A 55,826-nucleotide genomic window follows, 5' to 3' on the forward strand; every position below is an offset into this window, starting at 1 on the left:
GCCGAGCGAATGTCCGGCCACGAACGAGACTTTGCTCTTCAGATCGAGGCCTTTGGCTTCGAGCACACGGATCACCGCCATCGATACCGCCATCAGCGCCGGCTGGGCGTTCGCCGTCAGCGTCAGCGTTTCCTCGGGGCCGTTCCACATGATCTCGGAGAGTTTTTCGCCGAGCGCGTCGTCGACCTCGGCAAACACTGCCGCTGCTTCCGGAAACGCGTCCGCCAGATCCTTGCCCATGCCGACAGCCTGGCTGCCCTGGCCCGGAAACGTGAATGCAATACTCATGGGATTGTCCCTTCCCTGGTTTTCCTCTCCATTCACATTCCTGACCGGCGAGTCAAGCGCGCGGGCCCGGCTTTGCGGGCTTCAGCCGGCCTTTTGCCCTTGATCTTCGCCAATCAAGGCGTAAGTTTGCCGCGCATCGCCGCCCTGCCCGATCGACCGTCCCCTGGGCTTGCGGCCTTCACCCAATTCTGCCGCGGGCACCCCTTTCCTCCCGGGTCGAGGCTCGCCTTTCACAAGGACCATCACTGCATGCGTTACAACACGCTTGGCCGGACCGGCATCAAGGTTTCCGAAATCTGCCTGGGCACAATGACCTGGGGCTCTCAGAATTCCGAGGCTGAGGCGCACGAACAACTCGACTATGCGTTCGACAAAGGCGTGAACTTCATCGACACCGCCGAACTCTACCCGACGACCCCGCTTTCCGCCAAAACCTACGGCAATACCGAGCGCATCATCGGCGAGTGGCTGGGCAAGCGCGGCCGCCGTGACGACGTCGTTGTCGCCACCAAGGTCGCTGGCTCCGGCCGCCCCTACATCCGCAACGGCGGCCCGATCACCCCTGAGGGCATCGGCGAGGCGGTCGACGCCAGCCTCAAGCGGCTGAAGACCGAATACATCGATCTCTACCAGATCCACTGGCCGAACCGCGGCCACTACCATTTCCGCAACGCCTGGTCTTATGAGCCCGCCAAGCAGAACAAGGCCCATGTGGCCGCCGACCTGAAGGCTATCCTCGAAAAGCTCGGCGACGTGGTGAAGGCAGGCAAGGTACGCGCGATCGGCCTGTCCAACGACACCGCCTGGGGCACGATGAAGCTGATCGACATGGCGGAGCGGCACGGGCTGCCGCGCGTTGCCTCGATCCAGAACGAATACAATCTTCTCTATAGGGCCTACGACCTCGACCTTGCCGAACTCTCACACCACGAGGACGTCGGGCTGCTCGCCTATTCGCCGCTCGCCGCCGGCCTGTTGACCGGCAAGTATCTTGACGGCGCCAGGCCGACTGGGTCGCGCCTTGCGATCAACGGCGATCTCGGCGGTCGCTTCACGCCACACCAGGAACCGGCCGTCGCCGGCTACGTGGCGCTTGCCCGCGAACACGGGATCGACCCGTCGCAACTGGCGATCGCCTTCTGCCTCGCCCGCCCGTTCATGGCGTCCGTCATCATCGGCGCAACCTCGATGGATCAGTTGAAGACGGATCTCGGCGCTGCCGGAATGACGCTGTCGCAGGATGTCATGAACGGCATTCGTCGCCTGCACCGGCTCTATCCGATGCCGATCTGAGCGCGAAACAGCAGATGGCCGTGCCCCAGACGAAAGCGGAATTGCTGAACGCCATCGAGACCGAATTCGCCAAGCTCGAGCGCGAACTCGATGGCATTCCGCCGGCGGGATTCGCCGAACCATCGCTCGATGGACACGCCAAGGGCACGATGATGAGCGTCGGCGACCTCGTCGCCTACCTCACCGGTTGGGGCGAACTGGTGGTCAAATGGATCGAATGGGACGAGCAAGGTCTGCCGGTCGACTTTCCGGAAACGGGGTACAAGTGGAACGAGCTCGGTCGTCTCGCGCAGAAATTCTACGGCGACTACCGAGCGCTCCCGCCTTCGGAACTCCTGTCTCGCCTCGCGGCCAGCAAGGACGCATTGGTCGCACTGATCGAGGCGCGTGACGATCAGACCCTCTACGGACAGGCGTGGTACGGCAAATGGCCGCTCGGCCGGATGATCCAGTTCAACACGTCCTCGCCCTATGCCAATGCGCGAGGTCGTTTGCGCCAGTGGAAGAAGCTCAAGGGAGCCGCTTAAAGGGCAAAGCGTGGCGAAAAGACCGCGCAAGCCTTGCCTTTCGATGAAATATGCGTATAAGCGCGCTGTTCGAAATGCCCGGTCTTCTGGCTGGTGGCTGAACGGAGGGCCGGCTTCCTCGAGGGGAGCCGTTAGGATTGCAAGTCTTTCCGGCCTCCCGTGTCTCCGCTCTCGACCGTCTCGATACAACACTTTCTTGCCGGCTGCCTGTCAGCCAATAAGAACAGTCGTTGAGGCTTAGCCGCCGATGTCCGGGCTGATTAACGCAAGAAAGGTAAGCCACAATGGCTCTTTATGAACACGTATTCCTGGCCCGCCAGGACATCACGCCGCAGCAGGTCGACGGTCTCGTCGAGCAGTACAAGGGCGTGCTCGAAGCAAACGGCGGCAAGGTCGGTCGCGTCGAGAACTGGGGCCTCAAGTCCCTCACCTACCGCATCAAGAAGAACCGCAAGGCTCACTACGTTCTCATGGACATCGATGCTCCGGCAGCGGCCGTTCATGAAATCGAGCGCCAGATGCGCATCAACGAAGACGTCCTGCGCTACATGACGATTGCCGTCGAGAAGCACGAAGAAGGCCCGTCTGCCATGATGCAGAAGCGCGACCGCGACGACCGTCCGCGCCGCGATGGCGACCGTCCGGAGCGTGGCTTCGGTGACCGTGGTCCGCGTCCGGACCGTGGCGACCGCGAAGACCGCCCGCGTCGTCCGCGCGAAGACCGCGCTTAATCAAGAAGCTTTAGGAGATTAAAGACAATGGCTGAAGTTTCTTCCGCTCCGGTTCGCCGCCCGTTCCACCGTCGCCGCAAGACCTGCCCCTTCTCGGGCGCAAACGCTCCGCGGATCGACTACAAGGACATCCGTCTTCTGCAGCGCTACATTTCCGAGCGCGGCAAGATCGTTCCTTCCCGCATCACGGCCGTTTCCCAGAAGAAGCAGCGCGAACTCGCCCAGGCGATCAAGCGCGCCCGCTTCCTCGGCCTGCTGCCCTACGTCGTTTCGTAAGAACGGCTGACGTTCCGTTGGTCGCCTGACTCAACGGAAACCGACTCTAGGGCAAGGCGCTCCCCTTGGGTGATCGCCTTGCCCTCTCCTTCCGCGTTGGGCGCGGATCGGAACCCGTGTGGAAACACTCGGAAATCCCATGTTGGGGTTGAGCCTTTGGCCATCCCCTAACTGCACGAAGCAGGACAGCGAACGTGAACAAGTTGAACAAGACATCGCTGCTGACCGGCGTTCTCGCCGGCTTTACCGCTGCCCTTCTGTCGATGGGCGCGAATACGCAGTCGTCGCTTGCGATCGTTCTTTATGCCGCTTCGGCGCTTCCCATTCTCATTGCCGGTCTTGGCTGGGGCAATGCGGCCGCCATCACGGCCATCGTCAGCGCCGGCGCTACTGCCGCCGCTCTGGTCTCGCCCTATTTCGCGCTGCTGATTCTCGTCGTGACGCTCATTCCGGCCGGCTGGCTCAGCCATCTCGCCAATCTGGCGCGCCCGGCCACTGAGCTCGGCGGACCTGATGGCGCGCTTGCCTGGTACCCGCTTTCCGACATTCTCAGCCACCTCGCCGGCCTGGTGACCGCGGGCATGATCATCGTCGGCTTCATCGTCGGATATGATTCTGATGTGTCCGACCGTATGGTCGACATCGTCATTCAGGCGGTGAAGGCGCAGGAACCGCTCTACAACCCCGATGCTGCGGCGATCTCCCAGATCAAGTCGATCTTCACGCTGGCGCTGCCGCTCATCCAGGGCGCCGTCTGGGTGGTGATGCTGTTTTCCGCCTATTATGTCGCCACCCGCATCGTGCAGATGTCGGGCCGGTCGCTGCGCCCCCGCGAAGACATTCCGTCGACGCTGCGCATGCACCGCAATGCGATCTTCATCTTTCTCGGCGGCCTTGTCCTGACCTTCTTGGGTGGCGCGCCTGCCACGATCGGCGCGCTGGTCTGCGGAACCTTCGGTGCAGGCTTCCTGCTCGCCGGCTTCGCATCCTTCCATTTCCGCACGCGCGGCAAGTCCTGGCGGCTTCCCGTGCTGTGGATCGCATACCTGTCGGTGCTCGTGTTCACGATCCCGGCAATCTTCTTCCTCCTCACGGGCCTGACCGATACGCGACGCACCATCGCAGTCACCCCGGTGGAAAAAAACTGACCAACGAAAACTGAACTCTGAAAGGAAACGAACATGCAAGTCATTCTTCTCGAACGTATCGCAAAGCTCGGCCAGATGGGCGAAACCGTAAAGGTTCGCGACGGCTTCGCACGCAACTACCTGCTGCCACTCGGCAAGGCACTGCGCGCCAACGCTGCTAACAAGGCCCGTTTCGAATCCGAGCGTTCGACGCTCGAAGCCCGTAACCTCGAGCGCAAGTCGGAAGCCCAGAAGGTTGCCGAGAACCTCGACGGCAAGTCCTTCATCATCGTCCGTTCCGCTGGCGAAACCGGCCAGCTCTACGGTTCGGTTGCCGCTCGCGACGTCATCGAAGTGCTGGCTGCAGAAGGCTTCAACATCGGCCGCAACCAGGTCGACCTGAACCACCCGATCAAGTCGATCGGCCTGCACAACGTCACGCTGCACCTGCATTCGGAAGTCGAAATCGCGGTTGAAGTCAACGTTGCCCGTTCGGCTGAAGAAGCTGAGCGCCAGTCAAAGGGCGAAAGCCTGACCTCGGCCGACGCCATCTACGGCGTTGACGAAGATGCCCTGAAGCCGGAAGACTTCTTCAACCCGGAAGCCGAATTCGAAGGCGAAGAAGAATAAGCCTTACAGGCCATTCTGAATGCGAAAGCCCGGATCCTTGGACCCGGGCTTTTTCTTTGCTGTCGGCTTGACTTCAGCTGTGGGCAAGCTCGGCCACAGGTGCTGCATCCTTGTCCACACGTACGACGACCGACAGGCCGGGCGACAAGAGATCGGCAAGCGGCTGGCCGGGATCGACGGCGATCCGGACGCCCACGCGCTGGGCGACCTTGGTAAAATTGCCGGTGGCGTTGTCCGGGCGGATGATGCTGAACTCGGAGCCGGCGGCAGGCGCAAAGCGCTCGATGTGCCCGGTCAGCGTGTTCCTTTGCAGCGCATCGACCGAAATGGTCACCGGCTGGCCGGCCTTCATGCCGTCGAGCTGCGTTTCCTTGAAATTCGCAAGCACCCAAACATCATGCGGCACGACGGCGAGCAATTGCGAGCCGGCGGTGACATATTGGCCGAGGCGCGCACCGATCTCGCCGAGCTTTCCGTCACGGGGAGCGACGATCCGGGTGTTTTCCAGATCGATCCGGGCCAGTTCGACGGCGGCCTCGGCGCCGGCAACGGCAGCCTGCAGACCGGCACGGGCGCCAAGCGTGGTGGCCAGTGCTTGGCGCGAAACCTCCAGCCCCGCTTCGGCCTGGTTGACGGCGGCCTGTGCCTGTTCGAACGCTGCGCGCGATTGATCGGCTTCGCTGCGTGTCGAGATGCCCTTCTCCGCCAACGGCCGGATTCGGTCCCAAGATGCGCTCGCTCTGTTGAACGCAGCCTTCGCGCTGTCCAGCTGTGCTGCGCTGGCAGCAATACCGGCCTTGGCCGACAGTTCCTGCTGACGCGAATTGGCATGCGATGCCTTCTGGGCGGCAAGTGTCGCCTCTGACTGGGCCAGTTTCTGGGCGTAGATCCGGTCGTCGATCCTGACGAGCAATTGCCCGGCCTTGACCTCCTCGTAGTCGTGCACCGGCACCTCGGCGACATAACCTGACAGTTGCGGGCTCATGACCGTCAGGTAACCCCTGACATAGGCGTTCTCCGTCATCTCGACGGAACTGGGGAACGGCGGCAGTCGCCAGGCATAGAGAACCAGGGCGAGGCCCGAGAGGCCGGCGAGCAAGACGATGATCGTGGTGGGTGAGCGCAAGGATTTCAGCATGGTCGTCAACTCTGTTCGTCAAGAAGAGAAGGCGGGTGCGGGAGGCGCAAGGCGCGCCGCGATCCGCTTGTAAAGGATATGCACCAGCAGACCGGCCAACGCGCAAAGGGCAATGCCGCACGCCAGCAGAAAGGCATCGTTGTAGGCGAGAATGTTGGCCTCGCGGGTAACCTGCTGCCCCAACAACGCCACGCCCTCGCCGTTCAGCAAGGTCCTGTCGCCGATCACCCGGCCATAGCTTGCGGCCAGCTGGCTGAGGCGCTGGGCGATGAGCGGGTTCGACATCACGATCTGCTCGGCCAGCACATTGGAATGGAACTTCTCCCGCAGGGTGACGAAGCTTCCGAAGGTCGCGGTGCCGATCAGGCCACCGATGCTTTGGGTGAACAGGAAGATGACGATGAAGCTGAGAATGTAGCTCGGCCCCTTCATCAGCGCCGCCTTGAAGCCGCTGGCCATGGCCGGCGGCAGGAACAGAGCGGTTCCGGCGGCGATCATGGCCTGGCTGATATACATCTGCTCGGGTCGTGTCAGATTGGTCGCCTGGCTGTCGATATAGGCACCGCCAGCCAGCAGGCTCAGCGCCAGAACATGCACGAACTCGGCGTGGTCAGGATTCATTAGTGCGGCGCACAAAAGGCCGCCGGCGATCGATGCGCCGAGAATGACCCAATAAAGCGTCGCGACCTGCTCGAACTGCAATCCGAGCAGCTGATAGAAGTTTGCCGCGATCGCCGACTGCTCCGAGGCGACAAGGCGAAAGACCAGCAGCACCGCGGTAAAATGCAGGATCTCCCTGGAGGCGAGCCAGCGAACGTCGATCAACGGCAGTTCACGATTGAGTTCGATCAGCACCACGCTGGTCAGCGCCACGATCGCCACAGCCAGGAGCACACCCAGCCACGGCGCTTCGAACCACCAGTAGAGCCGCCCCATGGTCAGCACGATGGCGATACAGCCGAAGCCGACAGCCACCAGCAGGTAGCTCAGAATATCGGTGCGCTGGATCACTTTGGCGTGCGGCACCGGCGTCAGCGGCAGCAGGTAGATGATCGGCAGCGCCATCAGCGCCAGGGCCATCTCGAGCGTATAGAGCCCATGCCATTGGCCGTATTCGATCAGCTTCGGCGAGATCAGCCGGGTGATCGGTGCCGAAATGGTCGTGCAGGTCAGCGCCAGGGCAAGACCGACCGTCAGCTTGCGCGCCGGCAGGAAGGCCTCCAGCATATAGAGGAAACCGAGCGTCGACATGGGGGCCGCCGCGATGCCACTGATGAAGCGAACGACGATCGCCGACTGCAGATCGGAAACAAAGACGTTCATCAGCGAAACGATAACAAAGCCGACAATGCCGATTTCTGCGAACCGGCGCAGTCCGTATTGCGCCCGGATTTTGACGAGCGCGATCGAGAGAGAGACATTCGGCGCCATGTAGGCTGCCGAAAGCCAGGCGGCCTCGATCGAGGTGGCGGAAAGTGATCCCTGCAGCTGGGTAAGATTGGCGAGCGCCAGATTCATGCCGAGGCCCTGGGTGAGGAACAGTAGCGCCGAGCAGACGACGTAGGTCGCGGACCTGGCAACGCTCATCGGCCGTGGCACGGGCATCGTTGCGGTGGCCGTGACTTGCTGTTGTGCTGGCTCGCCAGAGGGCGCCTCCGCCTCGTCGTCGCCAAGGGCTGTCCTGTTGTCGTTTGCTGCGGGCCTTGCGGCGGCACTCATCGATGTCATTCCTTCGCCAGCGATTGAACGTTATCGGCGATGGTGCGCACGACCTTCAGCACCGCCGCGACCTCGTCTTCACCGACGCCCTGCAGCACTTCTGCCCGGATCTCGTCGGCAAGCTTCAGGATCTCGTCGGCGATGGTGCGCCCAAGTTCGGTCATGTGGATCTGCTTGGCCCTGCGATCCGACACCTCGACCCTGCGCTCGATGAAACCCTGCTTTTCCATTCCGTCCAGCAGGCGCACGATCGTCGGCGTCTCGATATCCAGTTCGTCGGCCAGTTCGCGCTGGTTCAAGCCATCCTTCTTGGTTAGCGCAAACAGCGCCCTCGCCCGAGCCAGGGTCAGGCCACGCTCCTTCACCCTGGCATCGAAGACAGCCCGCAGCTTACGATTGACCATCGACAAGGCGTCGAACAGTTCGCGATTGACGATGGGCTGATACATAGTACCTTTTCCATATTAGTAGCATGCTAATTATTCTGCTCCTATTTAATCCATCCCAAGGCAATTTTCAAGACGGCGTTTTGAGAGGGGGCAAACGGCGCTAGAATTGGCGCAGTCGCCGATTGCAGCGATTCGCGGCGTCAACGTCGTTCTTCATGCGGACTTTATTTTTTGCACTTTCGTGATGTCGGCCTGTGGATCAGTCGAACAACGGGCAAATGCGATGGGCCGCGCCACATGGTCTGCGACTGTGGCACTGCTGCACTTGACCCGCAGAGACGCAGACAGCAAACCGGGTGCACACCAGAAGAGGCAGAGACGAACGACCATGAACGACGCAGCGCGAAAGCTCGCCCCTATCGGCAAGGACCAATCGGACCAGCATTACCGCGAGGCGCCGAACAACCTTGAAGCCGAACAGGCGCTGCTCGGCGCGATCCTCGTCAACAATGATGCGTTCTATCGCGTCTCGGACTTCCTGAAGCCGGTCCACCTGTTCGAACCCCTGCATCGCCGCATCTACGAGGTTGCCGGCGACATCATCCGCATGGGCAAGACCGCCAACCCGGTGACGATCAAGACCTTCCTCAAGGCCGACGAAAAGGTCGGCGACCTGACGGTCGCGCAGTATCTTGCCCGCCTTGCCGCCGGCGCCGTCTCGATCATCAACGCCGAAGACTACGGCCGCGCAATCTACGATTTGGCGCTGCGCCGTTCGCTGATCACCATCGGCGAGGACATGGTCAATATCGCCTTTGACGCACCGCTCGACATGCCGCCGCAGGGCCAGATCGAGGACGCGGAACGGCGCCTGTTCGAGCTCGCCGAAACCGGCCGCTACGACGGCGGTTTCCAGTCCTTCAACGATGCGGTCGCGCTTGCCATCGACATGGCCGGCGCGGCGTTCGAGCGCGACGGCAGCCTGTCGGGTATTTCGACGGGCATCCTGTCGCTCGACGCCCGCATGGGCGGCCTGCAGCGCTCGGACTTGATCGTACTTGCGGGACGTCCCGGCATGGGCAAGACCTCGCTTGCCACCAACATCGCCTACAACATTGCCGCCGCCTACGACCCGGAGGTTCAGGCGGACGGTTCGTTCAAGGCCAAGAACGGCGGCGTCGTCGGCTTCTACTCGCTCGAAATGTCGTCCGAACAGCTGGCAACGCGTATCATCTCCGAGCAGACCGAAGTCTCCTCCTCGAAGATCCGCCGCGGCGACATCTCCGAAGCCGACTTCGAAAAGCTCGTCGCCTGCTCGCAGATGATGCAGAAAGTTCCGCTGTTCATCGACCAGACCGGTGGTATCTCGATCGCCCAGCTCTCCGCCCGTGCGCGCCGCCTCAAGCGCCAGCGCGGCCTCGATTGCCTGGTCGTCGACTATATTCAGCTGATGACCGGCTCGGGCAAATCGAGCGACAACCGCGTGCAGGAAATCACCCAGATCACCACCGGCCTGAAGGCACTCGGCAAGGAGCTGAACGTGCCGATCATCGCGCTGTCGCAGCTCTCCCGTCAGGTGGAAAGCCGCGAAGACAAGCGCCCCCAGCTCTCCGACCTTCGCGAATCGGGCTCGATCGAGCAGGACGCCGACGTCGTGCTCTTCGTGTTCCGTGAGGAATACTACGTGAAGAACCTCGAGCCTCGCGACGAATTCGATCCGAAGTACGACGAGTGGAAGATGAAGATGGAACAGGTGAAGGGCACGGCCGACGTGATCATCGCCAAGCAGCGTCACGGACCGACCGGCACCGTCAAGCTCGCCTTCCAGTCGGAATTCACCCGCTTTACCGATCTGGCCGATCCGTCCTTCACCCAATACGAAGAACACTGAGAAAGTCGGGGGGCGTCTTTACGCCCCCAGCAACATTCTGAAGATCGCCACGGTCACGACGCCGGCCGCGACAGCGGCGAGCAACGGCAACCGCATGGCGACGAGTGCCGTTACCACCGTAGCGATCGTTTCCGCCGGCCCGGTGACCAGCACCGTCGGCGCGATCACCGCCATCAACACGGCCGGCGGGATCGCCTCCAGGGCCCGCTTCTGCGTTTCTCCGATCGTCACAAACCGAATGAGCACCAGGCCGCCGATGCGGGTGGCAATGGTTGCGATTGCCATGGCGACGATGGCCAGAAGCGTGTTCGGATCGACGGTCATGCGTGCACCTCCTGGCTACGGCCGGCAAGAAGCGCGACCGCAACCCCGGCAGCAGCACCAGCGGCGATGTACCAGACACCCGGCAGAAACTGATGCGTCAGCACCGCGGCAGCGGCGCTTGCGGCAAGCACAACCCCGGTCTCACGGCCTTTCCAGAAACCCATCACCAGCACGATGAAAACCGCGGGAAAGGCGAAGTCGAGCCCCGTCACCTTCGGATCGCCAAGGAAGGCCCCCAGCAACGCGCCGGCAAGGCTTGTCGTCACCCAGACGAAGTAGAACGGCACGGCGATTCCCGCGAACCAGGCGGGCGTCAGCCTGCCCTCTTTCGCGCGCATCTCCGCCATTGCCCATATCTCGTCGGCAAGCAGCAGCATCGAGGCGTATTTCGTCGGGCCTGAGAACCCCTGGAGCTTGGCGCCGAGCGACGCGCTCATCAGCACGTGCCTGACATTGACCAGCAAGGCGGAGAAAGCGAGTGCCGCCCAAGAGGCCGGATGCGTCCAGATGTCCATGGCCACGAATTGCGAGCCGCCGGCAAAAACCAGCGCGCTCATCAATGTCACCTCCGCGCCCGAAAGCCCCTTGCCGGCGGCAACTGCGCCGAAGACGAGCCCAATCGGCATGACCGCCACGATGAGCGGCGCCATCGCCATGGCTCCGGCTCGAAAGTCTGGACCGAATCCCGTGTCGCTCAATGTTCATGCCTCCCGATCGATAACGAACGGAGCACACCTAAACCGGCCCGAGCGGGGCGTATTGAACGAAAGTGATCAACCGGCGCGGAAGGCGCCGGGCGTGACGCCGGTTCGAGCCTTGAAGTGTCGGCTGAAATGCGCCTGATCGGCAAACCCGCACTGATAGGCGGTATCGACCGCCGACCAGCCGTGCCGCAGCAGTGTCTTTGCCGCCCGCACGCGCTTGTCAGTCAGGAAGGCATGCGGTGTGATGTGAAACTGGCGCCGGAAGGCGCGGATCAGATGCGCCCGGCTGAGGCCCGCGACCTTGGCCAGCTCCTCCAGGCCGATATCCTGCGCGTAGTTCTCGGTCAGATAGTCGCGCGCCCGCTGGACCGCGGACTGCTCCTTCGTTTCGACCGGCACGATGATCGTGCTGCCGTGCCGCTCGAACATGGTGGCGAGCACGCCGAACATGCGTTCCTCGGCTTCGAGCGCGCCAGTCGCGTGCTCCAGCGCCTTGTGGGCGTGATAGAAGGAGTGGGCCAGATCCGGATCGCACAGCATGCGCTTGGAAAAGGACGGCGTTCCCTTGAACGGCCGCCCGGTGACATCTTCCAGAATGTTCACCAGCAATTCGGTACTCGGATAGACCATGCGATAGCGGTAACCGCTACCACCTGGGTGACCGTCATGGATCTCGTCTGGATTGATGAGATAGAAGTCGCCGGGCCCCGCTTGCGATCGTTCGCCCCTGATCTTGCTGATCTGCGAGCCGGCCTCGATCGCGCCGATGCTGAAGGTGTCGTGCGCGTGCGGCGCAAATTCGTGCGTAATGAAAGTCGCGGTCAGGCATTCCATGCCATCGAACCGGAGGTCCCGCCAGAATCGGGTCCGCTCCGCGCCTTCCAGCGGCATGACATCGATGGCCTGTTCCTGCGAAATCGTGTGCATGTGGCGATCCTAACGTCCGCCACGACCAGCGTCTTGCATAAAAGTGCTCTTCGCCCTCGCCGCCCAACCGAATGCCGCCATCCGACAGGACGGCATTTGCGGGCAAGCGTGGTTGGCTGTATTGGTCCTTCATCGTCCACGCAGAGTGCCAGGCATGCTCAGTCCAGAATTCCTCTCCGCCTCCAACCGGCTCACGATCGACCTCAACGCATTGGCAGACAACTGGCGCTCGATGAATGCCCGCTCGGGCAAGGCCCGTGCCGCTGCGGTGCTGAAGGCGGATGCCTACGGCCTCGGCATCGACGAGGCGGCGCCAGCGCTTTACGCCGCCGGTGCCCGCGATTTCTTCGTCGCCAATGCGGAAGAAGGTGCTGACCTGCGGCCGCTGGTGCCGGAAGGCCGGATCTACATTCTGGCCGGCATGTGGCCCGGCAATGAGGTGCTGTTCTTCGACAATGATCTCGTGCCGGTGATCAACTCGGAGGAGCAGCTTGCCGTTTTCATGGCGGCGCTGTCCGAGCGCGGCGACCACCCTTGCGTGTTGCATGTCGATACCGGCATGAACCGCCTGGGGCTGTCGGTCGAAGAAGCCGTCGCTCTTGCCAACGATCCGGCCCGCCCGGCGAGCTTCTCGCCGGTCCTGATCATGAGCCACCTCGCCTGCGCCGACGATCCGGGCAACCCGCTCAATAGTTATCAGTTGCAACGCTTCCGCGAAGCCTCTGCTGCATTCGAAGGCGTTGATGCCAGCCTGGCAAACTCCGGCGGCGTGTTCCTGGGCGACGACTACCATTTCAACCTGACGCGCCCGGGCATCGCCGTCTATGGCGGCGAAGCGGTCAATGACGTCGCCAATCCGATGAAGCCGGTCGTGACGGCAGAAGCCCGCATCATTCAGGTACGCAACGTCGCCGCCGGCGGGCACGCAAGCTACGGAGCGTCTGCCCGCTTCAACCGCGACAGCCGCATCGCCACCGTCGCCGTCGGTTATGCCGATGGCTATCACCGCTCCGTCTCGGGCGGTGGCGTGACCTTGCGCCAGGCGACGCCTTCGGGCGCCTTCGGCTTTCTGCACGGCGAGAAGGTGCCGCATGTCGGCCGGGTGACGATGGACCTCAGCCTCTTCGACGTCACCGACCTGCCGGAAAACGCGGTGCGCGCCGGCGACTATATCGAGCTGTTCGGCCGGCATGTCGCACTGGACGACGTGGCGCGCGCCGGCGGCACGATCGGCTATGAGATGCTGACCAGCCTCGGCCATCGCTACGACCGCCACTATATCGGCGCGGTCTGAGCCGGCTTTCGCACCGATACTTTACAGTCCGTCGTCGAAAATCACCTTTTGTTCCGCGTTTCGCGGCATTATGTGAAGGCAAAAGTGATTCTCCGATCACCGGCAGTGCCGCCACAGACGGCACGTCGAAAGTCTCCGCACTGTGAAAGTCGTTGCCGATGGCGAAAGCCCGCACACAATTCGTCTGCCAGAACTGCGGCACCATCCATACCCGCTGGGCCGGTAAGTGCGAGGGCTGCGGCGAATGGAACACGATCATCGAGGACGACCCGACAGCCGGCATCGGCGGCGGCCCGTCCCGCGCGCCGAAGAAGGGGCGCCCGGTTGCGCTCACCACGCTATCGGGTGAAATCGAGGACGCCCCGCGCATCCAGACCGGGATATCCGAGCTCGACCGCGCCACCGGCGGCGGCTTCGTTCGCGGCTCTGCCCTCCTCATCGGCGGCGATCCCGGCATCGGTAAATCGACAGTGCTGATGCAGGCGGCAGCGGCCCTTGCGCGCCAGAAACACCGTGTCATCTATGTCTCGGGTGAAGAGGCCGTGGCCCAGGTGCGCCTTCGCGCCCAACGGCTGGGTGCTGCCGACAGCGACGTGCTGCTGGCAGCTGAAACCAACGTCGAGGACATTCTCGCGACGCTTGCCGAGGGCAAGCGCCCCGATCTCGTCATCATCGACTCGATCCAGACACTCTGGAGCGACATCGTCGATTCGGCGCCCGGCACGGTGACCCAGGTGCGGACCGGCGTGCAGGCGATGATCCGCTTTGCCAAGCAGACGGGAACCGCCGTCGTGCTCGTCGGCCACGTCACCAAGGAAGGCCAGATCGCCGGTCCCCGCGTGGTCGAGCACATGGTCGATGCCGTGCTCTATTTCGAAGGCGACCGCGGCCATCACTACCGCATCTTGAGAACAGTGAAGAACCGCTTCGGGCCGACGGACGAGATCGGCGTCTTCGAGATGTCGGACAAGGGTCTGCGCGAGGTCGCCAATCCATCGGAACTGTTCCTCGGCGAGCGCAACGAAAAATCGCCGGGGGCCGCCGTCTTTGCCGGCATGGAGGGAACACGGCCGATCCTGGTTGAGGTGCAGGCGCTGGTGGCGCCGACCTCGCTCGGCACGCCGCGCCGTGCCATCGTCGGCTGGGACTCCGCCCGCCTCTCGATGATCCTTGCGGTGCTTGAAGCCCATTGCGGCGTGCGGCTCGGGCAGCACGACGTCTACCTCAACATCGCCGGCGGCTACCGAATTTCCGAGCCTGCCGCCGACTTGGCTGTGGCTTCCGCACTGGTTTCGTCGCTTGCCGGGCTTGCCCTTCCGGCTGATTGCGTCTATTTCGGCGAAGTCAGCTTGTCGGGCGCCATCCGGCCGGTTGCGCATACCGCTCAACGCCTCAAGGAAGCCGAGAAGCTCGGTTTCTCGCAGGCTGTTCTGCCAGCTGCCTCGACCGAATTGCCGAAGAACGGCAATGGCCGGTGGAGCGAGTTGGAAAGCCTGCCGGATCTGGTGGCGCGCATCGCGGGATCGCGAAACGCCTTGAGACCGGCAGAGGATGCAGATTGAAGGTGCGGGTGCTGCAAGCGGCTCCACGGGACGCCTTCTGAGCAGGCTCATAACAATGCCCTGAACATCAGGCAGGGCCGACGGCGGATAGGCTTGAGGAGACCCGGACGAACCGGGTTCGGAGTAAGGACAAAATGCCCATTACAATTCTCGACGGTATCGTTCTCGGCGTCGCGCTGTTTTCAGCAATCCTGGCAATGGTCCGAGGCTTCTCACGCGAAGTCCTGTCGGTTGCCAGCTGGGTTGGCGCGGCGGCGGCGGCCTACTTCCTCTACCCGCACCTCCTGCCCTATGCCAAGCAGTATACCAGCAGCGACACGGTCGCGCTGATCGGCTCGGCGGCAGTGATCTTCCTGGTTGCGCTGATCATCATTTCCTTCATCACCATGCGCGTCGCCGATTTCATCATCGACAGCCGCATCGGCGCGCTCGACCGCACGCTGGGCTTTCTCTTCGGCGCCGCGCGCGGCATCCTGCTCGTGGTCGTCGCCATGCTGTTCTTCAACTGGCTGGTCGCTCCGCAGCAGCAGCCGGGTTGGGTCACGCAGGCGAAGTCCAAGCCGCTTCTCGACAATCTCGGCAACAAGCTGATCGCGCTTCTGCCCGAGGAAGCCGACGCCACCATCCTCGACCGCCTGCGCGGCAAGGACACGACCGGCGAAGGCGAAGGCGAGACCCCGGCCGGCACGCCCGGACAGGCACCGTCGGGTTCGCCCGACCAGGCGCCCGTTGACGACGCCCCGGCCACCAACGGCTGAGACATGGAAGAACTGCCGACAAAGCCCGCTGCGCGGGCTTTGTCCTTTTGGGAATAACGCTTGTGTCCGTTTTCAGCTAAGATCGCTTGAAGACGGCGGGCCTGATCACGATATGCGCACCGGCACGGAGCAAAGGCGACTGTGATGACCGATCTGAGATCCACGGAAATCCATGACGAACTCGATGGCGATACCCTGCACGAAGAGTGCGGCGTCTTCGGCATCCTGGGGCACCCGGATGCGGCGGCGCTGACGGCGCTCGGCCTGCATGCGCTCCAGCATCGCGGCCAGGAGGCCGCCGGTATCGTCACCTTCGACGGCAAGCAGTTCTGCACCGAAAAGCGCATGGGTCTCGTCGGCGATCACTACACCGATCCCGCAACGCTCGCGAAGCTCCCGGGCTTCATGTCCATCGGCCACACGCGCTACTCGACGACAGGCGAAGTGGCGCTGCGCAACGTCCAGCCGCTCTTTGCCGAGCTGCATGAAGGCGGCATCGCGATTGCCCATAACGGCAACTTCACCAACGGCCTGACGCTGCGCCGCCAGATCATCTCGGACGGCGCCATCTGTCAGTCGACCTCCGACACCGAAGTTGTCCTCCACCTCATCGCCCGCTCCAAGCACGCTTCGACCACCGACCGCTTCGCCGATGCGATCGCGCAGGTCGAGGGCGGCTACTCGATGCTGGCGCTGACACGCACCAAGCTGATCGCCGCCCGCGACCCGCACGGCATCCGCCCGCTCGTCATGGGCGACCTCGACGGCAAGCCGATCTTCTGCTCGGAAACCTGCGCACTCGACATCATCGGCGCCAAGTTCGTGCGCGACGTGGAGAATGGCGAAATCATCATCTGCGAGATCCAGCCCGACGGCTCGATCTCGATCGATTCGCGCAAGCCGCTGGCTCCGCAACCGGAGCGGCTCTGCCTGTTCGAATACGTCTATTTCGCCCGTCCGGATTCGGTCGTCGGCGGCCGCAACGTCTATGTGGCGCGCAAGAACATGGGCCAGAACCTGGCCAAGGAAGCCCCTGTCGAGGCCGATGTCGTCGTCCCGGTTCCCGATGGCGGTACGCCCGCCGCAATCGGCTACGCACAGCAGAGCGGCATTCCCTTCGAGCTCGGCATCATCCGCAACCATTATGTCGGCCGGACCTTCATCGAGCCGACGCAGCAGATCCGCGCCTTCGGCGTCAAGCTGAAGCACTCGGCGAACCGCGCGATGATCGAGGGCAAGCGCGTCGTGCTCGTCGACGATTCGATCGTTCGCGGCACCACCTCGGTCAAGATCGTGCAGATGATCCGCGATGCCGGTGCACGCGAAGTGCATGTGCGTGTTGCCAGCCCGATGATCTTCCATCCGGACTTCTACGGCATCGACACGCCGGACCGCGACAAGCTGCTCGCCAACCAGCATGCCGACCTTGCGTCCATGTGCCGCTTCATTGGCGCGGACTCGCTCGAGTTCCTGTCGATCGACGGCCTCTACGAGGCTGTGGGCGGCATCAAGCGCGATCTCAAGTCGCCGCAGTTCACCGATCACTATTTCACCGGGGACTATCCGACCCGCCTTCTCGACCAGGAAGGCGCCAGCAATGTCCGCAAACTCTCGGTTCTCGCCAGCAACGGATAATCAGACAATAAAATGACGATCAATTTGAAAGACCGGGTCGCCGTCGTCACCGGCGCATCGCGCGGTATCGGCTATTTCACGGCCCTCGAACTCGCCAAGGCTGGCGCCCACGTCGTCGCCTGCGCCCGCACCGTCGGTGGCCTCGAAGAGCTGGATGACGCGATCAAGGCGGTCGGCGGCTCGGCAACGCTCGTTCCGTTCGATCTCGCCGACATGGCTGCGATCGACAAGCTCGGCGGCGCGATCAACGAGCGCTGGGGCAAACTCGACATCATGGTCGCCAATGCCGGCGTGCTCGGCACCATCTCGCCGATCGGCCATGTCGAGGCCAAGGTGTTCGAGAAGGTGATGAACATCAACGTCAATGCCACCTGGCGCCTGATCCGCACGCTCGAGCCGTTGCTCATCAAGTCCGATGCCGGACGTGCGCTCATTCTCTCCTCTAGCGCTGCCCACAAGTGCAAGCCGTTCTGGGGCCCCTACTCTGCCTCCAAGGCCGCCGTCGAAGCGCTCGCCCGCACATGGGCCGGAGAGACACAGCGACTACCGCTGCGCATCCTCAGCGTCGATCCGGGCGCAACCCGCACCGCGATGCGCGCCCAGGCGATGCCCGGTGAAGATCCGGAGACCGTGCCGCACCCCTCCGAGGTCGCGGCGGAGCTTCTGCCACTGGTCGGCCCGGACCAGACCGAGACCGGCAAGCTTTACATCGTTCGCGAAAAGAAGATCGTCGACTACCGCCTGCCGGAGTGACGTCACCACAAAGCCGAGATCAAAAAGGCCACCGTGTTTCCACGGTGGCCCTTTTATTTTGCGCTGACATTCAGCGTTAATGCGCGCCGCGATCTCTACTGCATGTGCAGCAATTCAAAGCGCTACAGCGCCGCGCGTCTAATAAGATGCGCGGCGCTGTAGGATTCGCTTACCGCGCTTTAAGCTCTCGTTTTGCGCATGTTGTTATCGCAAAACCGCCGCGCACTTTTGCGACATGCTTCAGTCGACCTTGTCGCCCGGCAGGCCGTCGCCGCCATGGGCGGGATGGGCGGGCCAGTCGCCGCCATACTTGCGCTGCCACGAGCGCGCGCCGAACGGCAGCGTGATCAGGTAGCCAAGCGCCGTCACCGCCATTGTCTCCCAGGTGTAGGTCATCAGCGTCGCGACATAAAAGACGACGACGAGAATGACCGGCAGGACGAGATCGCGGCGAACGCGGCTGTTTTCCGACTTGCCCGACCAGACCGGCAGACGGCTGACCAGCAGGAAGGCAATCAGCACGGTGTAGCCCGATGCGATCAGCGCGAAGGTGCGCTCAGGTGCCAAGCCCAGCAGGCCGAGATAGACCGGCAGCAGCACCAGCATGGCACCCGCCGGCGCAGGCACGCCGACGAAATACTCCGACTGCCACGCTGCCTTGGACTGGCGCTCGGCCATGACGTTGAAGCGGGCCAATCGCAGGCCGCAGGCGATCGCGTAGATCAACGCCGCAATCCAGCCGATCGAGCGGGCCTGATCCAGGATGAAGACGTAGAGAACGAGCGCCGGCGCCACGCCGAAGTTGATGATATCGGCGAGGGAGTCCATCTGGCCGCCGAAGTTCGACGTCGCCTTCAGCAGGCGCGCGACGCGACCGTCGATACCGTCGAGAAAGGCCGCAAGCAACACCATGGCAACGGCGAGCTCGATGCGGTTTTCGAAGGCGAGCCGAATGCCGGAGAGACCTGCGCAGATCGCCAGCACGGTGATCATGTTCGGGATCATCAGGCGCAGCGGTATCTCGCGCAGTCGAGGGCCGCGACCGGTATCGCTTGAACCGTTCGCCTCGCCCGCGACTTTCGGCGGTTCGGCTGGGTTTTCCTGTTGAGGACCTTCCATAGGGGCTCCTTATGCGCGACGGCTGATGACCGGGCCCTTGGCCGAGCCGAATTCGGCAAGCACGGTTTCACCGGCAATCGCGGTCTGGCCGAGGCTGACGCGGGGCTCGACACCATCAGGCAGGAAAACGTCGAGGCGCGAGCCGAACCGGATGAGGCCGAAACGCTCACCGGCGTCGAGCGAGCCGTTTTCATACTTCCAGCAGATGATGCGGCGGGCAACCAGACCGGCGATCTGTACGACGCCGATTTCACCATGCTTCGTCTGGATGACGAGGCCGTTGCGTTCGTTCTCGTGGCTGGCCTTGTCGAGTTCGGCGTTGACGAACTTGCCGGCGCGGTAGGCGATGCGGCTGATGGTGCCGGTCATCGGCGCACGGTTCACGTGGCAGTTGAAGACGTTCATGAAGACCGAGATGCGCAGCATCGGTTCGGAACCAAGACCCAGCTCTTCCGGCGGCGTCACCATGGCAATCGACGAAACGCGGCCATCGGCCGGGCTGATCACCAGATCGTCGTCGATCGGCGTCATGCGCTCGGGGTCACGGAAGAAATAGGCGCACCAGGCGGTGAGCAGGAAGCCGATCCACATCAGCGGCTCCCACAGCAAGCCCAGCACCAGCGACGCGACGAAGAAGATCGCGATGAAGCGATAGCCTTCCTTGTGCACCGGGACCAGCGTGTTGCGCACCGTATTGACCAAGCTCATGAACTCTACTCCAAATTTGCTGTGGAACGTGACCTAGCGCGAAATGCCGCCCGCGGCAACGCTGCCCGCCCGACAGCGACAAAACGCGTCGCGATCAGCGACAAGACATGGCCGTCATAGGGCCGGCTCGCCACGCGTGACGATACCGAGGTCGTCGCTCTCGCGCACACGCTTCAATTGTTCTTCCGCCTGGGTCGCCTCGCGCTGGCGGCTCCACATGGAAGCATAAAGTCCGTCGCGATCGATCAGTTCCCCGTGCGTGCCGCGCTCGGCGATGACGCCATCCTTGAGCACGATGATCTCATCGGCATTGATGACCGTCGAAAGCCGGTGGGCGATAACCAGTGTCGTGCGGTTGCGGGAAACCACGTCGAGCGCCGACTGGATTTCCTGTTCCGTGCGCGTGTCGAGCGCGGAAGTTGCCTCATCGAGGATGAGGATCGGCGGTGCCTTCAGGATCGTACGGGCGATGGCGACACGCTGCTTCTCGCCGCCCGAAAGCTTGAGGCCGCGCTCGCCGACCATTGCCTGAAACCCTTCGGGAAGCGACTGGATGAAGGTCGCGATCTGTGCCGCCTCAGCCGCAGCGACAACCTCCTCCTCGGTTGCCGAAACGCGTCCGTAGCGGATGTTGTAGGCGATGGTATCGTTGAACAGCACGGTGTCCTGCGGCACCATGCCGATCACGGCGCGCAGGCTCTTCTGTGTCACACCGCGCACGTCCTGCCCGTCGATAGTGATCGTGCCCTGTTGCACGTCGTAGAAGCGATAAAGAAGCCGCGACAGCGTCGACTTGCCGGCCCCCGACGGGCCGACGACGGCAACGGTCTTGCCGGCAGGCACCTCGAAGCTGATGCCTTTCAGGATCGGTCGCGCTGCATCATAGGCAAAGTGCACGTCCTTGAAGGCGATGGCGCCGTTTGCAATGGCGAGCTGCCGCGCATCCGGGCGGTCGACCACTTCGGCTTCGACGTCGAGCAGATCGAACATGTGTTCGATGTCGGTCAGCCCCTGGCGGATTTCGCGATAGACGAAGCCGATGAAATTGAGCGGAATGGCCAGCTGGATCAGCATGGCGTTGATGAAGACGAAGTCCCCGAGCGTCTGCTCGCCGCGCTGCACCGCGAGCGCGGACATGACCATCATGACTGCCGTGCCAGCGCCAAAGATCATCGCCTGGCCGAAGTTGAGCCAGCCGAGCGAGGTCCAGACCTGGGTCGCCGCCTTCTCATAGCGCTCCATGGATCTGTCGAAGCGCTTGGCTTCCATTTCTTCGTTGCCGAAATACTTGACGGTCTCGAAGTTCAAGAGCGAGTCGATCGCCTTGGTGTTGGCGTCGGTGTCGCTGTCGTTCATGGAGCGGCGGATGGCGATGCGCCAGTCGCTCGCCTTGACCGTAAACCAGATATAGAGCCAGACGGTGATGGCCGTGACCAGCAGGTAGCTGAAACCGTAGCCCCACCAGAAGATCACGGCGGTCAGCAAAAATTCGATCAGCGTCGGTACACTGTTCAGAATGGTGAAGCGAACGATGGTCTCGATGCCCTTGGTGCCGCGCTCGATCACGCGCGACAGGCCGCCGGTGCGTCGCTCGAGATGAAAGCGCAGCGACAACTGGTGCATATGCACGAAGGTCTTGTAGGCGAGTTGCCGGACCGCATGCTGCCCGACGCTGGCAAACAGCGCGTCGCGCAACTGGTTGAGCCCCGCCTGCAGCAAACGCGCGAGGTTATAGGCAAGCACCAGCATGACTGCGCCGCCCAGGAACTGCGGCAGGAAGCCCAGTGCATCCGGCTTGTTGTTCAGCGCATCCGTCGCCCACTTGAAGAAATAAGGAACGAGGATGAGGACGACCTTGGCAATCACCAGGATGATCGTCGCCCAGACGACTCGAAGCTTCAGATCAGCCCGATCTGAAGGCCACATGTAGGGCCACAGGTTGACGATGGTTCGAAACGGGTTGCTCGTATCGGCGGAAATCGTCTTCGTCTGGTTCTGAGGTGCCACGTCTTGATCCGCCTTCACTCTTTCGCACGCCCGGGCGGACGGTCATGCCAATCCACCGGCGTCGCGCAGTTGCGGCTCCGCGCCTCGAACCTTTGGGCAAGGACATCGGGGCACATCATCGCCATCCAATGAAAAGCGGCGTCTCGTTGAAGACGCCGCCTTCTTTGACAAATAGGTCTCCGTCGACACTGCCGCAATGCGATGATGTCGATGAACAGCCTATTGCTCGTGTTTCATGTGCTTCTTGTGAATTTCGCGCGATTCTTCATCGGAAAGTGCCTGATCGGGAACGCCGAAGACCTGGCCAGGGCGGATGCGATCGGGGTTTTCGATCTGTGCCTGGTTGGCGAGGTAGATCGTGGTGTAGCGAACACCCGCGCCATAGACACGCCGTGAGATCTGCCAGAGCGTATCACCGCGACGGATGATCACGGAACTCTTGCTTTCCTTCAGCGGCGCCTGCTCCACCGTTGCCGGCTGAGCCTGGGTTTCAGTCGAGGCCATGGAAGGCTGCGCAGCGGCGACGTCATTGGTGATCGAGCTGCCGGCACCCTTGACCTTCGACGCGCCGGAAGCCTCGGCGATCTCGCCCGATGCGATGGTGTTGGCAACCGCCGGCGTGACACTGCCGCGTTCAGCAAGGATTGCACCGACCGAGGCTTCGACCTTGGTTAGGGCCGCAGCGACACTTGAGGCATCCTGCGGGGCCTCCTTCAGCACGGCCAGCGCATCGGCAGCAGCCTTTGCTGTCCGGGCGACCTCGCCTGCGAGCGCCTGATCGGAATTGTCGGCGAGCCTGAAATCGGCCAGCGACTTCAGTGCGAATTCGCTTGCTGAGCGTGCTGCCGCGAGTTGCTCGCCCGTCGGCACCTTGCCATTGGAGAAAAGCCCCTTCAGCAGCGCGAGCGCCTTGCCGGCTTCGGCACGCAGCCCGTCGAGGCCGGCTGTCGCGGCGGCCGAAACCGGGCCGGCAACAGCTGCGACCTGGCTACCGGCCGGGCGGTCGAACGGCACCGATGCGCGCATGACGACCTTGCTTGCGTCCTCGCTCAACATGTCTGCACGGATGATGTGGCTGCCGACCGCAAGGTCGATCTGACCGTCTACGACAAAGTGGCCCTTGTCATCCGCCTTCATTTCGCCGAGCAGCTTGTCGTCCGCGTAGATGCGAACGACGGCACCGGGCTTTGCGCTACCGGCGACGAACATCTTGGCGCCCTCGATCTCGACGGCGGTGACCTGCAGCCCTGCAGCGCCGTTTGGCTTTGCCGCCGTTGCGTCGCTCGTCGTCTGCGGCGTTGCAGACGCCACATCGGCGGATGTCGCCGCGGCCGGCTGCGAAGCAGGCGCGTCAGCCGTCTGCGCAACGCCCGCCAGCGCGTCAGGCGTGGTGAGCAGCCGGCTGGCAGTGCCGGGCTTAGAGACCATGGCAAGCAATTGGCCGGTCGGGTCCTTTGGAACGGAAACCGTTGCGACTTCTTGCGAATTCTTGGCAACGCCGTCTTCGCCGACCGCGCGCAGGGTCAGCTGGTAGTCCCCGGCCGGAAGCGGCTTGTCGAAGACGGCGGCGAAATCGCCGGTCACGCCGACATCAGCCGTTCCGACGATCGTCGCGCCGTTGAGGATTTCCAGCTTGGAACCGGGTGCGGCGTGGCCGGCAACAACGGTCGAACCATCGGGCTCGACGCGCAGCACGTCAAAACCGGGAATAGATGCATCCTCGACCGGTGATTTCGCGTCAGCGGCGCTTGCCGCCTGTTGCGGCTCCGCCATTTTGCTGGCGTCATCGGACTTCGCCGAGTCCGAAGTGGGCTGAGGCCCGCCGGTCGACGATGCCGCGTCACCGGTTTGGGCCGGAGCGTTTGCCGTGCCATCGGCCGAGGCTTCCTTGCCGTCACGCAAATTCGGTTGAACTACAAAAACCATCAACGCTGTTGCTGCCGCAAGGACAGTAAGGGCCACCCAGCCGGCCTTGTTCTTGATCATGCCACTCTCCACAGGAGCGGAGCGACGCTCCGCGCATGCCCTCTCATCGGCCTAAGGCGCGGGGCTTGCGCGGTCATTATAGCGCAACTGCGAGCTACCCGCCCAATTTCTTCAATCGATCCCTGAAATTGCTAGCGTTTCCTAGTGTAGCAGACAAGCAGCCGCCCCTGCTGCAGGCGCCGCGAACCAAGCTTTCCCCTCATTTTTCTTGACCCTTGCTGCGCTGCAATGCTTTTTGACCGGATGAGCACTGAAACCAGCACGATTCGATCCATCTGCGTCTACTGTGGTTCGCAGCCCGGGCGCGACCCGATTTACATGGAAGCCGGCCGCGCGCTCGGCCGCTCGATCGCCGACCATGGCCTGCGTCTGGTCTATGGCGGCGGCACGCGCGGCATCATGGGAGCGGTCGCCAGCGGCGTGCTTTCCAATGGCGGCGAGGTCACCGGCATCATCCCGGAATTCCTGATGGACAAGGAAGCGACGCGCCATTCGCTCGGCCAGCTCAACGAGCTGATCGTCACCGCCGACATGCATGAGCGCAAGCACACCATGTTCGAGCGGGCGGACGCCTTTGTCGCCCTGCCGGGCGGCATCGGCACGCTGGAAGAGATCGTCGAGATCATGACCTGGGCGCAGCTCGGTCGTCACCGCAAGCCGATGGTCTTCGGCAACATGAACGATTTCTGGAAGCCGATGCTGGACCTGCTGCAGCACATGCGCGCTGAAGGCTTCGTTCACACGGCCCACCTCGTCCAGCCGCTTGTCGTCGACAAGGCCGAGGACATCGTGCCGGCGATCCTTGCGGCCGCTAGCGGCGCAAACGGCCGCGAAGGCGAAGCCGAGATCATCTCCCGCCTTTAGGCCTGTGTTACACCCCCAAAATCAGAAAAGGCGCGCCTGACGGACGCGCCTTTTTCCATTCTTGCCTACTGCATGTTTTCTTAAATCACATTCGATTTAAGGATAAAAACATGCAGCAATTCAAAGTGCTACAGCGGCCTTTGCGCGTCTAACACGACGCGCGGCGCTGTAGTGTCTTATTCGGCCGGGCTGACCTGTTCGGCGCGACGGGCGCGGCTCTGTGCCAGCATGGCGCCGGAATAAATAACCAATGCGGCCCAGATCAGTGCGAAGGCGATCAGCTTTGCGGTGCCGAAAGGCTCGTGGAAGACGAAGACGGCAATCAGGAAGATCATCGTCGGCGCGATATACTGCATGATGCCGATGGTCGACAGCCGCAGCAGCTTGGCGCCATTGGCATAGATCATCAGCGGGATCGCGGTGACAATGCCGCAGGACATCAGCCACAGCACGTCAGTCATGCCCGTGTCGCCGAAGTGCCCTTGGCCGGTCGCCTCGAGCCAGATGATGTAGCCGATCGCTGGAACGCTGAGCAGCAGCACTTCGAGGAAGAAGCCCTGGTTCGGCCCGATCGGCAGCGTCTTGCGGAAAAAGGCGTAGAAGCCCCAGGAGAGGCAGAGCCCGATCGACACCCAGGGCAGACCGCCGGCATCGAAGGCGAGTACGCCAACGGCGGCAGCGGCCAGCGCGATCGCCACCATCTGCGCCGGGCTTGGCTTTTCCTTCAGCAACAGAGCGCCGAGGAAAATCGAGAAAAGCGGATTGATGTAATAGCCGAGCGCCGTCTCGATCGCGCGACCAGCACCGATCGCCCAGACATAGATACCCCAGTTGATGGTGATGAGCACGGCAGTGAGAGCCGCCATGCGCAACATGCGCGGTGAACGAAGGGCGACCTTGACGTCTTCCGTGCGCCCAAGCCACACCAGCACGAGGCCCGCGAGCGGAACCGACCAGACGATGCGGTGCGCAACCACTTCCGGCGCCGGGATATGGGCGATCGCCTTCATGAAGAAAGGCAGGAATCCCCAGAGCAGATAGGCCGTGAGCGCAAAGGCGAAGCCCTTGGCGGAATCGGTGTTTTCTGCGGGTACTTTCGCGTTCGGCTCGGCCATGACATTTTTCCTGATGTAGTCGCCGGAGGCTGTCTTGGCGATGACGCCCGCTCCGGTCGCAATCGAAGGTGCAGCCTTACCGGCCGACGAACCCTTCCATGGGGCGTCGTACTCCAATGACCATCAATGCACCAATTCATTTCCGTGAACGGATGGTGAATTTTGCTCATACTTTAGGCAAGAGCAACGACGCCCAGCGGGGTGCCTATGCTCTCCCTCACCTGAAGCAGGCGCTTACTCGGCGGCGATCAGTCCGACATGGTCGCGATTCTTCAACAGCTTGAAAATGATACTGTCCATCAACGCCTGGAACGAGGCATCTATGATGTTGTCGGAGACGCCGACCGTCCACCAGCGCGCGCCCGTGCCATCGGTCGATTCGATCAGAACGCGCGTGATCGCCTCGGTCCCGCCGTTGAGGATACGGACCTTGTAGTCCGCAAGCTCCAGGTCTTCGATCTCCGACTGGTATTTGCCGAGGTCCTTGCGCAGGGCCAGATCGAGCGCATTGACCGGCCCGTGGCCTTCGGCCACCGACATCATGGTTTCGCCATCGACGACGACCCTGACGACCGCTTCCGACACGGTTTTCAGATGACCGTTGGCGTCGAACCGACGTTCGACCATCACCCGGAAGCTTTCGACGTGGAAGAAATCCGGCACCGTCCCGAGGATGCGGCTGGCCAGCAGCGCGAAACTCGCATCGGCGCCCTCATAGGCATAACCGGTCGCCTCGCGCTCCTTGACGATCGCGATCAGCTTGTCGAGCTTGGGATCGTCTTTGCCAACCACGATCCCCCGCCGCTTCAGCGCGTTGATGAAGTTCGCCTTGCCGCCCTGGTCGGACACCATGACCTTGCGCAGATTGCCGACACTTTCAGGGGCGATGTGCTCGTAGGTGCGTGGATCCTTCAGAAGCGCCGAGGCGTGAATGCCGGCCTTGGTGGCAAAGGCCGAGGCACCGACATAGGGCGCCTGCATGTCCGGCGAGCGGTTCAATAGTTCGTCGAAAGCATGCGAGAGCTTCGTCAGTTCCTGCAGGCGGTCGGAATCGATCGCCGTTTCGAACCTGCTGGAATAGATCTCTTTCAGCGCGAGGGTGGGGATAAGCGTCACCAGATTGGCGTTGCCGCACCGCTCGCCGATGCCGTTCAGCGTTCCCTGTATCTGGCGGACGCCGGCCTCGACGGCTGCAAGCGAATTGGCTATCGCCTGCCCCGTGTCGTTATGGGCGTGGATGCCGAGACTGGCGCCGGGCACACCGGCGGCGATAACAGCCGAAACGATCTCGCGCACCTCGTGCGGCTGGGTGCCGCCATTGGTATCACAAAGCACGATCCAGCGTGCGCCCGCTTCGAAGGCAGTCTGCGCACAGGCAAGCGCATAGGCGCGGTTCGCCTTGTAGCCGTCGAAGAAATGCTCGCAGTCGACCATGGCCTCGCGGCCGGCGCCGACAACGGCTGCGACGGAAGCCCGGATGTTGTCGAGGTTTTCCTCGTTGGAACAGCCGAGCGCCACCGCCACGTGGTAATCCCAGCTCTTGGCCACGAGACAGATCGCGTCGGTGTTTGCTTCGAGCAGGGCGGCAAGGCCCGGGTCGTTCGAGGCGGAAACGCCAGCGCGCTTGGTCATGCCGAAGGCGACGAAGGAGGCCTTCTTCGTGCGCTTGCGCTTGAAGAACTCCGTATCGGTCGGGTTTGCCCCGGGATAGCCGCCTTCGACATAGTCCATGCCGAAATCGTCGAGCAGGGTGGTAATCGCGATCTTGTCCTCGACGGAAAAGTCGATGCCGGGCGTCTGCTGCCCGTCCCGTAGCGTCGTGTCGAAGAGGTAGATGCGTTCCCTGGTCATGGCTCGTTTCCAATAATGCTCAGTCGTTATTCGGTCTTGCCGGCGAATTTGTCAGTGGCGCGGATCAACCGGTCGAGGATACCGGGTTCGGAATAGGCGTGCCCTGCCCCCTCGATCAGGTGGAACTCAGCCTCGGGCCAGGCCTTGTGCAACTGCCAGGCATATTTTGCCGGGCATGGCATGTCGTAGCGGCCCTGGACGATCACGCCGGGGATGCCATGCAGACGATGGGCATCCCGCAGCAATTGGCCGTCGTCCATCCAGCCGGCATTGACGAAGAAGTGGTTCTCGATGCGCGCGAAGGCATCGGCAAACTCGTCCTCCTCAAAACGGCCGCTGGTCGACAGTTCCGGAAGCAGCGTGATCGTCTCACCTTCCCATATGCTCCAGCTCCGGGCAGCTGCCAAACGCGTCGCCCTGTCGTCGCTGGTCAGGCGCCGGTGATAGGCACGCATCATCTCGTGCCGCTCATTCTCCGGGATCGGCGCGATGAACCGCTCCCATTTGTCCGGAAACATCTCCGAGACGCCGAACTGATAGTACCAGTCGAGCTCGGCCTTGGTCAGGGTATAGATGCCGCGCAGCACCAGTTCCGTCACCCGACCCGGGTGCTTTTCCGCATAGGCGAGTGCCAGGGTCGATCCCCAGGAGCCGCCGAACACCAGCCATTTCTCGACCCCTGCCATCTCGCGCAGACGTTCGATATCGGCGACGAGGTGCCAGGTGGTGTTGGCTTCGATCTCCGCATGCGGCTTCGACATGCCGCAACCGCGCTGGTCGAACAGCGTCACGTCGTAAAGCTTGGGATCGAACAGCCGGCGATGGTTGGGCGAGATCGTGCCGCCCGGCCCGCCATGCAGGAACACCGCCGGTTTTGCGCCTGGCGTTCCTACCCGTTCCCAATAGACCGAATGACCGTCGCCGACGTCGACGTGACCCGACGCATGGGGTTCGATTTCCGGGTAGAGCGTACGCAATTGAGCAGTCATCTTCAGTCTCTCATCGGTGGCCAGTGCACCGTATCGTAATCGGGATGCTGGCGGTTCGTTTCGAGCACGAGCAGGTGCCGGGTGGCGGAAAGCTCGGTGCCGTCGTCGGTCTGCCTTTCGGGAAGCTTCGCAAGCCGCGAGAACCAAACCATGCGCGATTCTACCCCAGACTGATAAACCGGTGGCAGATCGTCTGGATCATCGAGCGAGCCGAGCACGATGTTGAGGAAATCCTCGTCCGGCATGTCATAGAAGAGCGGCGTTCCGCAATCGTGGCAGAAGGCGCGGCGCACCAGATGCGAGGAGCGAAACCATGAGGGTTGCCCGCGGGTGATGTCGAAATTGTCGCGCGCGATGTTGGCGAGCGGCATGAAATAATTGCCGGCGGCCTTCTGGCACATGCGACAGTGACAGATATGCGCATCCGCCAGCACGCCTTCGGCGCGGTAGCGGATCGCTCCGCACTGGCAGCCGCCGGTAAAGATGCGCGAAATCGTCATCGGAACACTCCCGGTTGGTGCCACTGCTCGGTGTCGTGATCGGGATGCTGGAAGGAAATGACACTCTCCTGCCTGCTATAGAAATCCGGATCCGTCAGCACCGGCTGGTCGAAGATGGTCTCGACCCAGGGGAGCCGCGAGGCATAATTAACCTGTATCTGCGGGGCCAGATCGCTGCGATCATCGAACGTGCCGATGGCGATTTCCATGCCGCCGGGATGGCGGTAGATCATCGGCGTGCCGCATTTCGGGCAGAAACCACGATCGATATTGACCGAGGATTGGAAGTAGCTCGGCTCGTCGCGCGTCCACTCGACGCCATCCTTCGGCGCTGTCACCAGCGCCGAGAAGAAGGCGCCGAACTGCTTCTGGCACATGCGGCAATGGCAGATCGACGGACGGCCGAGTTGTCCCCGAATGCGGAAACGGACCGCGCCGCACTGGCATCCGCCTGTTCGCACTGTATCGGTCATTTCTCGTCCTCCGGGGGCCAGGTTTCGGTGTCATGATCAGGATGCTGGTAGGAAACGAGATCGGCAAGGAATGCCACGGCGTCGGCATCGGCCAACGTCTCCTCCCCCGGCAATTCAGGCACTTGATCGACATAGGGCAGCTTAGCCTCGATGCCCCACTGGATTGTCGGCACGATCCCCTGAGGTTCGTCGAAGGCAGCAATCGCCAGCGCCATGCCATCGGGCGCCTCATAGGTTAGAGGCGTGCCGCAATCACCGCAAAATCCACGCCAGCCAAAATTGGACGACTGGAAGCGTTTGCGCTCGCCACGCGTCCAGTTGACGGTAGCGCCACGCACCGACACCAACGGCAGATAGAAGTTTCCGCTCGCCTTCTGGCACATGCGGCAATGGCAGACGGAAGCGTCGCCGAGAACGCCCTCGACGCGGAAACGCACGGCACCACATTGGCAGCCGCCGGTATGATACGGCCTGTTGTCGAGACTCATCGCAACGTCTCCTCAAGTCGACACATGACAGACCGCCTCGATGTTGTTGCCGTCGGGATCGAAGACGAAGGCGGCATAATAATCCGGGTGGTAGTGCGGGCGCAGTCCCGGCTTGCCATTGTCGCGGCCGCCGGCAGAAAGAGCTGCGTCGTAGAAGGCATCGACTTCGCTGCGGCTGCGTGCGGTAAAAGCATAGTGCCTGCCCGGACCTGCGGCCGCCTCATGCAACCAAAAGACCGGACGTTCGCGACCGTAACCGCCGACCTTGACGCCGCCGGTGTGCTCGGCCGGCACCATCATCAGGAGGGAGGCGCCAAGCGGCGCAAACGCCCCGTCGTAGAACGACTTCGCCTTGTCGAAATCCGCAACCGAGATACCAGTATGATCGATCATTGCACGAACTCCTCCTTCATGCGCCTCTCCTCATGCCGTCAAGCTGCGACCGCCGTCCCCTGCCCGGACACCGTCGGCATCCAAGGGCAATAGGGGATGGCAGGCCGTCTTCATCGCTTCACTTCCCAGGTCGTCAGGCGCTCGCCAGTCGCCGGGTCCTTGCCGTCTTTCAACTGGATGCCCTGGGCGAGCAGATCGTCACGGATTCTGTCGGCCGCAGCGAAATCCTTGGCCTTCAGCAATTCGAGACGTGCCCTGACGCGGCCATCGACTTCGTGCACGACGGCCTCGTCGAGTTCGACCGCCTGCGGCACGATGCCGAGCAGCGACGCGCTGGCGGCAAAGCTGCCCCTCAGGCTTGGATCGCTGGCGGTCTTCTGCGCCAGCGCATGCAGCGCCTGAACCGCCGCCACCGTGTTCAGGTCGTCGGACAGCGCCGTAACGATGGCCGGATCGACCTCGCCCTTGGCGTCGCCCGGCACCGGCCATTTCGACAGCAGATGCTCGGCCTCCTCCAGGCGCTTGATCGAGAAATCGATCGGCTCGCGGTAGTGGGTCATCAGCATGGCAAGGCGCAGCACGTCGCCCGGCCACTTCCGGCCGCCGAATTTTTCGGTGTGCAGCAATTCGTAGATGGTGACGAAGTTGCCTTCGGACTTCGACATCTTGCGGCCTTCGACCTGCAGGAAGCCGTTGTGCATCCAGACATTCGCCATCACATCCGTGCCGTGAGCGCAACGCGACTGGGCAATCTCGTTCTCGTGGTGCGGGAAGATGAGATCGAGCCCGCCGCCGTGGATATCGAAGACCTCGCCCAGATAACGCCCGCTCATGGCCGAGCACTCGATGTGCCAGCCCGGACGCCCCCTGCCCCATGGGCTTTCCCAGCCCGGTTCGTTGTCGGCCGAGAGTTTCCAGAGCACGAAATCGCCCGGGTGTTTCTTGTGCACCTCGACGGCGACGCGGGCACCGGCCTGCTGCTCGTCGAGATTGCGCTTGGAAAGCTGCCCGTAATCCGGCATCGATCTGGTATCGAACAGCACCTCGCCACCGGCCTTGTAGGCATGGCCCTTGGCAATCAGCTTGTCGATGATGTCGATCATCTGCGGAATATTGTCGGTGGCGCGCGGCTCGACATCAGGATCAAGGCAGCCGAGCGACTTGGCGTCTTCGAGGAACTGCGTCTCGGTCTTCTCGGTCACATGCCGGATCGCCTCGTTCAGCGGCAGGCCGGGATAGTCGCGCAGGGCCCGCGCGTTGATCTTGTCGTCGACGTCGGTGATGTTGCGAACATAGGTCACCCTCTGCGGCCCATAGACATGGCGCAGCAGCCGGAACAGGATATCGAAAACGATGACCGGACGCGCATTGCCGATATGGGCATAGTCGTAGACGGTCGGGCCGCAGACATACATGCGGACATTGTCAGGATCGATCGGCCGGAAATCGACCTTCTCCCGCGTCAGCGTGTTGTACAGCTTAAGTGTCGGCACTCCGCCCATTCCAAATCTCCAATACGCATGCGACCGTCAGAAATACGGCGCCCGGGAGGCCCGCACGTTTGTCATCTTGGATTTCGGGAGACGAAAACGGCCAGGCCAGCGAAGCGCTAGCGAATAATCTTCCGGCAGATAATGCAGGTAACCGTTTTCATGGCCACACTTATCGCGCGTCGCATGGCGCCGGTCAAGTGGTGAGCCGCATGCGAAGCACAGCCAACTATCCAAGCTGAGGCATGGTCATGGATTTGTCACGATTTGGCTTATCTGGGATCGCCACGCGGGAAAGAGATTCGCGGTGCAGCTTGGCCCTGCGCCACGGTTCCTGTCTCCGGAGAAAATGAGGAGGAGCGTCGTTGTCGCCTACAGCGCCGCGCGTCTTATCGGACGCGCCAAGGTCGCTGTAGCCCTTTGAATTGCTGCATGTTCTTATCCTTGAATCGGATACGATTTAAGGAAACATGCAGTAGGCAAGCGAGAACGAGGCGTTTCCGGTCCAGGAAAAGCATCAAGGAGTGCATGCACGTGAAGACCGCCAAGACCACCGACATCGCCAAGACACCCGCCGATCTGGTTCAACAGTACCGTCCGCTTGGTCTCAAGGCCGTGCTGGCCGCTGCCCTGCAGGTGAAGGCAAAGCCCACCGCCAAGCTGAAGAAGCAGACGGCCTAAGTACCCATGAGATTCAGAATAGGGACATCTGCCCGTCGTCGGGCTTGTCCCCGTTCTTGTCGTCCTTCACGGGCGCTTTCGGCACCAGTTGCGGGATGACCGCCTCCTGGATATCGGCCCCCGCATTCGCCACCTTGTTGACCTTGTCGGATACAGGGATCGCTTCGAAATAATCCTCCGACGCCGGCACCATCAGATCGAGGACGTCGCGCGGCTCCTGCGTCTTGCAATCCAGCCAGCGGGCGAAATCTTCCGGCTGGATCACCACCGGCATGCGGTCATGTATGGGGGCAATCGCGGGATTGGCGCTGGTGGTGAGCACTGCAGCAGTGTCGACTTCGGAGCCATCGGCGGAAGACCAGGTCTCCATCAGGCCGGCAAAGGCGACGATGCCCCCTTTTCGAGGACGGATCCAATAGGCCTGCGACGCCTCGCCGCTGCCCTTTGCGGGGCGATGCCATTCATAGAAGCCGGATGCCGGGACGAGAACGCGCCGATGGCGCATCGCGGCGCGAAACGATGCCTTTTCGATCGCCGTCTCGGCACGGGCATTGATCAGCAGCGGAAAGTCCCTGGGGTCCTTGACCCAGCCGGGCGTGAAGCCCCAGCGAACGAGAAGGGCCTTGCGCTCCGGCAGATTGCTGCCCGGCCCGGCGCGATCCGCGGCGACCACGACGATGATCGGCTGCGTCGGCGCAATATTGAAGCGCACCGGAAAGTCGTCGCTTTCCAGCAGGCCGAACAGCTCCATCAATTCTTCCGGGGTCGCCGTCAGCGCAAAACGTCCGCACATGACATGGATGTGGCACTTCACGTAGGATGGGTCAACGATACCGATCGAAATTGATTCCATCATGCCGAAACAGCCCGAACTCGCCTCCTCCGTCATTCTCGAACGCGATGGCCGCTACTTGCTTGTGCGGCGCGCCAATCCGCCGTCGGCCGACATGTACGCTTTTCCCGGCGGCCGGGCCGAGCCGGGAGAGACGCCGGAGCAGACGGCCCTGCGCGAATTGCAGGAAGAGACCGGCATTTGTGCCGACAACCCCGTGCTGTTTGAAACCTACGATCTGCCGGGCAAAGAATCCGAGGGTCGGCATTTCTTCCTCTCCGTCTTCAAGGCGCAGGCGGACGCGAAGGCTGTCGCTGTTGCCAGCGACGACGCAGCCGGCCTCGGATGGTTCACGCCGGACAAGATCTTTGCGCTTCCCATTCCCGACAGTGTTCGCGAATGCGTGGAAAAACTGGCCGCCCAGGCTGCAGCCAACGCAAAGACGGGCGGATGCCTTGAAACAGCCGTCGATTCGGACTTGAAGGGATGATGACATTCGGCCCGACCATCATCCGCCTGACTGTGACAACACTGCTGCTTGCCACGGCGACGGCCGCTGCGTCGCAGAAGACGGCTGCACCTCCGCAGGACAAGACGCAGACGCAAGCGCCCGCACCTGCTGTCGTCGAGGAGAAGCCGACACCCTATGACCAACGGCTGATTCGCCTCGCCGAGGTGCTTGGATCGGTCCATTATCTGCGCAATCTCTGCGTAAAAGAGCCCGAGGATGTCTGGCGGCGCTCGATGCAGCAGCTGATCGACAAGGAAACGGCCAACGAGGAAAAAAGGCGCGAGCGGATGACCGCCGCCTTCAACCGGGGGTATCGCACCTTTGCCTCTGTCTACACGACCTGCACGCAGCCGGCGATCGTCGCGGAACAGCGATATCGTGCCGAAGGAGCAACACTTGCGTCAGAAATCGTCGCTCGCTTTGGAAATTAGCAATAAATTAACCTCTTTTCTCACGACCCCGTGTCGTTTCGGGAAAAGGCTGCTAAGTTCGTTAAGAGAGTGGTAAGAAGTGACAACCGGGTCACAGTCGTTCAGTTGGGGTTCAGCCGGACGACGTTAAAGTGAGCCACTTGCAGCAATGGAAGTCGCATGGAACGAATGATGGAACCAAGCCTGACCGACATCGATGACATGATCGTCCACGAGAAAATGCAGGCAGCGCTGGAACACCAGAACGAGGCCTGGGCGGACGGCATGGCTGATGGCATCGAGCCAGAAATCATCGCCGATGCGGCCATCGCTCTAGCCATGCGGGAAACCGTTCGGCTTCATGGTGAAGAAGGTGCGGAAGCGATGCTCAATTCGCTTCGCGAGCGCATGCTCGCCGGTGAATTTTCGCCCCAACGCTCGCTTCAGTAATATCAGGACTGCCCTTATGAGCCGGAACCATGCCAACCGGACCTCTCCGGTTCGCCTTGTTACGCTGCTTCTGGCCGGTGTCGCTCTCTGCGTTCCGGTTATGATGTCGCCCGCATTCGCGCTCAGCGAATTGCAGGAAGCGCCCAACGCAGTCGCAAGCGACCAGAATACTCCTCCTCCGCCAGCCGAACCTGTGGACGACGAACCGGATCAGGAAGAAAAGCTCCCGCTCGAAATCCCGATGCCGGACCCGCTGATCAAAAAGACGGTTACCATAACGAAGGAAGATCAGGCCGCCGAAGAGCCGAAGACGGTCGAACCCGTAGAAGTGCTCAGCGACGTCTCCAAGATACCGGCGCCTGTGGCGCGCATGCGCGAGTTGATCGTCGAGGCGGCTGCCTCCGGCGATATCGAGCGGCTGCGGCCCCTGCTCGGCAAAGGCCCGACCCAGACCCAGGTCACTGGCGTCAGCGCCGATGAAGATCCGATCGCGATCCTGAAAAGCCTGTCGGGCGACCAGGATGGCGTCGAGATCCTGGCAATCCTGCTCGACGTTCTTTCGACCAGCTTCGTCCAGGTCGACAAAGGTACGCCACAGGAAGCCTATGTCTGGCCCTATTTCGCCGAAAAGCCGCTGGCCTCGCTGACCGCCCCTGAGAAAGTCGACCTCTTCCGGCTGGTGACGGCAGGCGATTTCGCGGACATGGAAGAATTCGGCAGTTACAACTTCTATCGTGTCGGCATCATGCCCGACGGGAAGTGGAAATTTTTCATCGCCGGCGACTAGAGCACTTCATCTTTAAACAGAAGCATTCTGCCGGAAGGAATTTCGGCCAGGACCAAGGCGGCTGGCAAAGAGCGCAGCAGAAGCTGCGGTCGAGACGGCCGCCGCCGGTAATGGCCGAAATTCATCCGGCCCTTAGGGTTGGCTGAAAACGGCCGCCCACTGTGTCGGATGGCTTGCCCGATGGATCCGCATCGCTCAGCGCCATCCTTCGTGTGGAACGGCCGTTTTGAGCCAACAGAATTGCTTCCGTTTAAAGATGAAGTGCTCTAAGCGCCGGCGATACGCTTGCCGTTCATCCCTGAACATCCTACCTGTTCGGCAATGTGAACAGGAATCGAGCCATGCCCAGAGTTCGCCTCGACGACCGCGCGATCGTCTCCGTTTCCGGCAAGGATGCGGAAGATCTTCTCCAGGGGTTGATCACCACCGATCTCGATGCCCTCGCCCCTGACGAGGCGAGGCCAGGCGCGCTGCTGACGCCGCAGGGCAAGATCCTGTTCGATTTCATGATTTCCCGCGACGGCGACGGCTTCAGGCTGGAAACGACTGCGGATCAGGCCGAAGCGCTTCTGAAGCGGCTGACCATGTACAAGCTGCGCTCGGCGGTGACCCTGTCGCTCGACACCTCCACACCCACTGTCATTGCCTTCGACGAGCCGCTGGCCGAGGGATTTCGCGACCACCGCTTCGAGAAGGCCGGCGCCACCGTTTTCCGCTTCTATGGTGAGAGCGAAGCGGACTCAGCCTCTAATGCCGACCTCGACCAACTCCGGATCGTCTCCGGCATTGCCGTTTCCGGCCCCGATTATGCGCTGCAGGACGCCTTCCCGCATGATGTGCTAATGGACAAGAATGGTGCGCTCTCCTTCCGCAAGGGCTGCTATGTCGGTCAGGAAGTGGTTTCGCGCATGCAGCACCGCGGCACGCAGCGCCGTCGCGTCGTAATCGTCGCCGGTGCATCGGCGCTCCCGCCGACCGGCACAGCGATAACGGCAGACGGCAAGTCGATCGGCACGCTCGGCACAGTGCGTGGCACTTCGGCCCTCGCGATCGTGCGCATCGATAAGGCCGGCGAAGCGATGGCCAACGGCGTCGACCTGCTCGCGGGCGACGTGACTGTGACGTTGACCCTGCCGGAATGGACCGGGCTTGCCTTCCCAACCACCGCCGACGAGGCAAGCGCGTGACCTCGGCACGCGCCTGGCAGCGCATGCTCTCCGGCCGGCGGCTCGACCTGCTCGACCCGTCACCGCTCGATGTCGAGATCACCGACATCGCCCACGGTCTTGCCCGCGTTGCCCGGTGGAACGGCCAGACGGCCGGGGACCACGCCTTCTCCGTCGCCCAGCACAGCCTCATCGTCGAGGACATCTTTCGCCGGAGCTACAAGTGCAACGCCGACGACTGCCTGATGGCGCTGCTGCATGACGCCCCGGAGTATGTGATCGGCGATATGATCTCCCCCTTCAAGGCCGTGGTCGGCGGCGGCTACAAGCTGGTCGAAAAGAGGCTGGAAAGCGCCATTCACCTGCGCTTCGGTCTGCCTGCCCATTGCGCCAAGGATCTGAAGGACCGGATCAAGAAGGCAGATCATATTGCCGCCTATTTCGAGGCGACTGCGCTTGCCGGCTTTTCGACCGAGGAGGCGCGAAAGTTCTTCGGGCAGCCGCGCGGCATCACCCGCGACAGCCTGCTGATCGCCCCCCTGCCGGCCATAGAGGCCCAGCGTCTGTTTACCGAGCGTTTTGCCACGCTCGAGGCGGAACGCGCCGCTGCGAAGGTGGATGCCTGAGATGCCCCAGATCGTCGTATCGCCGCTTGCCCGCATCGCCGAGATGGCTGTGCGCCACGGCTGCACCGAGATGCTGAGCCTGGTCGCCAAGGGCCAGGACTTCCACCGTCCGGCCGTCATTGCCAAGGCGCGGCACCTGACGCTGGGAATGAACGATATCAGCTTCGCCGGTACCGGTGGGCTCATCGCTCCGCAGGAAGAGCACGTCCAGCAGATCGTCGCCTTCGCCAAGGGCTGGGACCGTTCGCGGCCGATGCTCGTTCATTGCTGGATGGGCGTTTCGAGGTCGCCGGCCGCTGCCCTTATCGCCGCCCTTGCGGTGGAGCCTGAGCAGGACGACCGAGAACTGGTCGAGCGGCTGCGGTTCGCCTCTCCCTATGCGACGCCGAATACGCGGCTTGTCGAAATCGGCGACACTGTCTTGTCGCGCGGCGGGCGGCTGGTCGCTGCCGTACGCTCGATCGGCCGCGGTGCGGACACGGACGGCAATGTTCCCTTCGTGCTGCCGCTTGTAGCCGAGGGAGCCAATGTTGGCGACTGAGATGCGGGCCGTCACCGTCGAAATCGGTCTCAACGCGGCCATCGTTGCCGTCGTCAGCCGCAGCCCGCGCATCCTGGCCGTCAACGAGGCGGATGGCGACGCGAGGGACAGCCTGCCCTTCGGCCCCTTCGACCCTGCTCTTCACCGCACCTTCGAGACCAGTCTGCGCGACCGCGTGGAAAAACGCACGGCGCTCAAGCTCGGCTATATCGAGCAGCTCTACACCTTCGGCGACCGCGGACGGCAGCGCCTGCCGGGCGAAGAAGGCAAGCACATGGTCTCGGTCGGCTATCTCGCCCTGACGCGAACCGATACCGAGAACACCGAGCGGTTGGCCGAGGCCGGCGCGCACTGGCGCGACTGGTACGGCTACCTGCCGTGGGAGGATTGGCGGCAGGGCCGCCCTGCCATCCTCGACCAGCTGATTTTGCCCGCGCTCTCGCGGTGGGAGCTTGCCACATCAGACGACGAGCGCATGGCGCCAAGCGCGCAGCGGCGCGCACGCATCCGGCTTGCCTTCGGCCTCGACGATTTCCCCTGGGACGAGGAACGGGTGCTGGAGCGTTACGAGTTGCTCTACGAGGCCGGTCTCGTGCGCGAAGCGGTGATTGACGGCCGCAGCCGGGAGCAGGACAACGCTGCCGCCGGGCAGGCCATGCGCCACGACCACCGCCGCATCGTCGCAACGGCGATCGCCCGCCTGCGCGGCAAGATCAAATATCGGCCGGTCATTTTCGAACTGATGCCGCCCGAATTCACCCTCACCGATCTGCAGGCAACGGTAGAGGCCATTTCCGGCCGCCACCTGCACAAGCAGAATTTTCGGCGTCTGGTCGAAGGTGCGGAGCTGGTCGAGCCGACCGGCATGACGCTGGCGTCGACCGGCGGCAGGCCTGCGGCGCTGTTCCGCTTCCGCCGGCAAATCCTCGACGAACGGCCCGCACCCGGCCTCAAGGTGGGCGGCCGCTCATCCTCCGCATGAAACGCGCAGGCAGAAACGACTGGGGATTTATGCTGGCGATGACATCGTTGCGGCGGGTTTAATGTGCGGACTGCATCTAACACTTCGGCCAATGCGCGCTACATTCGTTCAATTGGATATGGTGCCGGCTCTGTGGCCGGCTAGAGCGCTTCCGGTTGAAACGGAGTCAAAGAAGCACTCTACCTCTTTGTTTTAACGCATTTCCGAACGGAAAATCGCTCCGCACTTTTTCTGGAAATGCTTTAGGGAAGAACACATGCTGCTTGCGCTTGCGCTGCTCACCAGCCTCCTGACGGACCAGCCTCTCCTGCCGAACCCGCAGGGGAACAAGGCGATCCCCGACTATTTCAAGAACAACCAGATGGGCCGCGGCCAGGTGACGATCTGCAACCTCAACGGCCAGGACATGCGAGGGCAGTTCAAGATCTGTCGCTATGACTGCGGCACGGAGATCACCATCGACAAACGCGTCGTCTGCCCCTTCATCATGCAGCGCTAGCGTCGGCCTCAACTGCGCCGACGGCCACTAAACAACTCCTTAAACCGGAATCGATTCAGGGCCCTATGCGGCGCGCTTCAAGCATTATCGCGGCGCTTACGCGTCGGAGCGCCTCAGTGCTTGATCGCTACGTCCAGACCGATGTCGAGCGTCGGAGCGGCCATGGTGATCTTGGAGGTCGAGATATAGTCGACGCCGGTCTCGGCGATGGCACGTACCGTGTCGATCCTGACGTTGCCGGAAGCTTCCAGGCGCGTGCGCCGCGGGTCTGCGGCATAGGCCTCGTCGCCAAGCTGCCAATGGGCGGCGTTGATGGCGACGGCTTCGCGCAGGCGCACCGGTCCCATATTGTCGAGCAGGATGACGTCCGGTGCCGCAGTCAGCGCCTCGCGCATCTGGTCGAGGCCATCGACCTCGATCTCGATCTTGACCAGATGACCGCAATAGGCGCGCGCCGCATGGACGGCGCCGGCAACGCCGCCGGAGACGGCGATGTGATTGTCCTTGATCAGCACGGCGTCGTCGAGGCCATAGCGATGATTGGAGCCACCGCCGAGACGCACGGCGTATTTCTCCAGCGCGCGCAGGCCAGGGATCGTCTTGCGGGTGCAGCAGACCTTTGCGCGCGTGTGGGCAATCTCGTCGGCAAATTTCGCGGTGTAGGTGGCAATGCCCGAGAGATGCATGAGGAAGTTCAGGGCAACGCGCTCGGCCGACAGAAGCCCGCGGGCGCGACCAGAGATGCGGGCAATCGCCGTTCCCGGTGTCACACGATCTCCGTCCGAAACCAGAGCCTCGAAGACGATGGACGGATCGACGAAGCGGAACGCTGTCCGCGCCAGCTCAAGCCCGGCAATCACCCCGGGATCGCGGGCGTTCATGCCAGCCGTTGCCGACAGTTCCGGCCCGATCGTCGACAGGGTGGTGATGTCGCCGGCGCGACCGAGATCTTCGAGCAAGGCGGCACGCACCTGATCCTCGACCATGAGGGCGGGCAGTTCGGGGCGAAGGGCTGCAGTCATCTGGTCGTTGGTCCTGTCTCTATTCTCAAGTGACTATTGCGCGCCATGCTCAGGCCGTTTCGGCTTCCGCGACGTCGGCCGCCAGACGGTTCGCTTCCGCAAGCGTCAGGTAGGTTCTGCGCCGCCATTCCGGCTGTTCCGTCGGGCAATCGGCGCGGTAGTGGCCACCACGGCTCTCGGTGCGGCGAAGGGCGCCGACGGCGATCAGCTTGGCGGTGGTGATGATGTTGGTGAAGCGCATGCGGGTGTTGTCGCGCTCGAGCGCCGAAATTTCGCGGATCGCCCGCAACAGGCTTTCGCGCGTGCGCACCACGCCGACGCAGTCGCTCATCAGGCTGCGCAGGATCGTGAGCTGCGGGCTGTCTTCGACCGTGACCGGGTCGTCGTTTTCGCCGGCATTGTCGCCCCATTGGGTAAGCTGCGGCGTCGGCAGGGTGCCCTTGATGTTTTCGGCGATGCGGGCGGCAAAAACCACCGCTTCCAGCAGCGAATTGGAGGCCAGCCGATTGGCGCCGTGCACGCCGGTCGACGTCACTTCGCCGGCTGCCCAAAGACCGTCGATCGAGGTGCGGCCCTCAGCATCCGTCAGCACGCCGCCCATGTGGTAGTGCACCGCCGGTACGACCGGGATCGGCTGCGTCACCGGATCGATGCCGGCACCGATGCACGAGGCATAGACTGTCGGGAACATGTCCGGGAAATGCTTGCCGACCGCCTTGGTGCAATCGAGAAAGGCGCCGCGACCGGCCTGGACCTCGGCGAACACGCCGCGCGAGACGATGTCGCGTGGGGCAAGCTCGCCGTCCGGGTGAATGTCAAGCATGAAGCGATGCCCGGCCGAGTTGATAAGCTGGGCGCCGTCGCCACGCAACGCCTCGGTCGCAAGCGGCGCCGGGTCTTTGCCAATGTTGATCGCCGTCGGGTGAAACTGGACGAATTCCGGATCGGCGATGATCGCCCCTGCCCGCGCCGCCATGCCGAGACCCTGGCCGCAAGCTTCCCAAGGGTTGGTTGTCACCGCATAGAGGTGGCCGATGCCACCGGAACACAGAACCACGGCCCGCGCCGGAAACGAAACGCGCTTCTTCGCCTGGCCGGCATCCGGCCGGGCGATGACGCCGGAGATGAAGCGGCCTTCGCGCACCAGCTCTTCGACCACATAGCCTTCGATGATGCGGATCGACGGGGTGTTGCGCACAGCCGTGATCAGCGCTTCCATGATCGCCTTGCCGGCCATGTCGCCCTTGACGCGCACGATGCGGCGTTCGGAGTGGGCAGCTTCGCGCGACAGGATCAACTTGCCTTCGAGATCGCGGTCGAAGGGTACGCCATATTCCAGCAGATCGTGAATGCGCGCGGGACCTTCGGCCACCATCATGCGCGTCATCTTCTCGTCGACGATGCCGGCCCCCGCCGTCAACGTGTCGGCGACGTGTTTCTCGAAAGTGTCGCCCGGGCTCATCGCCGCAGCGATCCCCCCTTGCGCCCAGGCCGACGAGGCGCCGTGGCCGATCGGTGCGGCGGCGAGAATGGTTACCGGCCGGGGGCTGAGCTTCAGCGCGCAGAAGAGGCCGGCAAGGCCGCCGCCGACGATGACGATATCGTCAATCCCGTTGAAGGATTGCGGACGGAAATGATCTCTCAGCATGGTGCGGCTCTCCTCCAGCGCATGCTTGTATGCCGGGCCTTTCGCCCGGCAGGTGTTATTGCTTGAGGTTGACCATGCGTTCGACTGCAAGGCGCGCCCGATCGGCGATCGCCGGATCGACCAGAACCTCTTCCGTCATGGTGAGCAGGCTGTCGAGAATCTTCGGCAGCGTGATGCGCTTCATGTGCGGACAGAGATTGCAGGGCTTGATGAACTCGACGCCTTCGATCTCGGCCTGGATGTTCGATGCCATCGAGCATTCGGTGACGAGCAGGACCTTCGACGGCCGGTGGTCTTTGACGTAGTTGATCATGCCCGATGTCGAGCCGGCGAAATCGCAAACGGCAATCACATCCGGATGGCATTCGGGATGGCCGATGATCTCGATGCCCGGATTGGCTTCCTTGTAGGCCAGCAGTTCGGCGGCGGTGAAGCGCTCATGCACCTCGCAGTGGCCCTTCCAGGTCAGGATCTTCTTGTTGGTCTGGCGTGCGACGTTCATGGCCAGATATTCGTCCGGGATGCACAGCACCGTGTCCGATGCGAAGCTCTCAACGACCGCAAGCACGTTCGACGAGGTGCAGCAGATATCCGTCTCGGCCTTCACGTCGGCGGAGGTGTTGACGTAGGTGACGACGGGAACGCCGGGGTAACGCTGCTTCAGCAACCGTACATCCGCGCCGGTAATCGATTCCGACAGCGAGCAGCCGGCCTTTCCATCAGGGATCAGCACGGTCTTTTCCGGGCTCAACAGTTTGGAGGTCTCCGCCATGAAGTGAACGCCGCATTGGATGATGATCTCGGCATCGACCTTGCTGGCGTCGCGCGCCAACTGCAGCGAGTCCCCGACGATATCGGCGACGCAATGGAAGATATCGGGCGTCTGGTAGTTATGCGCGAGGATGACGGCGTTGCGCTCTTTCTTCAGCCGGTTGATGGCGTGAACGTAAGGCGCATAGACCGGCCACTCGATCGCCGGAATGAAATCCTTCACCTTCTCGTAAAGATGCTCCGTCTCGCGCGCGACTGCGGGTGTGAAAGCAAGCTCGGGTCTTTCGATGACGCCGAAGCGCTGGGCGGCGCTTACAAGAACCGGGTTCGCCACGGCCTGCGTGCGGGTGTCAAGGCGCGTCATCGAGATCTCCTCTCCGCCCCTCTCCTGGGCGGCTCTTCAATTATGCTCAAAATGAGCATAATTGAACCAAAACAAAAGCGGCAAAGCCGCATGGATTGATTTAGAAAGTTTTGTGACAGAATTCAAGAACGGAACGTCGCATTTTGCGACGCCCCGTTCACGGATTTCTTCAGGCCATGGCAGGCCGGGGAACGGCTTTCTCCTCGATCGGCCAATGAACGACGGCCGCAAACAGGCCGAGCGCCACGCCTAGCCACCATACCGGATCATAGGAGCCGAAGCGGTCATAGAGGTATCCGCCCATCCACACGCCCAGGAACGAACCCACCTGGTGCGAGAGAAAGACGATGCCGCCGAGCAGGCCGAGATGGCGTGTCCCGAACATGATGGCAACGAGCGCGTTTGTCGGCGGCACGGTCGAAAGCCAGAGCAAGCCCATGACGATTGCAAAGACAATGACCGAGGTCGGCGATTGCGGCAGCAGCAGGAAGGCGGTGACCGCGACCGACCGGGCAATGTAGATCAGCGCCAGGAAATAGGGCTTGGAATAATGTTGGCCGATGAAGCCGGCCGACAGCGAGCCGATGATGTTGAAGAACCCGATCAGCGCCAGCGCGATTACCGCATAGCGGGCGTCGATGCCGATGTCGCCGATATAAGCAGGGAAATGCGCGGTGATGAAGGCCACCTGGTAGCCGCAGACGAAGAAACCGGAGACCAGTAGCAGGTAGCTCTTGTGGCCGAGCGCTTCCTTCAGCGCCTGACCGATCGACTGCTTGTACTGCGCTTCCGTCTGCCGGCCGGAGGAAGCGTTTCCACGCAACGGAATGGCGAACAACGGCACCAGCAACATCAACACCCCGAGATAGACAAGGCTGTCCGACCAGCCATAGGCGGAGATCAGCCCCTGGCTCAGAGGCGCGAACAGAAACATGCCGGCGGACCCTGCCGCCGTGCAGATGCCGAAGGCAATGGAGCGCTGGTGCGGCGTGACGTTGCGGGCGAATGCGGAGAGCAGAATGCCGAACGAACCGGAGCCGACAGCCATGCCGATCAAGACGCCGCCACCGATGTGCAACCAGATCGCCGCATTGGCGTGGGCCATGATGAACAGGCCGGAGGCGTAGAGAAGCCCCGACATGGTCAGCACGCGCCAGGTGCCGAACTTGTCGGCGATCGCGCCGAAGAAGGGCTGGCTCAGCCCCCAGCAGAGGTTCTGCAACGCCATTGCCAGACCGAAGGTCGTGCGGTCCCAACCGGTCTCGGCAAGCATCGGCAGCTGGAAGAAGCCCATCGCCGAGCGAGGACCGAAGGTGAGCATCGCAACGAGCGAGCCGGCGACAATAATCAGCCAAGGCATTTCCTGGCGAACGCTCGACGGCGCGGATGCTCCCGAAATGGCGGACATGGGTTTTCTCCTGATGACGAAGCGCGACCCTACGCGGACGCTAAAATAGATAAAAGCCAATTAAATTGACGACGCGATCACCGGAATTGATGAGGCCGGAAGCCACTCATCGGACATGCTGAAACCGCTGGCGAAACAGTCGTGGCGTCATACCCTTCTGGACCCTGAACTGCCGGTTGAAATTGGCGATCGAGCGATAGCCGACCGCCTCGGCCACATGAGCGATGGATTTTCCGGAGCCGGATAGAAGCGCGCAGGCCTCGCCGATCCTCAGCCGCATCAGATACTCCGAGATCGGCATGTCGAGATGGCGCAGGAACAGGCGGTGCAGGCCCGAGAGACTGAGGGCGGCAATATCCGCAAGCTCGTCCATCGAAGGGCTTTCGGCATAGGTGAGGTGGATGTGATCGAGCACGCGGTCGAGGCGACCACGATCGACGGCCCTGCCCGAGGGCGCGACGACCCGGTTAGACAATGGCGTTACATGCTCGTCCCGCGCAAGGATCGTCAGCAGCGCAAGGACATCCGGCAACCGCTCTTCAGGCTCGAGCGTACGCAGGCGCTCGAACAGCGGCCGAACGCGACGGGCTGCTCCTTGCGAGAATTGCAGGCCGGGCGCGGAGCGATCGAACATTGCCCGCACGCCACCGAGCTCGACAAAGCCGTCCTGCATCCGCTCCACCCATTCCGGGTGGAACCAGAGTACCAGCGCCACATGGGGCGCCCCCTCATCGACCTTGGACGCGGAATGCCATGTGTGCGGCAGGTTCGACCCGACCAGCACGAGATCGCCATCATCATAGGTGCCGATGTGGTCGCCGACGAAACGCTGGCCGCGCGAGTTCAGCGTAAGGGTCAGCTCGAATTCCGGATGGTGATGCCACTGAAACGGGATGCAATCGTCAAGCCGTCGGTCGAGAAGGATGGAGGATGCTTCCGTGGGCCTTGGGATCTTCTGCAGAACGGCCTTCATATTGCGCTCATCTGGATCATGACGCCAGATTAGTACCAATCTTTGCCGTACGAAGGCAACATGCCAGCCACGGAACGCCTAATCTGCCTGCATCGACAGAAAGACGCAGATGCACAGGAGGCCTTGCGCATGCTCAGAGACAGCCACCCCACAGCCGCCGCCGAAACCCAACTGAAGGACATCAAGAAGCGCCTCCCGTTGCGCGTGCTCTCGGAGGAGGACTGGCAGCACTGGATCACCAAGGGTTACGTGATCGTCCGGCAGGCCGTGCCGGCAGCCAATGTCGAGCGGCTCGTCGAACTGCTCTGGCGCTTCGACGAGAAGGATCCAGCCGACCCTTCGACCTGGTACGCGCCGCAGCGCCGCGAACACAAGATGAAGGAACTCAACAACACCGGCATGCTGGAGATCTACAATCACCAATATCTCTGGGACAATCGCCAGGAACCGCGCATCTATGGTGCCTTCGTCGATATCTGGGACCGGGAGGATCTTTGGGTGACGATCGACCGCGCCAACCTCAACCCGCCGAAAAGGGTCAAGGGAAATCCCAACGGTTTCATTCATTGGGACGTCGACACCTCGATCCGTCCGCTGCCGATCGGCGTCCAGGGCGTGCTCAGCCTGCAGAAGCAGGATGGCGATGTCGGCGGCTTTCAGTGTGTTCCTGAGCTGTTTGAAAACTTCGCCACCTGGGAAAAGACCCAACCGGCGGACAGAGACCCCATGCACCCCGACATGTCAGGCCTTTCGACCGTCAATATCGAGATGGAGGCAGGTGACCTGATGATTTTCAACAGCCTGCTTGCCCACGGCGTCCGGCCCAACCATTCCGATGGCAGGGTTCGCATGGCACAGTACATCTCCATGCATCCAGCCAAGTGGAACAACAGAGCCGAACGCGAAGAACGCGTGCGGCTCTGGCGGGAGCTCGACCATCCGAAGCGCGACGCCTTTCCGGGCGATCCGCGCGAATGGGAAAAGCACAACGCCACGCCCGCCAACCTCTCGGACCTCGGGGCAAAGCTGCTCGGCGTAACGCCCTGGTTCTGAGGCGGAGATCGTAGGTGGCTTCCGCCGGTTCAGGAAGCGCGCACCTTCATCGGCCAGCGCTCCCGGCGCCGGTCGACAATCCGCGCCTCGTCGCCGAGCTTCAAGGTTCCTTCGCCGCGCGGCACGACGTTCCAACCGAACAGCACGCCCGCCACGCGGCGGTCGGCCGACATGCGCTTTTCGGCGAGGCCCTGGATCGGATTGCCGCCGATGCGTTCGCCGGTGATCTGGTCCTGGGTGGTCATGATGCAGCGGGCGCAGGGTTTGACGAAATCGAAGCGGATGCCGCCGATCTCCAGGCTCTCCCAGAAATCCTCGTCCCAGGCCTCATCGCAATCGAGCAGGATGTTGGTGCGGAACCGGTCCATGCCGACGGGCTCCTGCCCCTTCTCCGCAAGTGTACGGTTCAGATCGGCAAGCGAGCCTGTGGTGGTGATCAGCACCGGAAAGCCATCAGCAAAACCGACGGGTGCTGCCGTGCCGGCCCACTCGGCACCGACGAAACGCTCCGCCGAAGCATCCATATGGGCAAGCTTGACGGGCCGGCCGAACCAGCCCGACAGCGTCTCGTTTGTTGCATCGTCGGCCACTGCCGCATCGACGTCGCTTGCCCAGACGCGCACGTCGAGCCGCTGGTCAGGATCGAAGCGCACGATGAGTGCCTTGTCGCCCATCTTCAGCTGCACGCCGCCATCAATGTGGTTTGCCTCGACCTGTGCCAGCGTCTGCAGCTCGCGCTGGGTGATGAAACGCCCATCCGGCTCCACCAGCATGAAACGGCGGTCGCCCTCGAAACCATCGAGATTGACGGTGACCGTCTCAAGCGGGATCGCCCGGCCGCTCTTCAGCGGATGAATGTTCAGTCCGGTCACCTTCATCGAAAACGCTCCACGTTGAGAAACAGATTCAGGCCGTTCGCGATCTGATTCACAGGACGGCGGTAATGGATTGAAAGGCTTAGATTTCATCCAGCATCATGGCAAGCACATCGCGCAGCCGTTGCTGGCGTTCGAGCGCCAGCCTGCGACCGGTAGCCGTCTGAAATCCATCGGCCAGCTTGAACAGCTTGGTCTCGAAATGGTCAATGGCAAAGGCCTTGTCGTCGAGCTCTCGATCCTCTGCCAGCGGATCGAGCGGATCGTAAAGGCCGCTGCCCATGCGCCCGGCGATGTAGAAGCAGCGGGCAGCGCCGACCATGCCGATCGCATCCAGTCGGTCTGCATCCTGCAGGATCTTCGCCTCGATCGTCTCGGGCGTGATGCTGGCCGAAAAGCTGTGGGTGAGAATTGCATGGGCGACGGACGATATGGCTTCAGCCGACCAGCCGAGATCGCGCAGGATGTCGGCGGCTTTTTCAGCCGCAAGCCTTGAGGCCTGCGTGCGATGCGGCGAGTTCTTTTCGACAGAAACGCAATCGTGCAGCAACACGGCTGCGGAGAGCACGCGTTCGTCACCACCCTCTTCGGCATGGATGCGGGCGGCGTTCTTCCAGACCCGGATCAGGTGGGATGCATCATGCGAACCGTCATCTGCCGCAAAAGCATGCGGCAGGAGAACGGCGGCGAGATCAGCATGCGGCGCGAATGCCGCCGCCAATGCAAAATTACGAGTCATGGCATCAACCTATTGCGGCTGTGTCGGCGCAGCAGACGACTGCCGCGTCACGCCGACGCCCGAAAGGATCTTCTGGTAGAACAGCCCGATGCCGATCAAAACGCCGCCGAGCCCGATGAAGGAGAGCGCGCGCAGGAAGCCCTCGAGATTGGACATGTCGATCAGGAAGACCTTCAGAACGGCAATGAAGACCAGCACGGCCGAGGCGATGCGAATGCTCTTGGCATTGAAGCGCGAGCCGAACACCAAAAGCAGCACGCCGAGCACCAGCCAGACGACCGAATAGGTGTAGGTCTCACCCTGCAGGAAGCCTTTCCAGTCCACGATGTTCTCCCCCTGCCAGAGGCGCCGGACGGAAAGCGTTGCCCATGCAAAAGCGAGGATCGCGCCACTGACGGCGAGCGCCATGACGTAGGGCAATGGTCGTTTGCCGCGCGCATACCAGGCAAGGCCCGCATAACCGATGCCCGGCAGGAGATAGCCGATCAAAAGCAGATCGAAGAACGGGATGGCCCCCAAGAGTTCGCCGCTGAAATACGGATTGAGCCCGAAGAGATGCGCTGAGAGAACCGAGAGCATCGAGAACACGCCAAGCCCCATGCCGCCGTAGCGGAAGACAGGGCTTGGTGACTTCATGTCCAGCGTCATGAACACACCCGAGGCACCGATCGCCAGCAACGTGTAGATCGACTGCTCGCCAAGCGTCGGTACGGCGCTGTCGAGCACGCCACCGTTCATGGCATGGCGAACGAGGATCGCCAGCGTCAACAGCACGAAGAGGCTCGCCAGGGCCTGCAGCAGGTTGCGCACACGCACATCCGGCCAGGATCGGACGAGATAGGCAGAGGCGACAAGCAAGAGCGCGGGAATGCCGTAGCCCGGCAACAGCGCATTGAACACCGGCGTGGTGCCGAGGTTTTCAGCGCCGACGATCGTCGGCTCCCAGGCGATACGGCCAAGAACGACGATCGCCGCTGCGCCGGTCATCCAGGGCAGGATTGGCCAGGTCCGAACACGGGTCGCGCCGGCATAGGCAGTCCCAAGCAGCGCAATCGCCAGGGTGGTGACGAGGCCATCGGTCCAGGCATGCAAGGCGATCACGAAGAGCGCAAAGGAGCCGGTAACCAGAAGGCTCGAGGCGATATCCACGCCCTCTGCTTCGCCGTCACGGCGATAGAGCCAATCGGCAAGCGCCAGCAGACCACCACCGACAACGAGCGCGAAAAGGCCGTGCGGCAGATCGAAGGTGTAGTTGCCGGTCATCAGGAATGACATCGTGGTCAGAGCAACCGGAACGACGGCGGCAATGCCGGCCCACAGGATAGCGAACTGCGGGTGTTCGCGCAGGCGGCGGGTGAGCACGAATGCGCCGAACAGCACGAACAGCGTTGCCAGCAGCAAGGCCGTCAGCGTCGCGGTTCGGCTGGGCAGAACGATCTCCGGCGCAACACCGGCAAGCGAAGAGTCGAGATAGGCAAGGACGCCGCTCAGCGCCGTCAGGCTGCCGATGCCGACGATCGCGCCGAGGGCAGACAGCAGGGCCGGATAGACGGCATTCGTCCGCCATGCGCCGAGTGCGGCCAGGGCCGCGACCACGACGAAGAACTCCTTGACGGGATATTCCACGGCGCTGACGGCCGGGCTGATGAAGATCAGAGCGAGCACGGTCGCGGCAATGGCCGCGGAAACGCTGATGGCGGCATAGGCCGGCGTGAAGAGCTTCTCCCACGGGCCGGCAACCGCAATCGGGCGGTTCGTCGGCTCAGGCAACGGCTCACTGGGCGCATCGGTGTCCATCGCACCCGGCCAGACCAGCCCGACACCCAGGATCATCACCAGCAGCGCAAAGGCGACCGGCAGCGCGTCGAAGGGCGATACCGCGGTGACATAGGCAAGCCCCCAGAGCCCGATGCCGACATTGGCGAGCGTCGGCACGACCATCCAGCGCCGCAACCGCGACGCCAATAAGGTCGCGAGCCACACGACCGACAGGAAGCCGAAGAGAACCCAGGGGCGCGGCTCATCGCTCGATACCAGCAACGGTGTGATCAGCGAGGCAAGCAAGCCGAGGCCGGCCAGCGCCTGCCCATGCAGCAACGACAGGCCGACGGTTGCGAGCGAAATCATCGCCAGCAGCACGAAGGCCGTCGCCGTGCCGATGAAGCCATAGATGTCATAAGCCGCATAGGCGACCCCGAACAACGTGACGGCACCGGCGGCAGTGAGGATGCCGGGGATCATCGCATTCTGGAATTCGTTGGCGATAACGGGCACGGCGCGACGGCGAATGACCTCGCCAGCCGCAGCCAGCAGCAAACCGAAGAGTGCGGCCAGCGTCAGCCGGACGGCAGGGCTCAGAAGACCGGCGTCGATCGAATACTTGACCATGAAGACGCCACCGAGCGCCAGTGCGATGCCGCCGACCCAGACGGCCCAGCGGGCACCGAGACGGCTTTCCAGGCTTTCCACCTGCCGGGATGGCGCTGCATCGACGGAGGTCGCCTCGACGCTCGCGGCCACGGCTTCGTCGGATGCGGTTTCGGGCTCGGTCGGTTCGGCATTGCCGAAGATCCTTGCGCCTTCGCGAGCGCTCGCCGAGAGCCCATCGACGCCTTCATCATCGTCGGTCACCGCATCGGCGGAGCGTTCAGAAAGCGCTGCCGCCTGCTCCGACGCGATATCGCCTTCCGGCGCTGCGAGCCCGGCCGCAGCCGTCAATCGCGCGATCTCCTTCTTGAGCGCGGCGACTTCGCTGTCCAACCGTTCTGCTGTCTTCCTGCCGCCGAAAAAGGCGGAGAGCGCCAGAACAAAAGCGACTAAGGCAATAACTTCAATCATGTTTTCCCCTGGCGGCAATATTCGCAGGCCGATCGCGACCATACAGAGTTTTGCACGACCGCCAAAGGCATAGACGGTTGAGAGCCCCAATCTCTTCGCGGAAATGTATAAGTTTCATTCACGTGATGCGCCGGCGTCGCGACAGCCGAGCAGCTATGAGGCACAGCCAACGGCATCCCACTCACGTATGCGACTTCCGCCGGCGCCCATGTGAGCGCCGACGATCGTTGCAGCGTCGGGGAAAGGGCGGCTGCTATCGGCGCAGATTGTCGATCGGGAAGATCGCGCAGGTTTCCGTCCCGTGCGCCAGAAGCTTGCCACCAGCATCACGCAGCCAGGCCTCCGACGTGGCGATGGTGCGGCCACGGTGGACGATCTTGCCTTCGCAGAAGACTTCGCCCATGCCGGGCAGCAAGGGCCGCACCAGGTTTACCTTGAATTCGACAGTGGTGTAGGCCTCGCCGGGCTTCATCATCGTGAACACTGCGCATCCCAGCGCCGAATCCATCACCGTCGCCGTCCAGCCGCCATGCACGGTTCCAAGCGGGTTCAGATGCTCCTCGGTCGGCAGCCCCTTGAAGACCACCCGCCCCTCCTCGACCTCGGTCAGGCCAAACTTGAGCGTTGCCGACATCGGCGGCGCCGGCAGGTCGCCCTTCAAAAGATCCTGCATGACCTTGAGGCCGCCGTCGCGCGCAACGCGATCCAGCGGAAGCACGCCGATGCCGGATACAGGCATGCCGGGGAAAAGTTCTTGAAACATGCAAACTCCCTTGAGGTGTGACAGCCTCTTTCACACGCCCGATCGGACGCGCGGCGCTGTCGATCACGCGGCTGAAGAAGAAGGCCTCAATGCCTTGAGCGCCGCATTGACGAAACCATCGCGCGCGGACGAAACCTTGAGGCCGCGTGGCTCATAGACATGGCGGTTGAGAAAGAAGGCCGTCAGGCGGAAGGCGGCGGCAAGGCTGTCATAGTCGGCCGCACTTCGCGCTTCGACGGCGAGAAACTCCGGCAGCGCGAGCATGCGGTCGGCATAGGGCATGCCGGCTGCGCGGCAGACGGCCCGGCCCGACTTCGGCGACACGAAGGCCAGGTCTTCGCGCGTTCCGGTCGCCACGCATTCGGTCAGATCAAGCCCGAAACCAAGATCGTTCAAAACGGCAAGTTCGAAGCGCACGAACAGTTCACCGGCATCGGCCGGATCCTCGAGGTGATCGACGATGACGGCCAGCGCCTCATAGAGATGCGGATGCGGATCGCGCTCCGGCAGCAGGCGTAAAAGCGCGCCCAGCGCCTGGATGCCATAGACTGACGTGGCCGCCTCCATCAGCCGCGCCGCCCGGAGTTCGAGCGGCTCGATGCGGAACTCGCCCATATGCTCATCGAGCCGCGCGCGCCAGGTCAATTCGACGGTATTTCCCGGCTGAAGGACGGGCTGCATGGTGCGCGAACGGCCGGACCGCACCATGCCAAGATGCCGGCCCCGCGACGCAGTCATGACTTCGGCGATGGCCGAGCTTTCGCCGTGCCGCCTGATCCCGAGAATGATGGCCTGATCGCTCCATTGCATGAAAAAGGCATACACCCGCGATGGAAAGCGGATCAAGCGATGATGCCAGTCTGGCATCGCGATCTAGCGCTTTCACGCAGACCTCCGCACTGTCGCCTTTCGGTGACACTCACCAATTGCCTCAATTCCGTCGCGCTCTTGCCTCCCCGAGGCCATGTTTGGCATTAGAACGGCCGTACACGGCGGCAACGTCCGCTCCCTCCCGAAATGCAATCAGCAGGAATATTGACCCGATTATGTGTGTGTCCCGGAACAGCGCCGGCCGCTTGGCGCAGCTCTTCGCCCTCCTTCTTGCCACGTCCACGCTCGCAGGCTGCGTGACCAGCGGCGGACCGGCGAAGCCGAAGGGACCCGATCCCTACTATGTCGCGATGTATGGACCGAAGCCGGACGAAAAGTTTCCGCTCGACGCCATCGATATCAGGAAGGTCGATACGCGCTATCTGCGCCAGCAGGTTGCCTATGCGACCCATGAGCCGCCCGGCACCATCGTGATCGACACGCAGAATCGCTTCCTCTACCTGGTCCAGGACGGCGGCATGGCGATGCGCTACGGTATCGGGGTCGGCAAGGCCGGCCTGGAATTCGAAGGCGAAGCCCGTATCGGCCGCAAGGCCGAATGGCCGCGCTGGACGCCCACCTCCAGCATGGTCGCGCGCGAACCCGAACGCTACGGCCCGCTTGCCGGCGGCATGGAACCGGGCGTGCGCAACCCGCTTGGGCCGCGCGCGCTCTACCTTTTCCAGGGCGACCGCGACACGCTGTTCCGCATCCACGGAACCACCGAGGCCTGGTCGATCGGCAAGGCGGTATCGAGCGGCTGCATCCGGCTCTTCAACCCTGATATCATCGATCTCTACAGCCGCGTGCCGAAGGATTCGCGCGTCGTCGTGCTGCAGGCGGAAGCGCCGATGAATGAGACGCTCGCGCCAATGTCGACGCCGGCAAACGCCGGCGAGCCGTTCGCCTACTAATCCCGCTGCCGGGCGCCTACCAGGCGTCCGGCGTGCGCAGCATGTGCACAATGTTGGCCGGGTTCATGATCCAGCCGCCGCGAAAGCCTTCGCCGAGATCCTCGACCGCATCGCAGCGCACCACGCCTTTTTCGGCAAGCCCGCCGAGTGCGGCCTCATGGTCGTCGGTGAAGAGTTCGAGCCACACCTCCGCCTGGCTGTAATTCGGCGCCTCGTCGATCCAAAGCCTGTTAGGACCGAGGATAAAACCCTTGGCCGGCGCCTTCTCGTCGAAAGGCTCGAGACCGACCGTGTCGCGGTAGAAGGCGACGACCGCCTCATATTGGTGCGACGGCACCTTCATAGCGATGTTGATACCACCCGTAATCGTCATCGTGTGATCTCCCTTAAAGCGGCGGCTCGGTTGCGGGCTGCCCGGACAATTCGCTGACGTAGTAGCCCTGGCGCAGGTTGATGCCGTATTCGAGCCAGGCCTTCATGCAGGCCAGCATTTGCGACCAACCCTCGCAGTTCATGTAGGAACTCTTCTGTCCGCGCGCGTTTTCGCGCCAGCCGGTTTCGGCGATCGTCACCATGGTGGCGCCGTCCTCGAGTGGCTGGAAGCGCATCTCGACCTTGGTGCGATAAGGCTCCTCCTCCTTCTCCACCAACGCATCCCAGCGAAGGACGATGCGCTCGTGGGGTTCCACGGCCTCGACCTCTATCGGCACGTTGCCCCACCAGGTAACCGTTGTTCCGGCGACCAAGGGCCCACTGACCCCGCCAAGGGTGACGAAGTACTTGCTGATCTGATCAGGATTGACCACGGCATCGAATACCTCGGCGACAGGCCGGTCGATGCGTCCATTCACACGAAATTCGAAAGACATGACCTCTTCTCCCATTGTGCTGACACAGCATATGTTATAAAAATATAACATGTCAACCGATTCGAAAGATGACCTTGTTTTCAAGGCACTCGCCAACGGCCTGCGCCGACAGATCCTCGACGCCCTGAAGGATGAGCCGCAGACGACCGGCATGCTCTGCGAGCAGTTTGACAGCCTTGATCGCTGCACCGTCATGCAGCATTTAAGAGTTCTCGAAGACGCCGATCTGGTGATCGTTCAGCGTGAGGGCCGCGAGCGCTGGAACCACCTCAACGCCATGCCGATCCAGGCCATCCACAATCGTTGGATCAGCCAGTATGCCGGCCAGGCGATGTCGATCCTTTCCGCCCTTCAGCAAGGGCTCGACCGCCCCTCGGAATGACGGTTTCGGCTTTCCATTGCCCTGCTTTCTTCGTATGAACGCGCGACAACGCAATCTGGGGATATCGTCTTGCGCTACCTCATCACCGGCACGGCCGGCTTCATCGGTTTTCATCTTGCAAAGCGACTGATCGACGAAGGGCATTTCGTCGTCGGCTTCGACGGAATGACGCCCTACTACGACGTCACGCTCAAGGAACAGCGCCACGCGATCCTCGCCCGCTCGAACGGCTTCAAGGCGGTCGTCGGCATGCTGGAAGACCGGGATGCGCTGAACCACGCCGCAGAGCTTGCCGAGCCGGAGGTCATCATCCATCTGGCTGCCCAGGCCGGCGTCCGCTACAGCCTGGAAAACCCCAAGGCCTATGTCGATTCCAACCTCATCGGCTCCTGGAACATGTTGGAGTTGGCGCGCGAAATCGGCCCCAAGCACCTGATGCTGGCCTCGACCTCATCGATCTACGGCGCCAACGAAAAGATCCCTTTCGCCGAGACAGACCGGGCCGACGAGCCGATGACGATCTACGCGGCGACGAAGAAATCGATGGAACTGATGGCGCACAGCTATGCCCATCTCTACAAGGTGCCGACGACGGCCTTCCGTTTCTTCACGGTCTATGGCCCCTGGGGTCGGCCCGACATGGCGCTGTTCAAGTTCATCGACGCCATCCACAACGACCGGCCGATCGACATTTACGGCGAAGGCCGCATGAGCCGCGACTTCACCTATATCGACGATCTCGTCGAAGGCATCCTCAGGCTTTCGCATGTCCTCCCCTCGGAGGAAAACCGGGTGCCATCCGAAAAGGCGCAGGACACGCTGTCGCGGCAGGCGCCATTCCGCGTCGTCAATATCGGCGGCGGCCAGCCGGTCGAACTGATGACCTTCATCGAGACGATCGAA

59 protein-coding genes (2 of these 59 only partly in view) are annotated in these 55,826 nt (G+C 62.5%); 27 read left to right on the forward strand and 32 right to left on the reverse strand.

The annotated features are described in order from the left end of the window. Positions 1–288, reverse strand: the start of a protein-coding gene (fabD, locus tag BKP54_RS05570; RefSeq protein WP_025426452.1) for an ACP S-malonyltransferase. It extends 657 nt beyond the left edge of the window; only the first 288 of its 945 coding nucleotides appear in the window; its start codon is at positions 286–288; its stop codon lies off the left edge, out of view. Positions 289–537: 249 nt separating this feature from the next. On the opposite strand from fabD, the gene BKP54_RS05575 reads away from it, so the two are divergent. The 6 genes from BKP54_RS05575 to rplI all read left to right on the forward strand — a co-directional run bounded on the left by BKP54_RS05575 (position 538) and on the right by rplI (position 4,872). Continuing rightward, positions 538–1,581, forward strand: a complete 1,044-nt coding sequence (locus BKP54_RS05575) for an aldo/keto reductase (RefSeq protein ID WP_057211451.1) — start codon at positions 538–540, stop codon at positions 1,579–1,581. A 14-nt stretch (positions 1,582–1,595) separates the two neighbouring features. Next, positions 1,596–2,108, forward strand: coding sequence for a ClbS/DfsB family four-helix bundle protein (locus BKP54_RS05580; protein WP_025426450.1), 513 nt, complete (start codon positions 1,596–1,598; stop codon positions 2,106–2,108). 284 nt (positions 2,109–2,392) lie between these two features. Further along, positions 2,393–2,839 (forward strand): 30S ribosomal protein S6, encoded by a 447-nt coding sequence (gene rpsF / locus BKP54_RS05585; RefSeq protein WP_025426449.1) that lies wholly within the window; start codon positions 2,393–2,395, stop codon positions 2,837–2,839. Between the two features lie 27 nt (positions 2,840–2,866). After that, positions 2,867–3,115 (forward strand): 30S ribosomal protein S18, encoded by a 249-nt coding sequence (rpsR, locus tag BKP54_RS05590; RefSeq protein ID WP_025426448.1) that lies wholly within the window; start codon positions 2,867–2,869, stop codon positions 3,113–3,115. Between the two features lie 194 nt (positions 3,116–3,309). After that, the gene (locus tag BKP54_RS05595) at positions 3,310–4,263 is read left to right on the forward strand and encodes a membrane protein (protein ID WP_025426447.1); all 954 of its coding nucleotides are present in this window, start codon (positions 3,310–3,312) and stop codon (positions 4,261–4,263) included. A gap of 33 nt (positions 4,264–4,296) precedes the next feature. After that, complete coding sequence (rplI, locus tag BKP54_RS05600; protein WP_025426446.1) at positions 4,297–4,872, forward strand: 50S ribosomal protein L9; 576 nt, start codon at positions 4,297–4,299, stop codon at positions 4,870–4,872. 73 nt (positions 4,873–4,945) lie between these two features. Here the strand turns inward: rplI and BKP54_RS05605 are convergent, their stop codons facing one another. The 3 genes from BKP54_RS05605 to BKP54_RS05615 all read right to left on the reverse strand — a co-directional run bounded on the left by BKP54_RS05605 (position 4,946) and on the right by BKP54_RS05615 (position 8,178). Then, complete coding sequence (locus BKP54_RS05605; RefSeq protein ID WP_025426445.1) at positions 4,946–6,010, reverse strand: HlyD family secretion protein; 1,065 nt, start codon at positions 6,008–6,010, stop codon at positions 4,946–4,948. 18 nt (positions 6,011–6,028) lie between these two features. Next, positions 6,029–7,597, reverse strand: a complete 1,569-nt coding sequence (locus BKP54_RS05610; RefSeq protein ID WP_234907722.1) for an MFS transporter — start codon at positions 7,595–7,597, stop codon at positions 6,029–6,031. 137 nt (positions 7,598–7,734) lie between these two features. Then, a complete protein-coding gene (locus tag BKP54_RS05615; protein ID WP_025426443.1) occupies positions 7,735–8,178 on the reverse strand; it encodes a MarR family transcriptional regulator in 444 nt (147 codons plus the stop codon). Positions 8,179–8,506: 328 nt separating this feature from the next. On the opposite strand from BKP54_RS05615, the gene BKP54_RS05620 reads away from it, so the two are divergent. After that, positions 8,507–10,009: a replicative DNA helicase gene (locus BKP54_RS05620; RefSeq protein WP_025426442.1), complete on the forward strand. Its 1,503-nt coding sequence runs from the start codon at positions 8,507–8,509 to the stop codon at positions 10,007–10,009. An 18-nt stretch (positions 10,010–10,027) separates the two neighbouring features. Here BKP54_RS05620 and BKP54_RS05625 read toward each other — a convergent pair whose 3' ends face one another. The 3 genes from BKP54_RS05625 to BKP54_RS05635 all read right to left on the reverse strand — a co-directional run bounded on the left by BKP54_RS05625 (position 10,028) and on the right by BKP54_RS05635 (position 11,964). Continuing rightward, positions 10,028–10,333, reverse strand: a complete 306-nt coding sequence (locus BKP54_RS05625; RefSeq protein WP_057226531.1) for an AzlD domain-containing protein — start codon at positions 10,331–10,333, stop codon at positions 10,028–10,030. Further along, positions 10,330–10,983: an AzlC family ABC transporter permease gene (locus BKP54_RS05630; protein WP_051509157.1), complete on the reverse strand. Its 654-nt coding sequence runs from the start codon at positions 10,981–10,983 to the stop codon at positions 10,330–10,332. Before BKP54_RS05630 ends, BKP54_RS05625 begins: the two co-directional genes overlap by 4 nt. Positions 10,984–11,106: 123 nt before the next feature. Further along, positions 11,107–11,964 (reverse strand): AraC family transcriptional regulator, encoded by an 858-nt coding sequence (locus BKP54_RS05635; RefSeq protein WP_025426439.1) that lies wholly within the window; start codon positions 11,962–11,964, stop codon positions 11,107–11,109. 154 nt (positions 11,965–12,118) lie between these two features. Here BKP54_RS05635 and alr point away from each other — a divergent pair, with 154 nt between their 5' ends. The 5 genes from alr (at position 12,119) to BKP54_RS05660 (ending at position 17,966) form a co-directional block, all read left to right on the forward strand. After that, complete coding sequence (gene alr, locus BKP54_RS05640) at positions 12,119–13,258, forward strand: alanine racemase (RefSeq protein ID WP_025426438.1); 1,140 nt, start codon at positions 12,119–12,121, stop codon at positions 13,256–13,258. A gap of 158 nt (positions 13,259–13,416) precedes the next feature. Next, positions 13,417–14,820 (forward strand): DNA repair protein RadA, encoded by a 1,404-nt coding sequence (radA, locus tag BKP54_RS05645; RefSeq protein ID WP_025426437.1) that lies wholly within the window; start codon positions 13,417–13,419, stop codon positions 14,818–14,820. A gap of 134 nt (positions 14,821–14,954) precedes the next feature. Beyond that, entirely contained in the window at positions 14,955–15,578 is a 624-nt protein-coding gene (locus BKP54_RS05650) for a CvpA family protein (protein ID WP_025426436.1), read from the forward strand. Positions 15,579–15,722: 144 nt separating this feature from the next. Then, positions 15,723–17,213, forward strand: a complete 1,491-nt coding sequence (purF, locus tag BKP54_RS05655; protein ID WP_025426435.1) for an amidophosphoribosyltransferase — start codon at positions 15,723–15,725, stop codon at positions 17,211–17,213. Positions 17,214–17,225: 12 nt separating this feature from the next. After that, the gene (locus BKP54_RS05660) at positions 17,226–17,966 is read left to right on the forward strand and encodes an SDR family NAD(P)-dependent oxidoreductase (RefSeq protein WP_025426434.1); all 741 of its coding nucleotides are present in this window, start codon (positions 17,226–17,228) and stop codon (positions 17,964–17,966) included. A gap of 240 nt (positions 17,967–18,206) precedes the next feature. On the opposite strand, the gene pssA is transcribed toward BKP54_RS05660, so the two are convergent. The 4 genes from pssA to BKP54_RS05680 all read right to left on the reverse strand — a co-directional run bounded on the left by pssA (position 18,207) and on the right by BKP54_RS05680 (position 23,786). Next, a complete protein-coding gene (pssA, locus tag BKP54_RS05665; RefSeq protein WP_025426433.1) occupies positions 18,207–19,085 on the reverse strand; it encodes a CDP-diacylglycerol--serine O-phosphatidyltransferase in 879 nt (292 codons plus the stop codon). Positions 19,086–19,094: 9 nt separating this feature from the next. Then, positions 19,095–19,793 carry a phosphatidylserine decarboxylase gene (locus BKP54_RS05670; protein WP_025426432.1) on the reverse strand — a complete coding sequence of 233 codons (699 nt, stop codon included), beginning with the start codon at positions 19,791–19,793 and terminating at the stop codon, positions 19,095–19,097. A 114-nt stretch (positions 19,794–19,907) separates the two neighbouring features. Then, positions 19,908–21,800 carry an ABC transporter ATP-binding protein/permease gene (locus BKP54_RS05675; RefSeq protein ID WP_025426431.1) on the reverse strand — a complete coding sequence of 631 codons (1,893 nt, stop codon included), beginning with the start codon at positions 21,798–21,800 and terminating at the stop codon, positions 19,908–19,910. Between the two features lie 219 nt (positions 21,801–22,019). After that, positions 22,020–23,786 carry a LysM peptidoglycan-binding domain-containing protein gene (locus tag BKP54_RS05680; protein WP_025426430.1) on the reverse strand — a complete coding sequence of 589 codons (1,767 nt, stop codon included), beginning with the start codon at positions 23,784–23,786 and terminating at the stop codon, positions 22,020–22,022. A gap of 243 nt (positions 23,787–24,029) precedes the next feature. Between BKP54_RS05680 and BKP54_RS05685 the strand changes: the two genes are divergently transcribed. Beyond that, entirely contained in the window at positions 24,030–24,650 is a 621-nt protein-coding gene (locus tag BKP54_RS05685) for a TIGR00730 family Rossman fold protein (protein ID WP_025426429.1), read from the forward strand. Positions 24,651–24,826: 176 nt separating this feature from the next. Here BKP54_RS05685 and rarD read toward each other — a convergent pair whose 3' ends face one another. The 8 genes from rarD to cysS all read right to left on the reverse strand — a co-directional run bounded on the left by rarD (position 24,827) and on the right by cysS (position 31,961). Beyond that, on the reverse strand, positions 24,827–25,765 hold the full coding sequence (gene rarD, locus BKP54_RS05690; RefSeq protein WP_025426428.1) for an EamA family transporter RarD: 939 nt from the start codon (positions 25,763–25,765) through the stop codon (positions 24,827–24,829). A 234-nt stretch (positions 25,766–25,999) separates the two neighbouring features. Beyond that, positions 26,000–27,616 (reverse strand): citramalate synthase, encoded by a 1,617-nt coding sequence (gene cimA, locus BKP54_RS05695; protein WP_025426427.1) that lies wholly within the window; start codon positions 27,614–27,616, stop codon positions 26,000–26,002. Positions 27,617–27,642: 26 nt separating this feature from the next. After that, on the reverse strand, positions 27,643–28,605 hold the full coding sequence (pip, locus tag BKP54_RS05700) for a prolyl aminopeptidase (protein ID WP_025426426.1): 963 nt from the start codon (positions 28,603–28,605) through the stop codon (positions 27,643–27,645). A gap of 2 nt (positions 28,606–28,607) precedes the next feature. Continuing rightward, positions 28,608–29,105 carry a GFA family protein gene (locus BKP54_RS05705; protein ID WP_025426425.1) on the reverse strand — a complete coding sequence of 166 codons (498 nt, stop codon included), beginning with the start codon at positions 29,103–29,105 and terminating at the stop codon, positions 28,608–28,610. Further along, positions 29,102–29,578 carry a GFA family protein gene (locus tag BKP54_RS05710; protein WP_025426424.1) on the reverse strand — a complete coding sequence of 159 codons (477 nt, stop codon included), beginning with the start codon at positions 29,576–29,578 and terminating at the stop codon, positions 29,102–29,104. Before BKP54_RS05710 ends, BKP54_RS05705 begins: the two co-directional genes overlap by 4 nt. Then, a complete protein-coding gene (locus BKP54_RS05715) occupies positions 29,575–30,066 on the reverse strand; it encodes a GFA family protein (RefSeq protein WP_025426423.1) in 492 nt (163 codons plus the stop codon). Before BKP54_RS05715 ends, BKP54_RS05710 begins: the two co-directional genes overlap by 4 nt. A 12-nt stretch (positions 30,067–30,078) precedes the next feature. Then, complete coding sequence (locus tag BKP54_RS05720; RefSeq protein ID WP_025426422.1) at positions 30,079–30,459, reverse strand: VOC family protein; 381 nt, start codon at positions 30,457–30,459, stop codon at positions 30,079–30,081. Between the two features lie 110 nt (positions 30,460–30,569). Then, positions 30,570–31,961 carry a cysteine--tRNA ligase gene (gene cysS, locus BKP54_RS05725; protein ID WP_025426421.1) on the reverse strand — a complete coding sequence of 464 codons (1,392 nt, stop codon included), beginning with the start codon at positions 31,959–31,961 and terminating at the stop codon, positions 30,570–30,572. Between the two features lie 522 nt (positions 31,962–32,483). On the opposite strand from cysS, the gene BKP54_RS36015 reads away from it, so the two are divergent. Continuing rightward, a complete protein-coding gene (locus BKP54_RS36015; protein WP_162174732.1) occupies positions 32,484–32,630 on the forward strand; it encodes a hypothetical protein in 147 nt (48 codons plus the stop codon). A gap of 13 nt (positions 32,631–32,643) precedes the next feature. Here BKP54_RS36015 and BKP54_RS05735 read toward each other — a convergent pair whose 3' ends face one another. Further along, complete coding sequence (locus BKP54_RS05735; protein WP_038576820.1) at positions 32,644–33,423, reverse strand: SOS response-associated peptidase; 780 nt, start codon at positions 33,421–33,423, stop codon at positions 32,644–32,646. A gap of 58 nt (positions 33,424–33,481) precedes the next feature. Here BKP54_RS05735 and BKP54_RS05740 point away from each other — a divergent pair, with 58 nt between their 5' ends. From BKP54_RS05740 to BKP54_RS05780, 9 genes are all read left to right on the forward strand, one after another. Beyond that, the gene (locus tag BKP54_RS05740) at positions 33,482–33,952 is read left to right on the forward strand and encodes an NUDIX domain-containing protein (RefSeq protein ID WP_025426419.1); all 471 of its coding nucleotides are present in this window, start codon (positions 33,482–33,484) and stop codon (positions 33,950–33,952) included. Continuing rightward, complete coding sequence (locus tag BKP54_RS05745; protein ID WP_025426418.1) at positions 33,952–34,404, forward strand: TIGR02301 family protein; 453 nt, start codon at positions 33,952–33,954, stop codon at positions 34,402–34,404. Before BKP54_RS05740 ends, BKP54_RS05745 begins: the two co-directional genes overlap by 1 nt. Positions 34,405–34,563: 159 nt before the next feature. Further along, the gene (locus tag BKP54_RS05750; protein WP_025426417.1) at positions 34,564–34,833 is read left to right on the forward strand and encodes a hypothetical protein; all 270 of its coding nucleotides are present in this window, start codon (positions 34,564–34,566) and stop codon (positions 34,831–34,833) included. Positions 34,834–34,849: 16 nt separating this feature from the next. Then, the gene (locus BKP54_RS05755; RefSeq protein ID WP_025426416.1) at positions 34,850–35,620 is read left to right on the forward strand and encodes a hypothetical protein; all 771 of its coding nucleotides are present in this window, start codon (positions 34,850–34,852) and stop codon (positions 35,618–35,620) included. Positions 35,621–35,961: 341 nt separating this feature from the next. After that, complete coding sequence (locus BKP54_RS05760) at positions 35,962–36,807, forward strand: folate-binding protein YgfZ (RefSeq protein WP_025426415.1); 846 nt, start codon at positions 35,962–35,964, stop codon at positions 36,805–36,807. Further along, positions 36,804–37,412, forward strand: a complete 609-nt coding sequence (locus BKP54_RS05765; RefSeq protein WP_025426414.1) for an HD family hydrolase — start codon at positions 36,804–36,806, stop codon at positions 37,410–37,412. The genes BKP54_RS05760 and BKP54_RS05765 overlap by 4 nt, the downstream gene beginning before the upstream one ends. A gap of 1 nt (position 37,413) precedes the next feature. Then, positions 37,414–37,953 (forward strand): tyrosine phosphatase family protein, encoded by a 540-nt coding sequence (locus BKP54_RS05770; protein WP_025426413.1) that lies wholly within the window; start codon positions 37,414–37,416, stop codon positions 37,951–37,953. A 1-nt stretch (position 37,954) separates the two neighbouring features. Further along, positions 37,955–38,935 (forward strand): NAD regulator, encoded by a 981-nt coding sequence (locus BKP54_RS05775; protein ID WP_107028447.1) that lies wholly within the window; start codon positions 37,955–37,957, stop codon positions 38,933–38,935. A gap of 256 nt (positions 38,936–39,191) precedes the next feature. Beyond that, positions 39,192–39,434, forward strand: a complete 243-nt coding sequence (locus BKP54_RS05780) for a hypothetical protein (protein WP_025426411.1) — start codon at positions 39,192–39,194, stop codon at positions 39,432–39,434. Between the two features lie 113 nt (positions 39,435–39,547). Here the strand turns inward: BKP54_RS05780 and nadC are convergent, their stop codons facing one another. The 5 genes from nadC to BKP54_RS05805 form a co-directional block, all read right to left on the reverse strand. Further along, positions 39,548–40,456 carry a carboxylating nicotinate-nucleotide diphosphorylase gene (gene nadC / locus BKP54_RS05785; protein WP_084814308.1) on the reverse strand — a complete coding sequence of 303 codons (909 nt, stop codon included), beginning with the start codon at positions 40,454–40,456 and terminating at the stop codon, positions 39,548–39,550. Positions 40,457–40,505: 49 nt separating this feature from the next. Beyond that, the gene (locus BKP54_RS05790) at positions 40,506–42,104 is read right to left on the reverse strand and encodes an L-aspartate oxidase (protein WP_025426409.1); all 1,599 of its coding nucleotides are present in this window, start codon (positions 42,102–42,104) and stop codon (positions 40,506–40,508) included. 55 nt (positions 42,105–42,159) lie between these two features. Further along, a complete protein-coding gene (nadA, locus tag BKP54_RS05795) occupies positions 42,160–43,239 on the reverse strand; it encodes a quinolinate synthase NadA (protein WP_025426408.1) in 1,080 nt (359 codons plus the stop codon). A gap of 169 nt (positions 43,240–43,408) precedes the next feature. Then, entirely contained in the window at positions 43,409–44,647 is a 1,239-nt protein-coding gene (locus BKP54_RS05800) for an MFS transporter (protein ID WP_084814309.1), read from the reverse strand. A 106-nt stretch (positions 44,648–44,753) separates the two neighbouring features. Next, positions 44,754–45,620 carry an AraC family transcriptional regulator gene (locus BKP54_RS05805; protein ID WP_025426406.1) on the reverse strand — a complete coding sequence of 289 codons (867 nt, stop codon included), beginning with the start codon at positions 45,618–45,620 and terminating at the stop codon, positions 44,754–44,756. A gap of 129 nt (positions 45,621–45,749) precedes the next feature. Between BKP54_RS05805 and BKP54_RS05810 the strand changes: the two genes are divergently transcribed. Next, complete coding sequence (locus tag BKP54_RS05810) at positions 45,750–46,673, forward strand: phytanoyl-CoA dioxygenase family protein (RefSeq protein ID WP_038576814.1); 924 nt, start codon at positions 45,750–45,752, stop codon at positions 46,671–46,673. A gap of 29 nt (positions 46,674–46,702) precedes the next feature. On the opposite strand, the gene BKP54_RS05815 is transcribed toward BKP54_RS05810, so the two are convergent. The 5 genes from BKP54_RS05815 to recO all read right to left on the reverse strand — a co-directional run bounded on the left by BKP54_RS05815 (position 46,703) and on the right by recO (position 52,698). After that, positions 46,703–47,551: an MOSC domain-containing protein gene (locus tag BKP54_RS05815; protein ID WP_025426404.1), complete on the reverse strand. Its 849-nt coding sequence runs from the start codon at positions 47,549–47,551 to the stop codon at positions 46,703–46,705. 79 nt (positions 47,552–47,630) lie between these two features. Then, the gene (locus BKP54_RS05820; protein WP_025426403.1) at positions 47,631–48,287 is read right to left on the reverse strand and encodes an HD domain-containing protein; all 657 of its coding nucleotides are present in this window, start codon (positions 48,285–48,287) and stop codon (positions 47,631–47,633) included. Between the two features lie 9 nt (positions 48,288–48,296). Further along, a complete protein-coding gene (locus BKP54_RS05825) occupies positions 48,297–51,125 on the reverse strand; it encodes a DUF2339 domain-containing protein (RefSeq protein ID WP_025426402.1) in 2,829 nt (942 codons plus the stop codon). A gap of 253 nt (positions 51,126–51,378) precedes the next feature. Next, complete coding sequence (locus BKP54_RS05830) at positions 51,379–51,888, reverse strand: PaaI family thioesterase (protein WP_057211453.1); 510 nt, start codon at positions 51,886–51,888, stop codon at positions 51,379–51,381. A gap of 63 nt (positions 51,889–51,951) precedes the next feature. Continuing rightward, the gene (recO, locus tag BKP54_RS05835; protein ID WP_038576811.1) at positions 51,952–52,698 is read right to left on the reverse strand and encodes a DNA repair protein RecO; all 747 of its coding nucleotides are present in this window, start codon (positions 52,696–52,698) and stop codon (positions 51,952–51,954) included. A gap of 236 nt (positions 52,699–52,934) precedes the next feature. On the opposite strand from recO, the gene BKP54_RS05840 reads away from it, so the two are divergent. Then, the gene (locus BKP54_RS05840) at positions 52,935–53,672 is read left to right on the forward strand and encodes a L,D-transpeptidase (protein WP_025426399.1); all 738 of its coding nucleotides are present in this window, start codon (positions 52,935–52,937) and stop codon (positions 53,670–53,672) included. A gap of 16 nt (positions 53,673–53,688) precedes the next feature. Here the strand turns inward: BKP54_RS05840 and BKP54_RS05845 are convergent, their stop codons facing one another. Continuing rightward, on the reverse strand, positions 53,689–54,045 hold the full coding sequence (locus tag BKP54_RS05845; protein ID WP_025426398.1) for a glyoxalase/bleomycin resistance/dioxygenase family protein: 357 nt from the start codon (positions 54,043–54,045) through the stop codon (positions 53,689–53,691). A 13-nt stretch (positions 54,046–54,058) separates the two neighbouring features. Continuing rightward, complete coding sequence (locus BKP54_RS05850; protein WP_057226537.1) at positions 54,059–54,541, reverse strand: SRPBCC domain-containing protein; 483 nt, start codon at positions 54,539–54,541, stop codon at positions 54,059–54,061. Between the two features lie 49 nt (positions 54,542–54,590). On the opposite strand from BKP54_RS05850, the gene BKP54_RS05855 reads away from it, so the two are divergent. Continuing rightward, on the forward strand, positions 54,591–54,923 hold the full coding sequence (locus BKP54_RS05855; RefSeq protein WP_025426396.1) for a helix-turn-helix domain-containing protein: 333 nt from the start codon (positions 54,591–54,593) through the stop codon (positions 54,921–54,923). Positions 54,924–54,992: 69 nt separating this feature from the next. Continuing rightward, positions 54,993–55,826 carry the 5' portion of an NAD-dependent epimerase gene (locus BKP54_RS05860; RefSeq protein ID WP_057211454.1) on the forward strand. The gene runs 210 nt beyond the window's last position, so the window shows 834 of its 1,044 coding nt (coding positions 1–834); the start codon lies at positions 54,993–54,995; its stop codon lies off the right edge, out of view.

The sequence above is a fragment of the Ensifer sp. 1H6 genome, from assembly GCF_001976035.1.
GTDB classification, from domain to species: domain Bacteria; phylum Pseudomonadota; class Alphaproteobacteria; order Rhizobiales; family Rhizobiaceae; genus Ensifer; species Ensifer canadensis.

Coding starts and splice junctions, on each gene's coding strand:
- BKP54_RS05770 (WP_025426413.1), top strand. CDS start 37,414: ATGCCCCAGATCGTCGTATCGCCGCTTGCCCGCATCGCCGAGATGGCT.
- cimA (WP_025426427.1), bottom strand. CDS start 27,616: ATGACCAGGGAACGCATCTACCTCTTCGACACGACGCTACGGGACGGG.
- BKP54_RS05815 (WP_025426404.1), bottom strand. CDS start 47,551: ATGAAGGTGACCGGACTGAACATTCATCCGCTGAAGAGCGGCCGGGCG.
- pip (WP_025426426.1), bottom strand. CDS start 28,605: ATGACTGCTCAATTGCGTACGCTCTACCCGGAAATCGAACCCCATGCG.
- BKP54_RS05620 (WP_025426442.1), top strand. CDS start 8,507: ATGAACGACGCAGCGCGAAAGCTCGCCCCTATCGGCAAGGACCAATCG.
- BKP54_RS05855 (WP_025426396.1), top strand. CDS start 54,591: ATGTCAACCGATTCGAAAGATGACCTTGTTTTCAAGGCACTCGCCAAC.
- BKP54_RS05830 (WP_057211453.1), bottom strand. CDS start 51,888: ATGTTTCAAGAACTTTTCCCCGGCATGCCTGTATCCGGCATCGGCGTG.
- BKP54_RS05685 (WP_025426429.1), top strand. CDS start 24,030: ATGAGCACTGAAACCAGCACGATTCGATCCATCTGCGTCTACTGTGGT.
- BKP54_RS05750 (WP_025426417.1), top strand. CDS start 34,564: ATGGAACGAATGATGGAACCAAGCCTGACCGACATCGATGACATGATC.
- BKP54_RS05775 (WP_107028447.1), top strand. CDS start 37,955: ATGCGGGCCGTCACCGTCGAAATCGGTCTCAACGCGGCCATCGTTGCC.
- radA (WP_025426437.1), top strand. CDS start 13,417: ATGGCGAAAGCCCGCACACAATTCGTCTGCCAGAACTGCGGCACCATC.
- BKP54_RS05680 (WP_025426430.1), bottom strand. CDS start 23,786: ATGATCAAGAACAAGGCCGGCTGGGTGGCCCTTACTGTCCTTGCGGCA.
- BKP54_RS05705 (WP_025426425.1), bottom strand. CDS start 29,105: ATGACGATTTCGCGCATCTTTACCGGCGGCTGCCAGTGCGGAGCGATC.
- rpsF (WP_025426449.1), top strand. CDS start 2,393: ATGGCTCTTTATGAACACGTATTCCTGGCCCGCCAGGACATCACGCCG.
- BKP54_RS05580 (WP_025426450.1), top strand. CDS start 1,596: ATGGCCGTGCCCCAGACGAAAGCGGAATTGCTGAACGCCATCGAGACC.
- BKP54_RS05790 (WP_025426409.1), bottom strand. CDS start 42,104: ATGCTGAGAGATCATTTCCGTCCGCAATCCTTCAACGGGATTGACGAT.
- BKP54_RS05625 (WP_057226531.1), bottom strand. CDS start 10,333: ATGACCGTCGATCCGAACACGCTTCTGGCCATCGTCGCCATGGCAATC.
- BKP54_RS05615 (WP_025426443.1), bottom strand. CDS start 8,178: ATGTATCAGCCCATCGTCAATCGCGAACTGTTCGACGCCTTGTCGATG.
- BKP54_RS05720 (WP_025426422.1), bottom strand. CDS start 30,459: ATGATCGATCATACTGGTATCTCGGTTGCGGATTTCGACAAGGCGAAG.
- rplI (WP_025426446.1), top strand. CDS start 4,297: ATGCAAGTCATTCTTCTCGAACGTATCGCAAAGCTCGGCCAGATGGGC.
- BKP54_RS05845 (WP_025426398.1), bottom strand. CDS start 54,045: ATGACGATTACGGGTGGTATCAACATCGCTATGAAGGTGCCGTCGCAC.
- BKP54_RS05820 (WP_025426403.1), bottom strand. CDS start 48,287: ATGACTCGTAATTTTGCATTGGCGGCGGCATTCGCGCCGCATGCTGAT.
- purF (WP_025426435.1), top strand. CDS start 15,723: ATGACCGATCTGAGATCCACGGAAATCCATGACGAACTCGATGGCGAT.
- BKP54_RS05670 (WP_025426432.1), bottom strand. CDS start 19,793: ATGAGCTTGGTCAATACGGTGCGCAACACGCTGGTCCCGGTGCACAAG.
- BKP54_RS05735 (WP_038576820.1), bottom strand. CDS start 33,423: ATGTGCGGACGTTTTGCGCTGACGGCGACCCCGGAAGAATTGATGGAG.
- BKP54_RS05780 (WP_025426411.1), top strand. CDS start 39,192: ATGCTGCTTGCGCTTGCGCTGCTCACCAGCCTCCTGACGGACCAGCCT.
- BKP54_RS05745 (WP_025426418.1), top strand. CDS start 33,952: ATGACATTCGGCCCGACCATCATCCGCCTGACTGTGACAACACTGCTG.
- BKP54_RS05840 (WP_025426399.1), top strand. CDS start 52,935: ATGTGTGTGTCCCGGAACAGCGCCGGCCGCTTGGCGCAGCTCTTCGCC.
- BKP54_RS05760 (WP_025426415.1), top strand. CDS start 35,962: ATGCCCAGAGTTCGCCTCGACGACCGCGCGATCGTCTCCGTTTCCGGC.
- BKP54_RS05810 (WP_038576814.1), top strand. CDS start 45,750: ATGCTCAGAGACAGCCACCCCACAGCCGCCGCCGAAACCCAACTGAAG.
- BKP54_RS05635 (WP_025426439.1), bottom strand. CDS start 11,964: ATGCACACGATTTCGCAGGAACAGGCCATCGATGTCATGCCGCTGGAA.
- BKP54_RS05800 (WP_084814309.1), bottom strand. CDS start 44,647: ATGTCCGCCATTTCGGGAGCATCCGCGCCGTCGAGCGTTCGCCAGGAA.
- BKP54_RS05630 (WP_051509157.1), bottom strand. CDS start 10,983: ATGGCGCCGCTCATCGTGGCGGTCATGCCGATTGGGCTCGTCTTCGGC.
- BKP54_RS05575 (WP_057211451.1), top strand. CDS start 538: ATGCGTTACAACACGCTTGGCCGGACCGGCATCAAGGTTTCCGAAATC.
- BKP54_RS05850 (WP_057226537.1), bottom strand. CDS start 54,541: ATGTCTTTCGAATTTCGTGTGAATGGACGCATCGACCGGCCTGTCGCC.
- nadC (WP_084814308.1), bottom strand. CDS start 40,456: ATGACTGCAGCCCTTCGCCCCGAACTGCCCGCCCTCATGGTCGAGGAT.
- alr (WP_025426438.1), top strand. CDS start 12,119: ATGCTCAGTCCAGAATTCCTCTCCGCCTCCAACCGGCTCACGATCGAC.
- BKP54_RS05710 (WP_025426424.1), bottom strand. CDS start 29,578: ATGACCGATACAGTGCGAACAGGCGGATGCCAGTGCGGCGCGGTCCGT.
- BKP54_RS05805 (WP_025426406.1), bottom strand. CDS start 45,620: ATGAAGGCCGTTCTGCAGAAGATCCCAAGGCCCACGGAAGCATCCTCC.
- cysS (WP_025426421.1), bottom strand. CDS start 31,961: ATGGGCGGAGTGCCGACACTTAAGCTGTACAACACGCTGACGCGGGAG.
- BKP54_RS05650 (WP_025426436.1), top strand. CDS start 14,955: ATGCCCATTACAATTCTCGACGGTATCGTTCTCGGCGTCGCGCTGTTT.
- rpsR (WP_025426448.1), top strand. CDS start 2,867: ATGGCTGAAGTTTCTTCCGCTCCGGTTCGCCGCCCGTTCCACCGTCGC.
- pssA (WP_025426433.1), bottom strand. CDS start 19,085: ATGGAAGGTCCTCAACAGGAAAACCCAGCCGAACCGCCGAAAGTCGCG.
- BKP54_RS05715 (WP_025426423.1), bottom strand. CDS start 30,066: ATGAGTCTCGACAACAGGCCGTATCATACCGGCGGCTGCCAATGTGGT.
- BKP54_RS05825 (WP_025426402.1), bottom strand. CDS start 51,125: ATGATTGAAGTTATTGCCTTAGTCGCTTTTGTTCTGGCGCTCTCCGCC.
- BKP54_RS05610 (WP_234907722.1), bottom strand. CDS start 7,597: ATGAGCGTTGCCAGGTCCGCGACCTACGTCGTCTGCTCGGCGCTACTG.
- recO (WP_038576811.1), bottom strand. CDS start 52,698: ATGCAATGGAGCGATCAGGCCATCATTCTCGGGATCAGGCGGCACGGC.
- nadA (WP_025426408.1), bottom strand. CDS start 43,239: ATGACGCGCCTTGACACCCGCACGCAGGCCGTGGCGAACCCGGTTCTT.
- BKP54_RS05605 (WP_025426445.1), bottom strand. CDS start 6,010: ATGCTGAAATCCTTGCGCTCACCCACCACGATCATCGTCTTGCTCGCC.
- BKP54_RS05660 (WP_025426434.1), top strand. CDS start 17,226: ATGACGATCAATTTGAAAGACCGGGTCGCCGTCGTCACCGGCGCATCG.
- rarD (WP_025426428.1), bottom strand. CDS start 25,765: ATGGCCGAGCCGAACGCGAAAGTACCCGCAGAAAACACCGATTCCGCC.
- BKP54_RS05755 (WP_025426416.1), top strand. CDS start 34,850: ATGAGCCGGAACCATGCCAACCGGACCTCTCCGGTTCGCCTTGTTACG.